The following is a 57,671-nucleotide window of genomic DNA, read 5'->3' as shown; positions in this document are numbered from 1 at the left end:
GTGATGTAGTCACCATACTCAGCGGTGTTGGAGATAGAATATCTCATGCCTGCGAAACCACTCTGGTAGATCAGATCTACGATCAGCTTCATCTCATGGATACACTCGAAGTATGCATTTCTGGGATCGTAACCAGCCTCAACCAGAGTCTCGAAACCAGCCTGCATCAGAGCACATACGCCGCCACACAGAACAGCCTGCTCACCGAACAGATCGGTCTCGGTCTCGGTTCTGAAAGTGGTCTCCAGAACGCCTGCTCTTGCGCCGCCGATACCCAGTGCATAAGCCAGTGCCAGATCCTGAGCCTTACCGGTTGCATCCTGCTCTACAGCGATCAGACAGGGAACACCCTTACCAGCCTGATACTCACTTCTTACGGTATGTCCGGGTCCCTTGGGAGCGATCATGGTAACATCAACGTTCTTGGGAGGTACGATACATCCGAAATGAATGTTGAAACCATGAGCGAACATCAGCATATTGCCCTCTTCCAGGTTGGGCTCGATGTCGTTCTTGTACAGATCAGCCTGCTTCTCATCATTGATCAGGATCATGATGATGTCAGCACGCTTTGCAGCTTCTGCAGCGGTGAATACTTCGAACCCCTGTGCCTCAGCCTTTGCCCAGGACTTGGAGCCCTCGTACAGACCGATGATAACATGACATCCGGAATCCTTCAGGTTCAGTGCATGTGCATGACCCTGGCTGCCGTAGCCGATAATTGCGATAGTCTTACCCTCTAATAAAGAGAGATTACAATCTTCCTGATAAAAAATCTTAGCCATTTTCTTCTCCTCCGTTATGAGACATAAAATTTATAACTGATAGGGATCTTCCCTAGAGCTAACATAAAGTGTGAGGTCTTACGCCTGTCAGTCCTCAATCTTCAATATAGGTAACGTTCTCGATACCTCTTCCCAGACCTGTGATACCGGTTCTGGCAAGCTCCAGTACTTCGTACTCTTCCGTAAAACGCTGGATCAGCGCATTGACCTTGCTGTGATTACCGGTAAATTCAACAATCAGATTCTCCGCACCTACATCAATGATCTTCGCACGGAAATTGTTGGCAAGGAATTCTACCCCCTGGCGAATCTCCAGACGCTTTTCGGGATCTACTTTCACCTTGACCAGTACCAGTTCGCGGTACACGCTGTCATCCGGGTCCAGTTCCTTAATATCCCGGACATCCACAAGCTTTCCCACCTGCTTCTCGATCTGTTCCAGAATATCGTCATCTCCCGATGTCACAATGGTGATTCTGGTAAAACGGGGATCGGCGGTCACACCTGCCGTAATACTTTCGATGTTATAACCGCGACGGGAAAACAATCCGGCAATACGGCTCAACACACCTGAAGTGTTGTCAACCAACAGCTGAAATACTTTTTTCTGCATGAATATCTACCATACCTTTCGTATTTCTACAGCCGTCCTCCCTGACGGAGCAGCAACTGTATTCTTAATATAGCAAGATGACTACAGAATGTCAATTAGTGAATTTAACATTATGATTGATGTATTTTAATCATCATTTTCCGTGCATTTTGATAATGCCAAGGTTCCTGTTCGAGCTACTTCCACAATACTGATGGTCTGAAGCATCTTGATCAGAGTGTCGATTTTCTCCGGAGCATCGCAAATCTGCAGCATCATAAAGTGTTTTGACATATCTACGATCTCTGTTTTCATAATGTCACAGATTTCTATAATATCCCTACGATTATTCTTGTTATATTTAACTTTTAATAACATTAATTCCCGGGTATAGCACTGTTCCTGGGACAAAGTCTTCACTTTGATGACATCCAGTTTCTTATTCAGCTGCTTTTCAATCTGCTCTAGGGTACGCTCATCACCGGAGCTTACAATGGTCATACAGGAAACTGCATGGTCATCGGTCTCTCCCACGGCAAGGCTGTCAATATTAAAACATCTTCTGGAGAACAGACCGGCTACCTTGCACAGAACACCGGAACGGTTCTCTACCAATACGGAATATATTCTCTTCATTTTAAGTACAGCTCCCTTCCGTTATTTTACCAGATCCATCGGATCGATCAGACATTCTAACAGCATGGTATTGTCTTCCGCCAGAAAAGCGTCCAGAATCTCATCCACGTGTTCCATGTTGTTCAATCGCAGATACGGAATATCATAGGCCGCAGATAATTTCTCCAGATCCGGGCTTCCGGACAGATCCACGACAGAATAATGATCTTTGTAGGTATAGTGCTGGTATTCCCTTACCATACCCAGATAATTGTTCTTTAGCACGATGATCTTTACCGGGATATTGTGCTGTCTGATCGTAGCCAGCTCCATCATGGACATCTGAAAGGAACCGTCACCGCATACCGCAATAACCTGCTTATCCATGGCCGCTGTCTTGGCTCCCATGGCTGCCGGAATAGAATAACCCATGGTTCCCATACCGCCGGAGGTCAGGAATTTGCCTTTTTTCACAATGTGATAGCCACAGGACCAGATCTGATTCTGTCCCACGTCCGCCACATAGACGCCGTCCTCCTGCATCTTCTCGGAAAGTCTTGTGATAAATGCTGCAGGATCCACATAATCGGGATTGGGGGTTCTCTTCTTCTCCATGGTAGAACGATATTCATTCAATGTAGTGAGCCATTCCTCGTAGTTACAGTCAAATTCTTCTTTCTGAAAATCCTGGAAGATGTGTTTTGCATCACCTACCAGTGGAATGGAAGGACCCGCATTTTTGCCGATCTCCGCAGGATCCACGTCAATGTGCACCAGCACTTTGTTTCTTGTGATGAGATCCGGCTGACTGACCGCGCGATCTGCCACTCTGGCTCCCACCATGATCAGCAGATCCGATTCGTTCATGGCACGGTTGGCATAAGTCTTACCGTTATTGCCCACCATTCCATAATAAAGCGGATGTTCGGTAGGCATAACACCGATACCCATCATGGTGGACACCACGGGAATACCGTGTTCTTCCGCAAAGCTGCGCAGCTCCTCCTCGGCCTCACTGAGCAGGACTCCTCCTCCGGCACAGATAATGGGACGTTTCGCCCGCTCCAGCTCTTTGATAACCTTCTTGATCTGCACGGCATGTCCTTTGACGGTAGGCTTGTAGGTACGTAGATTCACTTCTTCCGGATAATGGAAATTTTTGATCGTTGCATTCTGGATATCAATGGGAATATCGATCAATACCGGCCCTTTTCTACCGGTATTGGCAATATAAAATGCTTCCTTGAACACTCTGGGAATATCATTTACATTTTTCACCAGATAGCTGTATTTTACAAAAGATTCCACGGCGCCGGTAATATCCGCCTCCTGGAACACATCACTGCCCAGCAGTTCACTGTTGACCTGACCGGTAATGCAGATCATGGGGATACTGTCAGCAAATGCCGTGGCAATACCGGTGATCACATTGGTGGCACCGGGGCCGGAGGTCACCGCACATACACCGGGTCTTCCGGTCATACGGGCAACACCGCTGGCCGCATGGGCCGCGTTCTGTTCTGTACGGATCAACACCGTTTTGATGTCAGAATCCAGAATGCTGTTGAAAAAAGGACATATGGCAACACCGGGATATCCGAAAACAGTACTTACCCCCTCTGCTTCCAGACATTTAATAATCGCATCTGCTCCAATCATTTTGCTTTGCTCCTTTATCTATACTCCATTATTTCTGTTGTTTCAGACTCTTTTACATCAGGCTTTTGGCCAGTTTCACGGCATCCGCCGCATCCTTGGAATAGCCGTCGGCACCGATCTCATCCGCATATTCCTGCGTAATGACAGCGCCGCCGATGATGATCTTGGCGGTGATGCCTTCTTCTTTTGCGGCTGCCACGATCTCCCTCATTCTCTGCATGGTGGTGGTCATCAGTGCTGACAGGGCAATAAATTCCGCATGATGTTCTTTCGCCGACTCCAGAATTTTCGCCTGCGGCACATCCTTGCCCAGATCGATCACATGGAATCCGTGGTTTTTTAACATCAGTGCCACCAGATTCTTGCCGATATCATGGATATCTCCTTCCACCGTGGCAATGACCACCACCGGCATTTCTTCTCCGGTGCCTCCGGTCTGCAGCAACGGTTCCAGCACCTCGATGGAATTCTTCATGGCTTCCGCACTGGCAATCAGCTGCGGCAGAAAATACTTGCCCTGATCAAAGAATTCACCTACCTGATTAATGGCAGGAAGCAGTACCTGATTCAATAGCTCCGCAGGTTTCTCTCCGCTTTCCAATGCTTCCTTCGTGATCTTTACAATGCCGTTACGGTTGCCTTTCAGTACCGCCGTCTTCAGCTTGTCCTGCATTTCATTGATCTGCGGACCGTTATCAGCAGTCGTTTCTTTGGCGGCATTGCCGGCAGTGCCTGTCTTGGCGGTTGTTCCCTGATTTTCCAGCAGTGCCAGTTTTTTTGCCAGTTCCGCTTCTTTCTCTTCTCTGCGCTCCCTGACGCCACCGGCGTACTCGATATAGCGAAGAGCGGCTTCTTGTTTGTTCAACAGCAGATCCGCAGCCAAAGCACAGCTCATCAGAAGTTCCTGGGAAGGATTGGCAATAGCCATGGTCAGTCCCGCCTGAATTGCCAGCGTCAGGAATGCGGTATTAACAAAACTTCTCTCCGGCATGGCGAAGGAAATGTTGGACAGACCGCAGATCGTGGCAAAACCGTTCTCTTTGCAATAGCGGATGGTCTCCAACGTTTCCAGTGCAGCTTTCGGATTGGCACCTACCGTTGCCACCAGACCGTCCACCACGATATCTTCTTTGCACATTCCCAGAGAAAGTGCCCGGTCATAAATCTTGTGAATAATCTCTTTCTTCTCTTCTATATCCTTGGGCAGTCCCGCATCCGACAAAGGAAGCAGGATAAACATAGCACCGTATTTGGCTACAATGGGAAGTAGTTTTTCAAATTTTTCCGTCTCCAGAGATACAGAATTGACCAGAGCACGTCCGGGATAATTACGCAGTGCAGCTTCTAAGACTTCCACGTAGCTGGAATCCAGGGAAAGAGGCAGGTTCGTGACACCGCTGACTTCCTCCAGAGCCCGAAGCATGCTGGCTTTCTCGTCGATACCGCTCATGCCCATATTGATATCCAGTACCTTGGCACCGCAGGCTTCCTGTTCTTCGGCAAACTGTATCACCTTTTCAAAGCTGCCCTCACGAAGCTGTGCCTGAAGTGCTTTCTTGCCGGTAGGATTGATACGTTCTCCCACAACAAAAAAGCCGTCATCCAGACCAAAGCTGTGGGTAATACGTTCGGAGGTCAGATACCGAATTCCATCCGGTCTTCGGGATGCTGCAACCTTCGCATCTGTACCAAATCGTTCATGGATCTGTCTTATGAATTCCGGAGTGGTACCACAACAGCCGCCAAGAATCGTAGCTCCGGCATTGACCAGTACTTCCATCTCTTCTGCAAACTCTTCTGCTTCCATGTTGTAGCAGGTAGTTCCGTTTTCATCCAGAAAAGGAAGTCCGGCATTGGGTTTTGCAATTACAGGAATTCTGGTATGGGATACCATCTCCGAAATAATGCTCTCCATCTGAGCCGGACCAGTGGAACAGTTGGCACCGATAGCACTGGCCCCCAGGCTTTCCAACACAATGGCCGCCGTTTTCGCATCCGTACCGAACAAAGTTCTTCCATCCGCTTCAAAGGTCAGTGTAGCGATTACCGGCAAATCACAGACTTCTTTCGCCGCGATCAGTGCCGCTCTGGTCTCCGCCAGGCTCATCATAGTCTCCACCACCAGAAGATCCGCCCCGGCATCCACCAGACAAAGAATCTGCTCTTTATAAATATCGATCAGTGTTTCCAGATCCATTTTTCCCATGGGCTTTAACTGTTCACCAGTCATTGTGAGATCACCGGCCACATAAACCGGATGTCCCGGAGTACTCTCTGCCGCTTTCTTCGAAATAGCCACCAGATCACGAATCATGGAAGTCATATTTTTTTCCAGATGATATTCTGCCAGTTTGACGCGATTGGCGGTAAAGGTAGGGGCATACAGGATATTGGTTCCCGCCTGCACGTAATCCTTCTGTAATTGCAGCATGACATCCTGATGCTCCAGGATCCACTGCTCCGGGCAGACGCCGGAAGGCATTCCTGCCTTCACCAGATTGGATCCTGTAGCGCCGTCCAGATATAAAATATGGTCTTTACTTAACGTAATAAATTCTTCTCTTGTCATAGTTCTCTTTTCCTGTATCTTGATTCTTTTAATCATACCACAATGTCCTTTTATTCGTAAAGGGGACGTTTTAACATTATAAGGTTGCGTAAAACTGCAGAATATGATAAATTTTTAGATGGATCAAATGATTTGGAGGATATAATTTTGAAGAAAAAAATACTTGCCCTTACGGCCGGACTGCTGACCGCACTTACGCTTACCGCCTGCGGAAAGGATCCTGCGCTGACACAGTTTAAGGAGGAAATAGATTCTTTTTGTACCAAGATCTCCGATATAGATACCGAGATCAACAACGTAGACGCGACATCCGAAAATGCCACCGATGAACTTCTCGGTTATCTGGATCAGCTGGACAGCGCTTTTCAGGATTTTGCAGCGTTGGATTTTCCTACTGAATTTGATTATCTGGAATCTCTTGCCGATGAAGCAAGCGAATATATGACCACTGCGGTAGAGAGTTACCACGATGCCTATGATAACGGTGGTTACAATCAGCTGACCGCAGACTATGCAAAGGAAAATTATGCCAGAGCTTACAAGCGGATCCAGATCATCATCACTTTCCTGCACGGTGAACAGCCCGAAGATGTAAATCTGACCACTGCAGAGGAAACAGCGGCTGCTTCTGCTGCAGAATAGTTACAATTTTTTAATAATCACAGAAACGTGCGCTGCCAGGCGCACCCATAAAAAGAATCCCCGATGTAATGAACACCGGGGATTCTTTTTATGACTTATTGTCATTTTTATTATTTTAAAATCTTGATCTGGCCGATCAGAGGAACTTCCTTCTCCTGCTCCTGGCAAGCATAAATCAGACCCATGATCCAGCATACAAACAGAAAGATGCTTAAGATAGTGCCAACAATACCACCTACATAAGGAATGTAGTTGATTACTGCTGCAACGATCTGGCCGATCAGAATAACCAGAGCCTGATTCAGATGGAACTTAGCACCCTCTTTGTCACCTGCGCAAAAAGCAACGATCCAGCCGATCCAGGTAATGTAAGCAATGATACCCGTAGTTTTTTTATTCATGTTTTCTCCCTCTGCACTTTTGTGCGATAAAATATTCTGTATATGTAAAAAATGCAAATACAGTCATAATGTAATGTGAAACTTCAGAAGCAAAATATTCTTCAGAATAAAGTTCCCTATCATGATCCCTACCGCCGCATACAGATGCCATTCATGAAAGCGCCAGCCTTTGATCCTGCCAATATGTAATCTGGCAAGGGTCTGACTTAGCATAAAACCTCCAAAGATAACAACAGTATACGTAACCAGTGGATGATACCAGGTGGCCAGTAGCGGATGTCCAGTAAGCAGTGCACTTACCGCTCTCGTTCCACCACAGCCGGGACAGTAAATCCCAAATAATCGATAGACCACGCAGGTATATCCCTGCAGTCTCGGAATGATTATATGAAGATACAGAAAGCTTCCGATGCTTCCGACCAGCAGAAATATCCATCCTGCAATATAAAGCTGATCTTCCAGGCTCCGCTGGTTTTTAGTAGTAGTTTGCAAGTTCACTCATAAATGCTACAGAAAATACAGCAGCTAAGATTGTAATGATAATTCCCAGTACAATACCAATGATAGAACAGATCAGTCCAGCCTTTGCCAGGCCGGTCTTGCCCTGCTTGTTGGCAAATACTGCGCAAATGATACCACCGATTCCAAACAGTGCGCCGATCCATCCGGTGCAGCATCCAAGTACGATGGAAAGGATACCCAGTACCAGGCTGACAATAGCCAGTACATTGTTTTCTTTGTTCTCCGGCTGCTGTACAGGAGCTGTTGCAGCTGCCTGAGGCTGTACATTTGCGGTATAATCCTGATAATTGTTCACAGGCTGTTCTGTTACCGGGGTCTCCTGTACAGTTTCTGCTGCGGAGCTTACTTCTGTTGCAGTAGTATCTACTGTAACATTGTTTTCATTTTCAAAATTCTGTCCGTCCATTTTCTCCTCTTTCTGGCCTGGAAAAGGCCTGATATTAATCTGCCAGGGGATTACCCTTGCCGTCTGTGTCGATCTTGCCGGTCAGGATCATGATACCTTCTACCAGTCCCCAGATACCTACACCCATAACAATGAATACGCCGACTACCACACAGCATAAAAGGATTCCCACGATGGAAAGTACCAATTGGGTAACTGCCTTACCGGTATAGCCAAGATAGAAATTATGTACGCCGAACGTACCAAGGAAAATTGCCAACAGACCGGCTACCAGTTTGGATTTTGCATCCGGTGCCGGTGCCTGCTTATTGGCTACGCCACAGTTTAAACATACTGCTGCATCCGGAGCTAAAGGCTTACCGCAGTTATGGCAGTAATTATTCCCCTGTCCCTTGGCCACACCGCACTTTACGCACATCACAGCTTCGTCTGTCATATAAGGCTCGCCGCAATTCTTACAAAAGTACATTTATTCTTCCTCCCTCTTTTTTGTTCCTGACTCATTTCTCAGTCATTACTGTACATTATACAGGATGTTTGTATATTTTACCAGTGTTATTTTCACATTATAGGCTCTCATAACGTGCAATTTCTACCGGAAAACGAAGTTATTTCCGCCTTTTGTCACAAAATATGAATAATTTCCGATACAATTCGTAATATCCAAAAACTGCCATGACAGAGAATACCGGAATGGTATTATATAGATATCTGGCTCTTGCCTCGAATAACATAACAAATAAAAACATACCGATAAATGTAACGATCATCACAGTAGAAAGACACAGCCGGTCAGACAGGTTCTCTTCTGTCCGGTATTTGGGTCTGCGGATTGTTGACGCCGCCGTCCACAAAAGCATACCGGCCTCTGTTATGACTCCCAACAGTACAAAAAGCCATAATCCCTGGCTGATCGTCGTAAACCAGATATAATTGCTGCCGTCCTGCCAGTAAAAAGCCCTCAGAGGTTCTTTCCAGGAGCTGTCTATGTTCAACGGATATTCCCACGCCTGAAAATACCCTTCCTGATACCAGCTGAACGTCCCGTCGTTAAAATTCATGACCTGCTTACGCAGCCAGAACCGGATTGTACCCCAAATACCACGATCACCGATTCTTTTGCGGATTCCTTCCATCTCATATTGTATCCGGGTATTTTTATCCGTACCAGCAAAAGATCGTACGATCTCAAGTCCCTCTCCGGAACAGGCCCCGGTAGTATCCTCATTGAGGCCGTTATACATATAATTACTCCAGCCGATCTCCATATCCGCATTATAATCATACTGTACGGAACAGTAGATTCCATGCTTACAGAAAGCCCCAAGTCCGAAAGCCGCTATCAGAAGCAAGATTTTTAAGCCGATCTTCTGCAGCCGCTTACGCATTGGCACCTCTTCCCAGGCGGACCATACCAGATCCACCAGTACTACCGCAATCAATGTGACATAGCAGGTGGCTTTCATGATTCCGCCAAGGCACCCCAGAAACATTATCAAAAACCATAAAAGGTATTTCCGTTTTCTCCCATTCTTCCGGAACAATGAATACAGTAGAAGAATCAGGATCGGCATGGCAATGGTGCTTCCGTCCGTATAGGGAATAATCTTCCAGGGAGAGATTCCCAGAAAGATGCTCTGAAAGACCAGGGCAATCACGGAAATTCCAAGGTTCCTGCTGACCTGAAGGACCAGAAGTACTGAACAGAATACCGCCAGTGACAGCATGACGCACTGGAACTGGATCCAGATAAATTCCGGATTGTAGGGATACCCCTTAAGTCCTGAGGCAAAAGAATACAACTGATACAAAAGCCATGTAACGGGAATATTATTACTGTAGATCGTATAGTAATCGTCATACCCCAGTGTCTGGCCCTCATAAAGCCAGCGGGCGGAATTGGCCACCATGCCGCAATCCCAGCCACCGTAAAATGCAATGCATTTGGATATTTTTATATTCACAAGACAGAACAGAATACAGACTGCCAGTGTGATCCCGGTAAACCAGACTGCTATGCGTCCGGTGTAAGGAATCTTTCGCAGAAAATAGTACGCTGCCCCCAGTACAGCCACTCCGATCACCGCGCACAGGGATAGTACTTTATTTCCCTCCACGGTAATGATCTTATGCATTTCGTTGTAGTTCATATTGGTCCCGTAGAATACTATATAATAGAAAACAGGAAGAAACAGTACAAGCAAAAGCACTGACAGTGTTGCTGTACTGATACATTTTTTCTTCATTGTCAGAAATTCCTTTCCATTCTTGTTCACAAAATACTATTGGTAATATTTTAGCATTTCTCTGAACTATTTACAATGTAACTACAGAAAATCGATCCCGTAGATCCTCTCTACCGGAATTTCTGTTCCCTGTATCCGAAGGCTTTTTGTGTTCTCATCGATTTTGCGGACACAGCCTTCTACGGCAGTATAACTGCCGCCGTCCTTTTTCTCATCCGGCACAAAATAAATAATTTTCACCGGTACTGTGTCCAGCAGATGCTGTTGCAAATAAGAAATCTGGCGGTCGATCTCCTGCTTCCTGTCCTCATCCAGTTCCACAAAACGGTCTGTCCGGCGGGCCGTTTCTCTCAGAGCGTCATCATATCCCGCCAATGCTGCAAACGGTGAAAACTGTGCAGCACGGTCCTGTAAAGCCATTCGGGGATGGGTGGCTGACACCGGGTGAGGCAGATGGAGCATGTCCTTATATTTTTCATTCATCTTTTTACTCTTTTCCTGTTATCGGATTTTGTGGTCCGATAAATATTATGCCTTATGTCCGCCAATCTGACGGTTCCTGTCTATGGTTGTGGCTCCCTCCTGCAGATCGGCAGCCTTCAGAATCGCATTCTTTCCATACTTTGATTTTACGCTTAGCATTGCTTCCTGCAAGTGTTTTTCTTTTTCCAGCCGTTCCTTTTCCAGCTGCTTTGTTTCCCGGGAAGTTTCCTTCTGCCCCGTTTGCAAAAAGCCTCCGGAGAACAGATCCAGCTGTTCGTAGAACGGCTCTTCCTTTACGCTGTCCGCATCCTTTAGATGATTGGCCACCAGAGTGATTCTTCGGGTCAGCAGCATGGGATCTACAATCCGTTCATATAATCCCATTGTTGTCTCTGTAATCCTGCTGACTGACGCAGTCATTGCATCAAGGTTTCCAGTGCCGTGGGCATGCTTCGGCACGCTTCTGCCATAACGATCTACCGTGATTTCACCATGATAATGATCTGCGATCTCCGGAATCTTCAGGTTGTCAATATCATAGCCAACAGTCAGCACGATCTGATCTGTGACCAGCTTTTTTTCCACCAGATCCATTGCCAGCTGTTCTGCCATTTCCCGGACTACGATCTTGGCCTGCATAAAATCCGTGGCGCAATGCAGTACCTGACCGGAGCTGATACAGTTAGTCTCCGGTCGATAGGATTTGATCAGGTCCATGGTCACCGGCTCATACCCCCAGGCATGATCGATCAAAAGCTCCGCATTGATGCCGAACATCCGGTACAGCAAATCTTCGTTATAGTAATCTCCCGGTCCTCCGATAGAGCATCTGGCCACATCGCCCATGGTAAACATTCCGGCGGCTTCCAGCTTCTTGCGGTATCCGGCGCCGACTCTCCAGAAATCCGTCAACGGCCTGTGATCCCACAAAAGTTCCCGATAGCTGATCTCATCCAATTCGGCGATCCGGACTCCGTTATCATCCGGTTCCATATGCTTTGCTACAATATCCATGGCAATCTTGCACAGGTACAGATTGGTTCCGATTCCTGCTGTGGCGGTCAGCCCTTTTTTCTCCAGAATCTCTGTTGCAATTCTGGATGCTAGTTCTCTCGCTGTCATACCATAGGTCTTCAGGTATTGTGTCACATCCAGAAACACTTCATCAATAGAATAGACATGAATATCTTCCGGTGCGATATATTTCAAATAAATATTATAGATCTGGGTACTATATTCCAGATATCTCGCCATCCGGGGCGTGGCGGTCACAAAACCAACTTCCAGTTCCGGATGCCTCTGCAATTCATCCGCAAAGGTGCTTTTTCCCAAAAATCTGCCGCCAGGGGACCGCACTTTCCGCATGGCATTTACTTCTCTTACTTTGGAGATCACTTCGAACAGTCTTGCCCGTCCCGGGATTCCATAGGATTTCAGAGAGGGAGATACCGCCAGGCAGATGGTCTTCTGCGTCCGGGAAGCATCCGCCACCACCAGATTCGTATTCAAAGGATCCAGCCCTCTGTCAACGCACTCCACGGAGGCATAAAAAGACTTCAGATCCATGGCAATATAAGTATGGGATTGTGATTCCATTGCTGCCTCCTTTCAAACACTTTCTATAAATGATTATAGCAGAATGCATGTTCGATTACAAAGTAATTTTGTGGAAAAAAAGACTCCCGAACAATGTCGGGAGCCTTGAAATCCTTGATTTATCTGATTTTATGTTTTAGAACTTACCAGCCTTAGCAGCTTCCTCGATGGATACAGCAACAGCTACGGTAGCACCTACCATCGGGTTGTTGCCCATGCCGATCAGACCCATCATCTCAACGTGTGCAGGTACGGAGGAAGAACCAGCGAACTGCGCGTCAGAGTGCATACGGCCCAGAGTATCGGTGAAACCGTAAGAAGCGGGACCTGCAGCCATGTTATCGGGATGCAGAGTACGTCCGGTACCGCCGCCGGAAGCTACGGAGAAGTACTTCTTGCCTGCTTCCAGTCTCTCCTTCTTGTAAGTACCAGCTACGGGATGCTGGAATCTGGTAGGATTGGTAGAGTTACCGGTGATGGATACGTCTACGTTCTCCTTCCACATGATAGCTACACCTTCGGGAACGCTGTTAGCGCCGTAGCAGTTAACCTTAGCACGAAGTCCCTCAGAGTAAGCAATTCTCTCTACCTCGGTAACGGTATTGGTGTAAGGATCATAAGAGGTCTCTACAAAAGTAAATCCGTTGATACGGGAAATGATCTTTGCAGCATCCTTACCAAGACCGTTCAGGATAACACGTAAAGGCTTCTGACGAACTTTGTTAGCCTTCTCTGCGATACCGATCGCACCTTCTGCTGCTGCGAAGGACTCATGTCCAGCCAGGAAACAGAAGCAGTCGGTATCCTCTTCCAGTAACATCTTGCCCAGGTTACCATGACCAAGACCTACCTTACGGGTATCCGCAACGGAACCGGGAATACAGAATGACTGTAAGCCTTCACCAATTGCTGCTGCTGCTTCAGATGCCTTTCTGCAGCCTTTCTTGATTGCGATTGCAGCGCCTACAGTGTAAGCCCAGCAAGCATTTTCAAAACAGATGGGCTGGATCTTCTTAACCTGATCGTATACATCCAGACCAGCATCTTTCGTGATCTTCTCTGCTTCTTCGATAGAGGAGATACCATAGCTGTTCAGTACAGCGTTGATCTTATCAATACGTCTTTCATATGATTCAAATAAAGCCATTTTTTCTGTCCTCCTGTATCTTATTGTTTTCTGGGATCGATGATCTTAACTGCATCATCTACACGACCGTACTGGCCCTTAGCCTTTTCCCATGCAGTGTTAGCATCGTCACCCTTCTTGATGAAGTCAGTCATCTTGCCAAGGTTAACGAACTGGTAACCGATGATCTGATCATCCTTGTCCAGAGCGATACCGGTTACATAACCTTCTGCCATCTCCAGATAACGGGGACCCTTCTTCAGAGTACCGTACATAGTACCAACCTGGCTTCTTAAGCCCTTACCGAGGTCTTCCAGACCTGCACCGACAGGCAGACCTTCCTCAGAGAATGCACTCTGGGTACGTCCGTATACGATCTGTAAGAACAGCTCTCTCATAGCGGTATTGATTGCATCACATACAAGGTCAGTATTTAAAGCTTCCATAACGGTCAGACCGGGCAGAATCTCAGCAGCCATAGCTGCGGAGTGGGTCATACCGGAACATCCAACGGTCTCAACCAGAGCCTCCTGGATGATGCCTTCCTTAACGTTCAGGGTAAGCTTACATGCACCCTGCTGAGGTGCACACCAGCCCACACCGTGAGTCAGACCGGAAATATCCTTAACTTCTTTTGCCTGCACCCATTTTGCCTCTTCGGGAATGGGAGCACAACCATGATGTACGCCCTGTGCAACGGGACACATTTCTTCAACTTCTTTTGAATAAATCATGTGAAATCTCCTTTCAATATGTACTTATAATACTATTGATAAAATAATATCATAATGGTCATGTTCATTCTCTCATATTTCCTTTAAAAAATCTAGGGGTTTTGACAATTTTTTTCAATAGTTTATAGAAATAAACACCGTATCCCCAATGAACTGCATGGGAAATACGGTGCTTTGTGATTGTTGAAAATCAATTATCAACAGCTTACCAACTCTTGATAAAGGTATCGATGTAGTTGTCCAGACACTTTTTAATGACTTCAATCGCTTCTTCTCTGTTGCCCTTTTCATTGACTGCGGTAGTCTTGTTCTCCAGTGCCTTGTATACCGTGAAGAAATGCTCCATTTCATCCACCACATGACCCGGCAGTTCGGAAATATCATGGTAGCAGTTATAATTGGGATCATTGAAAGGAACCGCAATGATCTTTTCGTCATTTTTACCGTTGTCCAGCATGGAGATCACGCCGATAGGATACGCTCTTACCAAAGTCATGGGCTGTACCGGCTCGGAGCACAGTAACAGTACATCCAGCGGATCCCCGTCATCACCGTAGGTTCTGGGAATAAAACCGTAGTTCGCAGGATAATGGGTGGAGGTATGCAGGATACGATCCAGGATCAGAAGGCCTGTCTCCTTGTCCAGTTCATACTTGTTCTTGCTGCCCTTGGAAATCTCGATGACACAGACAAAATCTGTGGGAGTGACTCTCTGGGTGCTCATAGTGTGCCAAATACTTCCATTTACTTCTTTCATAAATCTTCTCCTCTTCCTCTATAGTTATTTCCGACAGATGTCTTTGCATACAGGACAAAATATCCAGCCGGAGAATACGCAGATTATCCGCCTGTAGCGGGTCGCAAGTGCTTATCTGCGGATCTGACCGTTTCCATGTATCTTGTATTTATAGGAGGTCAGCTCCTTCAGGCCCATGGGGCCTCTGGCATGCAGCTTCTGGGTGCTGATACCGATTTCTGCACCAAATCCAAACTCGAAACCGTCTGTAAATCTTGTGGAGGCATTGACATAAACACAGGCTGCATCCACTTCGTTTAAAAATTTCTCTGCAGTCTCCGTATTTTCCGTCACGATACATTCGGAATGCTTCGTATTGTAACGGTTGACATGGGCAATGGCCTCTTCCACGCTGTCCACAGTCTTGACAGACAGAATATAATCCAGATACTCCGTACCGTAATCTTCTTCTGTAGCGGGAATGCAGTCCGGCAGGATCTCCCGGGTGCTTTCGTCTCCCCGCAGTTCTACGTTCTTCGTCTTCAGGGCTTCCGCCATCTTCGGAAGGAACTTATCCCGGACGGCACGATGCACCACCAGAGACTCACAGGCATTGCAGACACCGATCCGCTGGGTCTTGGCATTCATCAGTATTTTTACCGCCATATCCACATCCGCATCCTTGTCCACATAGACGTGGCAGTTGCCGGTTCCGGTCTCTATGACGGGGATCGTGCTGTTCTCCACCACGCTGCGGATCAGTCCCGCACCGCCTCTTGGGATCAGCACATCCACATATTCCTTCATCTTCATAAACTGCGCAGTGACCGCACGATCCGTATCTTCGATCAGCTGTACGGCAGTCCTGGGCATACTGCAGGCTTCCAGTGCATCCTGTAATACTTTGACAATAGCGATATTGGAATGAATGGCATCGCTGCCTCCCTTTAAGATCACTGCATTTCCCGTCTTAAAGCACAATCCGAAGGCATCCGCCGTCACGTTGGGACGAGCCTCATAGATAATGCCGATAACCCCTAACGGTACTCTGACTTTATCGATTTTCAGTCCGTTGGGACGTTCGAAATGTTCCATGGTCTCACCGATGCAATCCGGAAGAGCCGCAATCTGCCGAAGGCCCTCTGCAATCTGCGCGATTCTCTCTCCGGTAAGCTTCAGACGATCCAGCAGTCCCGGATTCATTCCGTTGTTTTTCCCGTTTTCCAGATCCAGTACGTTGGCTGCAAGGATCTCTTCCTGCCTTTCACACAGATCATTTGCCGCTGTCTGCAGCGCCTTGTTTTTCTCTTCTGTAGTAAGCTTCTGCAATACATATTTGGCATCGCAGGCATTTTTTCCCAGTTCTAAAAGTTCCGACATTCCTTCCCCGCCTTTCCAAAACCAAAGATTTATACCAAAATCACCTGATAGGGCTTTACATCTGTCTCTTCCACAGGAACACTTTCGACCTGCTGGCAGCGGAACCCGACAGCAATACTGCGAAGTCTTAAGGCTTCCCTGTCTGCCAGATAGCGGTCATAAAATCCGCCGCCGTATCCCATCCGGTTGCCCAGGGGATCAAATACACTTCCCGGCATCAGAAGCAGACAGTTTGCTGCCTCTTCGGGAGCATATTCATAGCTCTCCGTATTGCCTTCCGGCTCCAGGATTCCCTTATAGCCCTCTTTCAATTCCGTCAGGGATTGAATCCGGTAAAAACGCATTTCCTGACCTTCCACCTTCGGAACATAGACACGTTTGCCATCCTGCAGGGCATTCTCCAGAATCTCTGTCGTGCAGATTTCATTTCCGTAGCTGACAAAGCCCAGAATCGTATCCGAGAGGTAATACCACTGGTGTCCCAGAATCCGCTCGGTAATGAGAAGATTCCCTCTCTCCCGTTCCGGCTCCGTCAGTGCCGCCCTGCGGGCCAGCACTTCCCTGCGCAGTTTCTTTTTCACTTCTCTGCGTTCTTCTGTGCTCATTTCTTCTTTTTATAGGACGGCTTTAATTTTTCAATGGTGCCGTCCGGCCTTTCGATTTCGATGCTGTCCAGCTGCGCCTTCATATTGCGCTTGATGCTGTCCACGTATTCCTGTCTGAGAATGGACTGTTCCAGCTTTTCTTCGTCGGTCAGTCCCTCGCTCTGAGATTTATGATAAAGCTCATTGATGCGCTTTATTCTTTCATCCATATTCATAATGTATTCCTCTTTTCGTTGACGTATCATCACTGATTTTTGTGCAGATTCTGTACAAATTCCGGCAGATCAAAGCTTTCATCCTTATGTGCCACGAATAAAGTACCTTCGTTTTCACCGGATAACAGACGATGAAGTACTCCGATGTCCTTGCTGTTGGCAATGATCATATCCACATCCGAACTGGTGGCAATCTTCGCCGCGATCATTTTGGTATTCATGCCGCCGGTCCCCACATTACTGCCGGTACTGGCCTTGCCCATATGCATGAATTCCTCCGTGAGTTCATCCACCTGTTCGATAAATTCCGCATTGGGATTCTGCCTGGGATCATCGGTGTAGAGGCCATCGATATCTGACAACAGGATCAGCAGATCTGCATCGATCAGTGCTGCCACAATAGCCGACAGGGTATCGTTGTCACCGATCTCAATCTCGTAGGTCGCTACCGTATCATTTTCATTGACAACGGGAATTGCTCCCATTTTCAATAGCTGGGTGAAGGTATTATGGGCATTGTAGCGGTTCAGATTGTCCACGATGGTATTTTTCGTCATCAGGATCTGTGCTGCCACCTGATTGTACTCCGCAAAAAGCTTCTGGTAGGTCATCATCAGTCTTGCCTGGCCGATGGCGGAACAGGCCTGCTTGATCGCCATGGATTCTGCCTGAGTCTGCCCCTCCGTAGTCTTTAAATGCACTGCCTGTTTTCCGGCGGCAATAGCACCGGAAGTCACAAGTACGACTTCTTTCCCCTGATTGCTGATATCGCAAAGCTCTCTTACCAGCTTTTCCAGACGGATATAATCCAGGTCTCCCGTCTCGGCATGCTGTAAGGAGGAAGAACCGATCTTAACGACGATTCTTTTCTTATCCTTGATTTGTTCCCTTATATTATTCACGTGATTGCCTTTCTAAGTCCATATTATTACAGTAATATTCAGCGCCTCCCCCGAAAAACCGATCTGCAGGATGCAATCTCTGAATATTTGAATCATATAACATTTTCTGCCATACGTCAACGCTGTAGCGGAGCAAACTGTGAAGCGATCTGTTCTGCTACGCGGATACCGTCCATGGCGGCGGAAGTGATTCCTCCGGCATATCCGGCCCCCTCTCCACAGGGATAGCAACCCCGGATGGCAGACTGTAACTCTTCATCCCGTTCGATCCGCACCGGGGAAGACGTCCTGCTTTCCACACCGGTCAGGATCGTTCCCGGAGAGGCAAAGCCGTGGATCTGTCTGTCAAAGCTGTCCATCCCCTCCACGAAGGCCCGGTTACACTCTGCCGGAAGAATTCCGGTAAGATCCGCCCATTCATAAGCACCTTTACACTGTGGTTCCAATGCTTCCGGGCCACTTCTTTGTACTCCGTCCGTTTCCGCAGGATGCTCTCCGGTGACTTTCTCCCTGAAATCTCCGTACCGCTGTACCGGCAGTTTCCCATCGCATAATTCATAAGCTCTCTGTTCCAGTCCCCGCTGGAATTCGATTCCTGCCAGTGGATGATCGGAACCGTAATCCGCAGGAGTCACCGCAACGATAATGGCGCTGTTGGCATTTTTCCCGTCACGGCCGCTGTAGCTCATACCATTGACCGCCAGTCTTCCCGGCTCGGAAGATGCGTTGACCACATAGCCGCCCGGACACATACAGAAAGAATACACTCCTCTGCCGGTGCTTGTCTTAGCCGTCACCTTATAAGCCGCTGCACCCAGACCTTTTACCGACTCAGCGCCATACTGACTCATATTGATCAGGCTCTGGGGATGCTCCACACGGAATCCCACTGCAAAAGATTTCGCCGACATGGGAAACTGCTTCCGGTACAACATGGAAAAAGTATCTCGGGCACTGTGCCCCGGTGCCAGTACCACCTGCTCACAGGGGAGCACTTCCGTGTCATTCACCTTTACTCCTGTGACCTGCCCGTTCTCTGTAAGGATCTCCGTCATCTGACTATGAAATCGGACTTCCCCACCCATACGCAATATTTCTTCCCGCATGCTTTTTACCACTTTGCTCAGGACATCCGTACCAATATGGGGCTTGGCCTGATAAAGAATTGCCGGATCAGCACCGTGCTTTACGAAAGTTTTCAATACTTCCGTATTTCTGCCGTATTTGTCCTTTACCAAAGTATTCAGTTTACCATCCGAAAAAGTTCCGGCACCGCCTTCTCCAAACTGCACATTGGAATCCGGCTTTAATCTGCCCGTCTGCCAGAAAGCTTCTACATCCGCCTGTCTGGCATCCACGTCTGCACCCCGTTCCAGAATGACAGGTGCATAGCCGTGCTGTGCCAGATAATATCCGCAAAAAAGTCCAGCAGGACCCATTCCGATGATCACAGTGGGATGCTTCTGCTGCGTTGAACCTTCTGCAGGAAAAAGATATTCCGTTTTTTCGGTCAGCAGAACATTGGCTTTTCCAAGTCTGCGGCAGGCATCCTTATATACTTTTTCTTCCTTTTTCACCGTTACATTCACACTGTAACTGTAAAAAAGTGCCGGCTTTTTTCTGGCATCCAGAGACTGCCTTACGATCTGCAGTTCGAGGATATCCGCCGCCGGGATCCGTAAGTACTGTGCCGTCTTATGTATAAGCTGCTCCCGGGTATGATCTACCGGAAGCTTCAGCTGATTTAATCTGATCATTTTCATCCTCATATCTTTCAATGACCTGCCGCCTTTCCGGAGCTTTTGCACCTTACGCAGGCATACGTCACGTGTAAAAAATTATTTTATGCTAACGCAGCGTGGTATCCCGCCAGATAACCACTGCTCCAGGCCCATTGGAGATTATAGCCCCCGCATCGGCCATCCACGTCCAGGATCTCCCCCGCAAAATAGACCCCGGGGCAGATCTTTGATTCCATAGTAGGCTTTATTTCCCGTACATCCACGCCTCCGGCGGATACCTGTGCATTTTCGTAAGGATTGCTCTCTGTGATATGCAGTTTCAGGTTACGGCAGAGATTATAATAAGCATGAATCTTTTCCTCCGGGATCTCCTTCATGGGAGTAGCCAGACGAATCCCTGCCATTTTTAGCAGCGCAGCGGTCAGTTTTTTATGTAACATTCCGGTAAAGAATTCCTCTGCTGTCCGGTCTCCCTGTAAAAGTTTCCGCCCTGCCTGTAATTCTTCATAGCTTTCCTGTGTCAGATCCGGCAAAAAGTCAATCTGTGCTGTCACGTTCCGCCTGTCCCTGAGCAGATAGTTCACCCTGCGGCTTAGCTGGAAAATGGGAATGCCTGAGATGCCGTAATCCGTCAGCTGTAGTTCTCCCCGTTCCCGGCATATTTCCCCGCCGTCACAGAAGACCCGGATCTCACTGTCCGCCCGGACACCGGCAATCCCCTTTAGCAGGTCGGTCTCCTGACAGCGCAGCTGCACCAGTGCGGGCACTGAAGGAATGCAGGTGTGTCCCATTTTTTTTGCAATTTTAAATCCACTGCCGTCCGATCCGGTAGCCGGTGCGGCTTTTCCACCACAGGTCACAATCGCCGCATCGAACTGCCATGTCTTTTCTCCGTCACTGACCTGCAGCTTTCCGGAGGCCAGTTTTTCGACCTTTGTGATCTTGCACTGATACTGTATCTCCACACCGAGTGCCTGTAATTCATAACGCAGCACGTCCAGCACCGCAGCCGCCTGCTCACACACGGGATATAGATAGCCGTTTTTCTCCTTTACCATCAGACCGATACTTTGGAAAAAGCGTATCGTATCCTCCGTATCAAAATGTTCCAGCACATCCCGGATCCATTCCAAATCTCCACCGTGATAACACTCCACGGAAAGCGCACGATTTCCCAGATTGCATTTCCCGTTTCCTGTCTGCAATATTTTCTTTCCCACACGGTCATTACGCTCCAGGATCGTCACCTGTGCGCCTTCTTTTGCCGCGGTTATGGCTGCCATCATTCCGGCAGCGCCTCCGCCGATCACACCGATCTGTTTTTTCATCTGCATCACCTTTATTCAGAATTCTAGGACGAATACGTCTCCAGAAAATCATACAATGTTTCTTCATCCGGAACAAACAGCATGTCCATGATCTGGAGCTGTATCTGTTCCGGCAATTCTTCCAGCGAGATCCCGGTATTGATATATACCGTGGATCTGTCTTCCAGATAGACCACCACTTCATTGTCCGACACCGCCAGATAAAAACTTGCGCTGGGCTGGACATAACGGTAATCCATACGGACCATTACTTTTTCCCGGGAAAAAGACAATACCTCCAACCCCACAAAGCCCCGCTCGATCTCCGACAATGGCGGATGGGCCGCATAGAGTTCCATGGTCTCCAGAAAATTTTCCCTGTTCATCCCAATATATTTATGTGGGATCTTCCATGAGGTCTCCACTGTGGTACCCCGTACAATATCTGCCTCTTCCAACACATATTCAGTATCCGCACAAAGTGTCTCCCCGGAGGCTGCCGCCTCCACACTGGGTGCCACCTCATAAGGATCTGTGTCTGCCGCAGTCTCCTCTTCCGTGAGCGGCAGGGCAAGTCGGTTCTCATTCAGATCCTGCCATTGTCCGGGATAGAAAAAATGAATGCCCCAGACACCAAGAAAGATTCCAAGAATTAAAAACACAACCGGAATCACAAAAAAGTAACTGATACGTTTTACAAATTTCATACTGCCTCACATCCATGATGTTTCTATTGACTCTTTGTATCAGTATCAGTTATTTTATCGAAAATATACATCCGTAAAACAGTTTTAGAGCAGCCGGAGCGTTTTTCCGAAAGCACGCAGCACTTTACCGCCGGGAACATAATTCAGATCCTGTCCACGGAAACTGCGTAACATCAAAAGCAAAAACCAGTAGACCGCACCGGTGATCACCAGTTCCAGCAGCACCGTTACCATCGCCCCCAGATGGGGCAGGCAGATCTTCTCCAGCCCAAAAGCCAGCAATCCGCAGGCACAGCAGCTTCCGGCGGGAATTGCCAGTGTCCGCAACAGATCCGGCCAGGTCTTCATTCGAAGGCAGGCAAGTATGCCGAGAACAATTCCTCCCGCTGCCGTCCCCAGCACAAGGCTTAAAGATAATGCCGTTGTTGTATTTCCCGTATTCAGAAGAATCAGCAATATCACGATGCTCACGATATCCAGAATGCCGTATCCTGCCAGGAGCAGATGCTTTTCCCCCCGAAGTTCCAGTATCTCCGAAAAATAAAACAAAAGCAGAAGCCACAGAATCAGCGAAGATCCCGTAGTGAACAAACCGGTAAGTGCCATTTCCGCAGATTTATCCAAAGCCTGTGACAGTGGTGTTGCCAGTACCGCGATCCCTGCCGTGAAAAAGAATCCATGTACCACCGTCCCCTGTACTCCTGCCTGAAATGCAGTTCTGGCATATCTTTCTTCTTTTTTACGGATATGGCTGCCGGTTCTGGCCACCCCCGGCAGAATTCCCGCACTTAAAATTGCTACGGGCATCAGGATCGTGATCAGATATCTGCCGACGAAAATACCATACGCAGAAACGGATGCATAAATATCCGTCGATCTTTTCTGGAAGAAAAGCAGGCCGATCCACAAAGGCAGTAATAAAAACATGTCTCTGAGAATATCCCCACCCATAGGAATCAGTAATGTACGCAGCTGCAAGGAGAAAGAGTCCGTTCCCTTCATACCGCTTTCCGCTTCTCTTCTGCCTGCCATGCTGCCACGGTAGATCACAAAGACAAATAGCAGTACCAACACCTCCGAAAGCAGCATTCCCACTGCGATACCCATGGCTCCGTACATGGATGTAAAGTCTGCCCTTTTTAATAAAAGACTTACTTTCTCCCCGTAGTTCCGGAAAATCCCCAGGAACACCAGACCCAGGCCCAGGAAAAATACCTGCCGCAGCACCGAAGATACCGCAGATGGCATTTCCGAACCTTCACTCTGAAAATATCCTAAAAATACCGACTGGATACAACGAAGAAAAAGTGCCGGGCTTAAGATCCACAGGATCATGCTTCCGTAAGGCACCAGAAAGACTTTTTCCAAAAGAATCCAGCCCAGACTCATGCACAAAACAGTCCCAAGAAGTCCCTCTGCGATCTGGAACAGCATCATGTTCTTACGCATTCTGGAGACATTCCGATACTGCCCCCTGGCATTTCTGCCCCGAAGCATTCTGCCCATTCTGTCCGGCAGATTTTTCCCGGTAAGCACCCAGAACAGGGCAAATACCAGAACAGCCGCTGCCAGATATCCCAGGCCGTTATCTCCGATGCTTTTCCCGAACACCCAGATATTGATACAGGCAAGGACATAGGAAAAACTCTGTATTTGTCTTCTTTTTACTTCCACCTGATTCATGTAAGCTACCTTTACGTGTATGACACGCCCTTTTTAATCTCTTGTAATTCCAAGGGATGCGAGAACCTGCTCCTGCTTTGCCTCCATTACCTTTGCCTCATCTTCTTCCATATGGTCATAGCCACACAGATGAAGCATACTGTGAGCGACCAGAAATGCGAACTCTCTCTTCTGGCTGTGTCCATAGCTTTCCGCCTGCTCTTTGACCCGGTCCACAGAAATAATGATATCCCCGAGGATCAGTTCTCCTGTATCCGGATCAAAATAATCTGCCTCTCTGTCCTCAGAGATTTCAAAATCCCCAGGCTCATCGAAATCCAGATTGGGGAAGGACAATACATCAGTCTCCCGGTCAATCTTCCGGTATTCCTTATTGTAAGCATGAATACCGTCATTGTCTGTCAACAGTACATTTAACTGGATCTCATAGGGACATCCCTCCATATCCAGAACCGCCGTGGCTACCTGCTCCACGGTCTCCTCTATGGGGAAACTGTTTTCCCCATTTGAAAATGTCTCATCGGTTTCATTTTCAACGTAAAAAGTCATAGTATAATTTCTCCTCCTTGAATATCTTCTGCATCCGGTTCCAGTCCCTTAAGGACAGGTCACATTCGCTGAAAATACCTTTTTCCCGGATTCTCTCAAAAATCCTGTCAATCACCTGCTCATAATCCGGCTTCTTCTCCGGTTCCTTCTGCAACAGCAAAAGGATCGCACTGACTACCGCATCCGAACAATACAGCACTGCGGTCTCCGCTTTTTTGTATTTCCGGGTTCCTTTATATTCTTCCAGGATCTCCGATGCGCCTGCCGGGAATTCCATATCCGGTGTCTCCTGCATAAGATCCCAGCCTTTTCTGTGATATAATCCGGCACATTTCAGGGCATCCCTGTCCAGTTCCAGCTTATTTGCGATCCGCTCACAGAAATAGGCTGTATGTACACACAGGAAATATTCGGATCGGTCTTCCTCGCGGTACTTTACCAGTACCTGATTCTCGGTGTCATTCAGTTCCAGATATTTTACACGATCCCTGAACACCACTGTACCCGAAAAAATTTTCAAAATACCCAGAAGCAGTATTCCCGACACGATCAGATTTGCTGCCGGAACCAGAAACTGTTCCAGACTTAAATGTTCATTGGCAAGCAGTACCACATTTGCGGTCTCGCACAGCAAAAGGCAGAACAGAGATAAGAACAGGGGGATCCCGATGGCAAATTCCTGCTCTAAATGCTGGAAAAGACAGGCTGCAAAAACACCGCTGATAAAATACAGGAAAAAAATGCCCACCGACTGTCCCCACAGCGTGGCAATCATCAGAAACACCCCGGAAAACACAATTCCCACTGATAGATTGCTGAACAGGGACAATACCACAAAGACCGCCAGAAACGGCCATCCTCCCGCCGGAAGGAATGCACAGGCCAGCGAAAACAAAAGGCTGCACCAGACAGCGGTCCAGAATCTCATCAGGTGCTCTCCGTTATCATAATCCAGGCGGGAATCCACTACCTCCCTGCGCAGGAAAAATCCTGACACTGCAAGTCCCAGTGCTGCCATCACGGCATCCCGCAGGGCATTTTCCACAGACAACTGTTTTCCCAAAAGTCCCAGTCCGTAGACTGCGGCACCTCCGATCAGTACCGTAAGGATCTCCGGCAGCAAAAACCGCGAAAATCCGTTTTTCTCTTTGTTCTTCATATTTATCTGTTTCCTTTATCCGGACGTTTGTTTAATCTCGGACTTCTTTTGCTTTTGATCGTCCGGGCTTCATAGTCATCGTAAGCTTTTACGATCTTCTGTACCAGCGGATGTCTTACCACGTCTTTGCTGGTCAAGGTACAGAAGGCAATATCATCGATATTTTTCAGAACTCTGGCTGCTACATCCAGACCGGATTTTGCTCCCACGGGAAGATCCTTCTGGGAGGAGTCACCCGTTACGATCACTTTGGAGCCGAAACCGATACGGGTCAGGAACATTTTCATCTGTGCCGGTGTGGTATTCTGTGCTTCATCCAGAATAATATAGGCATTGTCCAGTGTCCGGCCTCTCATATAGGCAAGCGGTGCCACTTCGATCAGACCCTTTTCCATATTTTTGGCAAAACTTTCCGCTCCCATGATCTGATACAGGGCATCGTACAGGGGACGCAGATACGGGTCTACCTTACTCTGCAGATCACCGGGCAAAAAGCCCAGCTTTTCTCCGGCTTCAATGGCCGGTCTGGTCAGGATGATACGGCTCACCTCGTTGTTCTTAAAAGCGGTGATCGCCATGGCCATGGCCAGATACGTCTTACCGGTACCGGCCGGTCCCAGTCCGAATACGATCATGTTTTTCCGGATGGCATCCACATAAGCCTTCTGCCCCAGGGTCTTGGGCTTGATCGGCTTTCCGCTGATGGTATGGCAGATGCAGTCCGCATCCATCTCCATCAGTTTTTCCTCCTGGTCTTCTTTTCCCATTTCAATGGCATAATCCACGCTCTGTTCTTCGATCTCATTGCCGTGATCCGACAATGCGGTCAGCTGTCGTAATACCCGGGAGGCCTTCGAAACGTTTTCTTCTTCCCCAGTGATCATTACACTTCCGTTGCGGTCCACAATAGTTACCTGAAAATCCTGTTCCAGCTTCTTGATGTACGCATCCTGCATACCGAAGATCTTCTGCATCTGTTCTGTATCCATTTCCAGACGGATTGCTGTCACACTCATTTATGTCTTAATCCTCATTTCTGTCCAAATCTTCTGCTCCGGTATCCTCCGCCCGGGAATCTACCAGACTGACCGCCGCTTCCCGCAGCAAAAGTTCCCCGTGTGCGGTCCAGCCGGCGCGCTTTGTTTCTATTTTAACATCTTTCGAGATTATTTGTACCCCTTTTTCATCTAAAGTTTCAAGAAAATCCATGATTTTTTTCTGTAAAACCGTTTCTGCTTCCGACACTGTATAATAATATTCAGTTTTCTGATACTCTCTGTACGTGATCCTGCCTACCATGCAGGGGATCTGCAGATACTCCAACGCTTTTACGGGACATGCTTCCAGCACGCTGTCATATTGCAAAAAATCCATTTTTTTCTCCGGTTTCCACTCCCGGTCACCGAAATGGATAAAATAGAATGTTTTTTGTCTTCCGGTGTATTTTTTCCGGATATAATCTGCCGGAAGATATGCCTGAAAGGTTCCGGTATGCTCCAGCACTATATCCGCATCCGGGGTCACCGGCCGATATTCCCTGACGGTTCCATCCTCGGCATATATGGGGATCCTGCCTTCCACCAGAATATCTCCTTTTGCCACTTCACTGCCTATGGATACTTTCGGGACACCACAACGCACGATCATATCCGTGATCACCCCGTTGCATTCTGCCACCAGATCTTTTCCTGCCCCTGCCGCATCCTGCACGACTTCTGGAACCGACATATCGTTTTCCTTTACTTCGATCACCAGTCTGGTCCCGTCCAGACGGCCGGAGGTCCAGGTAACCTGCGAAAACTTCCGTCTTATCTGTTTTTCCAGCTCACCTATATTCAGTTCACTCCTTCGCATTCCGGTGTGAATGCCCTCCTGCTCCAGGAAGGAATAGAACACGTCATCCGTCACCTGATAATTGCCAGTCACCTGAATATCCCACACAAATAAAGACGAAATCAGCCAGAAAGCCACCGCCAGAAATAAACCTGCCAGAAACGCTTTTCTGCGCAGCATTCCCGGCACAAAAAAGGGTAGTCCATATCTTTCCGATATGACTACCCTTACTTTTGTCTTTCTGGCGATGGGCCGCAGTTCGTAAAAAGACCGCAGGCCGATGCACATGGTATAAACATCTTCCTGTTTTTCTATATTCCACAGCAATATTCCCTTATTACTGCACAGATTGATAAATCGCTGCGGTGCAAAGCCCCATACCCGGATCTTCACATAACCCTGCAGACGTTTGACCCACTCCGTCATCCTGTTAACCTCTCATCCAAATGATTATTCACGCAAATATCGCAGTGCACTGATATTTCCGCTGATCTTCATATCTTCATTGGTATAATAGTCGATGGAAAGCCTGGTTCCCTCCAGGCACACCTGACAGGTCTTGGCCTGCAAAAGGATCCGCTCTCCGGTATATTCCAGGATTCCTCTGTAATTTTCAATCCAGGCTTCGGAGTTTCCCGTCAGCGTCACCCGCAGTGCTCCCATACAGACATCCTTGGGTAACTGCAGGGAATCGATCCATTTTTCTTTTTTCGATGGCATTCTCTTCATTTTCATATAAAACTATATGAAAGCGGATGCCGGAATATGTTACTGTAAAATCCCTTTGATCAGAGGTTCTGCCTCCGGCTGATGGCCGGTGATGAAATAGGCACTCCGGAACTTTTCCTTCGCCGCTTCCAGGCGTTTCTCATCATTGGCATGAAGGTATCCCAGTACCTCTCCCTTTTTCACCGCATCCCCTTTTTTCTTCTCTAAGAGGATGCCAACAGACAGGTCGATCTCACTTTCCTTGGTCTCTCTTCCGCCGCCTAAGAGCAGAGAACAAATTCCGATATCCTCACAGGCAATTTTTTCTACAAAGCCGTCTCTGTCCGCACAGACAGGAACCACCATGGATGCCTTCGGCAGAAGCTCCGGATCCGTTACCGCCGCAGGGTCACCGCCCTGGGCCTCCACAAACTGCTCCAGCTTCCGTAAAGCACTTCCATCTCTGATGACATTTGTAAGCATATTTCTGGCTTCTTCGACACTCTCCGCCTTACTACCGGCAAGTAACATCCGACTTCCCAGTACCATACAAAGTTCTTTGAAATCTTCCGGGCCTTCTCCCCGCAGGGTTGCAATGGCTTCCTTCACTTCCAGGGCATTTCCCACAGCCCGGCCCAGCGGCTGATCCATATCCGAGATTATGGCAATAGTCTTACGTCCGGCATTCTTACCGATCTTCACCATTTCCTCCGCCAGAGCAAAAGCATCCTCCCTGCTCTTCATAAAGGCACCGCTTCCGGTCTTGACATCCAGTACAATGGCATCTGCACCGGCTGCCAGTTTCTTGCTCATGATGGAACTGGCAATCAGGGACATATTATCTACGGTAGCTGTCACATCCCGCAGGGCGTACAGCTTTTTATCCGCCGGTGCCAGATCTGCGGTCTGTCCCATAATGGCAATGCCGATCCGATTCACATTTTCAATAAACTGCTTCGTGGTCAGTGATGTGGAAAATCCGGGAAAGCTTTCCAGCTTGTCAATGGTCCCTCCGGTATGGCCCAGGCCTCTGCCGCTCATCTTGGCCACCGGGATCCCACAGGCAGCCACCATGGGTGTCAATGCCAGAGAAGTCTTATCTCCCACACCTCCGGTACTGTGTTTGTCCACCTTGCAGCCATGGATTCCGGACAGATCCAGCATCTCACCACTGTGTGCCATGGCCATGGTCAGTTCATAAGTCTCCTTCTCGGTCATCTTCTGAAAGTAGATCGCCATCATCAGCGCGGATACCTGATAATCAGGAATCTCTCCACGGGTATAGCCCTCGATAAAAAAGTGGATCTCTTCTTTCGAAAGCTCTCCGCCGTTTCTTTTTTTCATGATAATGTCATACATCCTCATAGGCTTTGCTCCTGTCTGCGGCAGTAGATTTCCCTGTCCGCCTTTTATATGCCGACTTTTTTACAGATGTCACTGATACAGCATTTTTCGCAGTAAGGATGGGTTCTGGCGGTACACACTTCTCTGCCGTGATATACCAGTCTGTGGCAGAAATCGCTGCCTTCTTCGGGCGGAATGATCTTCCACAGCTCCTTCTCCACCTTTGCCGGTTCCCTGATCCCGTCCACAAGTCCCATACGGTTCACCAGGCGGATACAGTGGGTGTCTGTCACAATGGCAGGTCTGCCAAAGACATCCCCCATGACCAGATTCGCACTTTTTCTGCCCACTCCAGGCAGAGACAATAATTCGTCAAAATCGTCTGGAACCTTTCCGTCATATTTATCCCGCAGAATCTTCATGCAGGCACTGATATCTCTGGCTTTGCTGTGACCCAGGCCACAGGGCTTTACAATGGCCTCGATCTCTTCCACCGGAGCCTCTGCCAGGGCATCCACATCCGGGAACTTCTCATACAGCTTTTCCACTACGATATTTACCCGGGCATCGGTACACTGAGCTGCCAGGCGGACACTGACAAGCAGTTTCCATGCCTGATCGTAATCCAGAGTGCATCCGGCATCCGGGTATTCCTTTTTCAGACGTTCTATAATTTCTAATGCACGTTGTTTTTTTGTCATATACTTCTACTTTTACTCTTTATTTATGGTAAGGTTCGTGCTGAATGATCCGGAATGCACGATAGATCTGTTCGCACAGGATCTCTCGCATCAACTGATGAGGAAATGTCATTTTGGAAAAGCTTAAGGCCAGATCCGCTCTTTTACAGACACTTGGATGCAAACCAAGCGATCCGCCAATGACAAAGCAGATATGGCTTTTTCCTCTGACAGTGCAATCTTCAATCCATGCCGCAAATTCTTCGGAAGAAAAGTTTTTACCGGCAATCTCCAGCGTAACGATCAGGGCATCCTGTGGCAGTTTCGCCAGGATCCTCGCCCCTTCTTTTTCACGGATCTGATCTTCCAGAGCCGCACTGGCTCCATCCGGTGTCATTTCATCCGTCACTTCGATGATATTTAACTTCGTATAACGCCCCAGACGTTTGCTGTATTCTTCTATGGCGTCCCGGAAAAATTTCTCCTTGATCTTCCCTACACATACGATGGATATTTTGATCATTCTTCTGCTCCGTTTGTATCCGGGAAGATCTGTTCATAGATCTTTGTGTCAATAAGGTTCTCCAGCATCTGCTGATCCAGATTCATAAACTGATGATTCATCTGGCTGCGGATTACTTCGAATCTCTTGTAATAAAGAGCCTCTTCCGGTGTATCTGCAGCATTTTCAATCTGAGCGTCAATTTTTTCCGCCGTCAGATTTTCTTCACTCCACTTCAGAAGAGTATCCACCAGAGAGTTCTCGGACTCTGCCTTTTTCTCAAAAAGCTTTGCATTCCGCATGGATACCACGCCCATGACAATGAACAGAATGAAAACAGCACTCATCACTCCGTAGAACATATAGGGGTTGCCGATGTTCAAAGGAAGTACGCCGGTAATTCCCAGGATCATGACAAGCATTCCGAGGATTCCCACCACCAGCAGTACCCAGGCAGAGGAACGATTCTCCTCTGCTTTGGCTCCACTGTTCATATAAGTAAGTCCACCCTGGGCGGAAGCTGTTTTCAGCAGTTCTCCGGGATTGACTTCCTCCGATGCTTCTTCTGTCTCCGGCATCAGGAATTCATCTACCGCAGCCTCTTCCTCAGCAGCATTTTCCGTCCGCTCTTTTTCCTGCTGTTCCAGAAATACCCGGGCAATCGTCTTCGCCTGTTTTTCCTCTTTTGCATCTACAAACAGTTCATAGACCTGCTCCGCCTCATCGAAGGAAAGTTTGCTCTTGCGGATCCCATTGTATGTAAGGAAGTCTTTCAGTTTCTCCATTTCGTCCTGTTCACCGAACAGCACGGAAGTCCAGTCCGTCAATTCTTCCTCGCTTACCAGCGTTTCTCCGCAATCGGGACATACGGTGATTCCTTCCCGATATTCGTTTTTACATTTCGGACACCATGCCATATACCAACACCATCCTTAATACTCGTAATCCAGGCAGGCTCTGTTGCCTGCCACGGATCCAATATATTCCTTTGCTGCCAGATGATCCGGATGCACCTGATAGGCAGCCAGCGCCTCAGTATCTGTAAACTCAGAGATCAGAGCCACATCCCGGTTGCTGCTGTCCAGTTCATTGATGATCACTTCCACCTTTACGGCACCGGGAACCTTTTCTTTGATGGGCTCCAGTAACTCCTTGATCTTCCCGGCGGTCTCTTTCTTTTCCTGTTTTGTCAGATTGCCTTCCAGACTCCACAGAACAATATGTCTTACCATGTAATCCTCCATTCCATCCTGTCTGTGGACAGGATCCGGGGTGTTTATTTTGTACTCAGATATTCGTCAATGCCTTTGGCAGCAGCTTTTCCTGCGCCCATGGCCAGAATAACGGTCGCTGCTCCGGTTACCGCATCTCCGCCGGCATAGACACCTTCCTTTGTGGTCTTACCATTGTTCTCGTCCGCAATGATGCACTTCCACTTGTTGGTATCCAGTCCCTTGGTTGTAGAAGAGATCAGAGGATTCGGGGAAGTACCCAGAGACATGATCACGGTATCCAGTTCCATCACGAATTCAGATCCCGGAACCTCTACCGGACGGCGTCTGCCGCTCTCATCGGGCTCACCCAGTTCCATGCGGATGCACTTCATACCGGTCACCCATCCCTTATCATCGGAAAGAATCTCAGTAGGATTGGTCAGCAGATCAAAGATGATGCCTTCCTCTTTTGCATGATGTACTTCTTCCACTCTGGCAGGCAGCTCCTCTTCGCTTCTACGGTATACAATGTGTACCTCCGCACCCAGACGAAGTGCGGTTCTTGCTGCATCCATCGCCACGTTACCGCCGCCGACAACGGCTACCTTCTTACCATGCATGATAGGAGTTCTGGAGTCGGGATCAAAAGCCTTCATCAGGTTGCTTCTGGTCAGGTACTCGTTGGCAGAGAAGACACCGTTGGCATTCTCACCGGGGATACCCATGAACTTCGGCAGTCCGGCACCGGAACCGATGAATACAGCCTGAAAACCTTCCTCATCCATCAGCTGGTCGATGGTCACGGATTTACCTACCACCACATTAGTCTCAATATGAACACCGAGAGATTTTACATTCTCGATTTCTTTTGCCACAACACCGGTCTTGGGAAGACGGAACTCGGGAATACCGTATACCAGTACACCGCCTGCCTCATGCAGTGCTTCGAAAATGGTCACATCATATCCCAGCTTTGCCAGATCTCCGGCACAGGTAAGACCAGCAGGGCCGGAACCGATCACAGCTACCTTCTTACCGTTCTTCTGTGCTGCGGGAGTGGGCTTGATGCCATTCTCTCTTGCCCAGTCAGCCACAAAACGCTCCAGCTTACCGATGGAGATCGGATCTCCCTTGAAGCCACGGATACATTTTCCTTCACACTGGCTTTCCTGAGGGCATACACGGCCGCAGACAGCGGGAAGGGCGCTGGATTCACTGATAATACGATAAGCCTCTTCAATGTTGCCGTTCTTCACCTGTTCAATGAACTGTGGAATCTGGATTGCTACGGGGCAGCCCTTTACACACTGTGCATTTTTACAGTTAATGCAGCGGGAAGCCTCTTCCATTGCTTCTTCTTTGTTATATCCGAGACAAACCTCTTTGAAATTGGTAGCACGTTCCTTCGCATCCTGCTCTCTGACAGGAATTCTCTTTAATACATCCATTTTATTTTAACCATGCCTTTCTGATTTATCGTGTTCAAACTTTTGTATGACTACTGGCAGTTGCCGCAGCCACCGTGATGGGTATCTCCCTCTTCCAGGGCCAGCATTGCACGTCCTTCTGCAGTCTTGTAGATCTGCTGACGTCTCATTGCCTCATCAAAGTTTACTTCATGTCCATCGAACTCCGGTCCGTCTACACAGGCGAACTTTACCTTGCCGCCGACAGTTACACGGCATGCACCGCACATTCCCGTACCGTCTACCATAATAGGATTCAGACTGACAACTGTGGGAATCTCCAGTTCTTTGGTTAAGAGACACACGAATTTCATCATGATCATAGGACCGATGGCAATACACAGATCGTACTTTTTACCTTCTGCCACCAGATCCTTGATGGTCTGGGTTACCATACCGCTTCTTCCATAGGAGCCGTCATCGGTGGTTACATACAGATTTCCTGCGACAGCTTCCATCTCCTTCTCCAGGATCAGAAGATCTTTGGTCTTGCTTCCCACGATAACATCTGCAGCAACGCCATGCTCATGCAGCCATTTTACCTGGGGATATACCGGTGCCGCACCGACACCACCAGCCACGAAGAGGATCTTCTTTGCCTTTACCTCATCCAGAGGCTGTTCTACCAGTTCGGAAGGACATCCCAGAGGACCTACGAAATCATGGAAGTATTCTCCCTCGGAAAGCTGTGCCATCAGTTTTGTACCGGCACCAACGGTCTGGAACACAATGGTTACTGTTCCTTTTTCCCTGTTGTAATCACAGATAGTCAGAGGGATACGCTCACTCTCGCTATCCATTCTTACGATGACAAACTGACCGGGTTCACAGGTCTTTGCCACTCTGTCTGCTTCTACCTCCATAAGATAGATGTTGGTTGTCAGCTCCTGTTTTTTTACGATCTTATACATTTCTCTTTTTCCGTCCCTTCTGTTAGGATTATATATCTAAACGATCACCAAGCGTATAATGGCGGCCGCTTTCGTCGGTCTGCAATTTGTACAGTTCCCGGGTATAGGCATTTACGGCGAACAGATTCCCCGTCTTTGTGACTGTCCCATCTTCTCCCCGGTAGATCTCGGCAACAACATAGAAATCATCTATCTTGTTGATGTTCGTCACATACTGATACTGATAGAGATATGCCGCAGCGGATTCATCAAAGCTTCCGGATGCTTCCGTTATTTTACCACTTTCTATGGCATAATTCACTACTTTTGTCACGGCATCCTCCGGCATAAACTCCGTGTTCATGACCAGATTGTAGCTTTTCTCCACGATCTCGCTCTTTCTTCCTTCCGCAATGCGGATAAACCGGAAGACTGATTTGCCAAGAGGCATGGGGATCGGTCCATTATACACCGTGGAATTCTGCGTAGGATCGGAACCATCCGTTGTGTAATAAACATCATATCCGTCGGTCACCTCGATATTGATTGGGAATTCATAATCCCCACTGACCGCCGTTACCTCAGGAGCACTCAGTTCCTCGATCTCAATATGGTAATTTTTGGTAACCACTGGACTACTGATCCCATTCTCATTGATGTAGACGGCTTTGATACAGTAATCACCGCTCTCTAAAAGGATGGGTGCCGTATACAGCAGACTGTGTTCTCCCGGTTCGGTTTCGTCGGTAGTATAGTAGATCTTACCACTTCCGAAAGTTGTCAGTTTCAAAGGCTGGATGCTGGTATAATATCCCTCCTGCAGACTGAATTCCGGTTCCATTGCCATATAGCTCTGGTATTTACTCATAATATTTACATTACCACAGTTCAACAACAGATCATTAATGGTCTTATAATCTTCCCTGGCCGCATAGATGGCGATCAGCTTTCCATAAGCACTTTCCAGTTGTTCGGAAGTAGCTGCGGCATCCGCAACAATCTCCCGAAGCAGATATTCATATTCCATTTTGTTGTTCTTCTGAAAATAAATATCCGCCAGTTCAAATTTTAAGGTGATGTTCCCCGGATCGATTTCCAGCGCACGTTCATAACAGGTGATCGCCTGATCGTATTCCCCGGAAGCTACATACTCTCTCGCACTCTTTATCTGATATTCAGCGGAATGATAGTGGGAATAAGAGATTCCGAAACCGGTACATACCACCGCTACTACCGCAAGCACCAGGATCAGCACAATGAATTTCCAGCGAAATGGATGTTTTGCTGTATTTTCCAGCGGTTCTTCATCCCAGTCCTGCAATTCCGTCATGCTCTGCTGTACATCCTGATCGTCCGTGGCATCTTCTTCCGGTGTCATTTCCCTGGCAATATCATGCAGAGTCTGCTCCATATTGTATTCAATTTCCGGTTCAAAATCGGGAACAATATGGATATCCTCCCCGCAGTGCTCGCAGTAAAGCGTACCTTCTTTCATTTCCGCCCCGCAATTCGGACACTTCATATAATTATCCTCTTACTGCCTGCAAGGATACCGATTCCAGGCAGTTATTCATCAGCATAGCTATGGTCATAGGACCTACGCCGCCGGGAACCGGAGTAATGGCGCTGCATACAGGCTCCACACTGTCAAAGTCCACATCACCGCACAACTTGTTTTCTTCGTTGCGGTGAATTCCCACGTCAATGACAACCGCACCCTCTTTTACATATTCTGCCGTGATCATTTTCGGCTTGCCGACAGCCACCACCAGAATATCCGCTCTTTTGGTTACTTCTTTCAGATCTTTGGTACGGCTGTGAGCCACCGTCACCGTACCGTTCTCCCGAAGCAGCAACAATGCCATGGGTTTGCCGACGATATTACTTCTGCCTACCACCACACACTCTTTTCCGGCGATCTCAATACCGGAACGCTTCAGCAGCTGTATGACTCCTGCAGGAGTACAGGACACAAAGCCCGGCTTGCCGATGCAGAGTGCACCGACATTCTGGGGATGAAATCCGTCTACATCCTTTAAAGGAGAAATGGAATCCAGTACCTTTTCTTCGTCAATATGTTTCGGTAACGGCAGCTGCACCAGAATGCCGTTGACATCGGTTCTGTCATTTAATTCCCGGATCAGCTCCAGTAATTTTTCCTCTGTTGTCTCCTCTGGAAGTTCATATGCCAGAGACCGGATACCTACATATTCGCAGGCCTTTTTCTTGTTGCGGACATATACGGAAGATGCGGGATCCGCACCTACCTGGATCACCGCCAGCGTTACTTCGCAGCCCTGCTCTTTTAACCCTGCGACTTTTTCTTTGACTTCATCTTTAATCTGTGCGGAAATAACTTTTCCATCTATTAACTGTGCCATGAGACACTTTCCTCCTTACTAGAACAAGCCTACGATCCTACCGCTGTCATCCACATCGATATTGTAAGCAGCTGGAGCCTTGGGCAGGCCGGGCATGGTCATGACCGCACCGGTGAGCACTACAACAAAACCGGCACCTGCAGACACATAGACCTCTCTTACATTCAATTCAAAACCGGAAGGTCTTCCCAGTAACGTAGGATCATCTGACAGAGAATACTGGTTCTTTGCCATACATACCGGCAGATCACCAAAGCCAAGTTCCGTCAGTCTCTTTAACTGTTTTGCTGCCGCCGGAGCAAACACTACATCAGACGCTCCGTAGATCTCCTGCGCAATCTTTTTGATCTTATCCTGAAGAGACAGTTCATTTTCATATAAAACATGGAAGTGGTTCTCTTTTTCGTCGATTGCTTTTAATACTTTCTCAGCCAGAGCGATTCCACCCTCTCCGCCTTTCTCCCACACTTCGGAGAGTGCGAACTCACAGCCTCTTGTCTCACAGAATTCTCTGACATAAGCGGTCTCCGCCTCACTGTCGGTGATAAAAGAGTTCAGGGTAACCACTACAGGCACACCATATTTCTGAAGATTCTCAATATGTTTCTCCAGATTCACAATACCCTTTTTCAACGCTTCCAGATTCTCTGCTCCCAGATCCGCCTTTGCAACGCCACCGTTGTATTTCAGTGCACGGATGGTTGCTACCAGTACCACTGCATCAGGAGTAAGTCCTGCCTTACGACATTTGATATCGAAAAATTTCTCTGCTCCCAGATCCGCACCGAAGCCGGCTTCCGTGATGCAATAGTCTGCCATCTTCATGGCTGCCTTAGTAGCTCTGACGGAGTTACATCCGTGAGCGATGTTGGCAAACGGACCTCCGTGTACCAATGCGGGAGTATGCTCTAAGGTCTGGATCAGATTGGGCTTGATGGCATCCTTTAACAGTGCTGCCATGGCACCGACTGCTTTCAGCTGACCGGCGGTCACCGGCTCACCCTGATAGTTGTAAGCCACAACGATTCTGGACAGGCGCTCCTTCAGATCCTTCATATCGTCTGCCAGACACAGGATCGCCATGATCTCACTGGCTACGGTAATGACAAAATGATCCTCTCTGACAAAGCCGTCTGTCTTGTTGCCAAGTCCTACCACAATATTACGAAGGACTCTGTCATTCATGTCCTCACAGCGCTTCCACACGATCTGCCGGGTATCGATGCCCAGATCATTGCCCTGCTGGATATGATTGTCCAGCAGCGCAGCCAACAGGTTGTTGGCAGAGGTGATGGCATGAAAATCACCGGTAAAATGCAGATTCAGTTCATCCATAGGCACTACCTGTGCATAACCGCCGCCGGCAGCTCCACCTTTGATACCAAAGCAGGGGCCTAAGGACGGCTCTCTGAGCGCAATTACAGCCTTTTTGCCCATTCTGCCGAAAGCTTCTCCCAGCCCAACAGTGGTCGTGGTCTTACCCTCTCCTGCAGGAGTTGGGTTGATAGCTGTTACCAGAATCAGTTTTCCATTGGGACGATCCTGGATCTTACGTAAAAATTCTTCGGAAAGCTTTGCCTTGTATTTTCCGTAAAGTTCCAGGTCATCTGCTTCAATGCCAATACTTTCAGCCACTTTGGTGATGGGCTCCATTACCGCTTCCTGTGCGATTTCAATATCTGTTTTCATGTCCTTTTTCCCTCCGTTTATTCAGACAGTCTCGAACGAATGTCAGATTTCCTCCAACAGCTGTTCGAACTGTTCCATGCTCATAAGTACTTTTCTGGGTTTAGTGCCTTCTTCTTCACCTACCACGCCGTATTCGCAAAGCTGATCCATGATTCTGGCAGCACGGTTGAAACCGATTTTCAACACACGCTGCAGCATGCCGATGCTGGCCTTATCTTTATCAATAATAAACCTTGCGGCCTCCTCAAAATATTCGTCTCTGTCGTTACCGCCACCAGAGCCGCTTCCGGAGGAACTACCTGACGAGCCGATATTTTTGATCTTCTCTTCAATATCTTCTGCATAGTTGCTATAGGTATTGCCCAGTGCCTGGTTCTTGAGATAATCCACCACATCGGATACTTCCTTGTCGGACACAAAAGCGCCCTGTACTCTGGCCGGTTTGGAATAACCCTGCGGGTAGAATAACATATCGCCTTTACCAAGCAATTTCTCCGCACCGTTCATATCCAGAATCGTTCGTGAATCCACACCGCTGGATACGGAGAATGCCACACGGCTGGGCATATTGGCTTTGATCAGTCCGGTGATGACATCCACACTGGGTCGCTGGGTAGCGATGATCAGATGGATACCCGCGGCTCTGGCCAACTGTGCCAGACGACAGATAGATTCCTCCACTTCGCCGGGGCATACCATCATCAGATCCGCCAGCTCGTCCACGATAATGACGATCTGCGGCATCTTCTTCGGTGCTTCCTCTCCTTCCGGAACAGGCATAGTCTCTATTTTCTTGTTATACCCCTTCAGATCACGGACATTATAATCGGCAAACTTCCGATAACGGTCTTCCATCTCACTGACGCCCCAGTGCAATGCAGCAGATGCTTTCTTGGGATCTGTCACTACCGGGATCAGCAGATGAGGAATGCCGTTATAAACACTCAGTTCCACGACCTTCGGATCCACCATGATCAGTTTCACATCATCCGGATGCGCCTTGTACAAAATACTCATGATCAGCGTATTAATGCATACGGACTTACCGGAACCGGTAGCTCCGGCGATCAGCATATGAGGCATCTTGGCAATATCCGCCACCACAGTCTTGCCCGCGATATCCTTACCTACGGCAAATGCAATATTGGAATTAAACTCCTGAAACTCTTTGCTCTCTAACAGATCCCGGAGTGCTACTGTCATGTTCTCTTTGTTCGGGACTTCGATACCGATAGCTGCCTTTCCGGGGATCGGTGCCTCGATACGAATATCCGTTGCCGCCAGATTCAGCTTGATATCATCTGCCAGGCCTACGATCTTGGATACCTTTACGCCCTGTTCCGGCTGTAGTTCATAGCGGGTAACACTGGGACCCTGGCTGATATCGGTAATCGTTACCTTTACACCGAAAGTATTTAACGTCTGCTGCAAGCGCATGGCGGTCTCTTTCAATTCTCTGGAGGAATCTCCGGTAGCTGCTTTTCCCTTCTGTAACAGGCTCAGAGGCGGAATCCGGTATTCTGCCGGAGGCTGTTTGGCCGCTTTCGCAATATCCTTATGTATCTGATCCTCTGCCAGAGAATTACCCTTTGGCGGCTCCGGTGCCGTGATTTTCGGTCGTATGCGGCTTTCCGCCGTTGCTGTCTCTGCAGGTTCCCGCACGACAGGCTCAGTCTCCGGCTGCAGCTGCCGCATATCGGAGGATGACTGCCATTCCGTAACCGGTTCCTCTACAGGCTCTGGGATATCTTCCTTGTGAATCCGGATAGATTCCGCCTGAGGTGTCAGGAGTGCTGCCTCCTCCTGCCAGGATTCTCTGCGTTCAAAAGGTTTTTTGAAGGTAGCAGCACTGGTCACTTCCTCCACGGGGATCTCCTCGTAAGGTTCTTCTGCTGCGGCCTCCTGCATGGTCACCTGATGCATTCCCGTTACCTTGATCTTATCAAAATCGCTGGAAGTCACTCTGGTCTCTTCCACAATAGGAATCTCCTGTGCATCCTCTTCATAAACGATCTCATGAATATCTTCCCGTCTTCCCACAGGCTGTGCCTCCTGCTTTTTCAGGGAAGTGTCCATCATAACACCGCTGACTTTTTTCTCTCTGCGGGGAATGGCGTTTAAGATCTGCTCATTCTCTTTCTCTTCCGCACGGAGTCTGCGCTCTTCCTCACGGATCCGTCGTTCCTCTTCCCGGATACGACGGGCTTCCTCTCTCTGGGAATTACGTTCCTCCTGTTCCTGTCTGCGGATCTGCGCATTTTCCCGTCTGCGCACTGCATCCTCTCTGGACAGTTCCCGGATCCGGTCACCGCCGTTTCGCATGCTGTTTAAGAAAGAACGCTCCGTTACCAGGATCAGACTGATCACAGAACACAATAAGACCACCAGAACCGTTCCTATCGTCTCCAGATAATGCAGCAACAGATAACAGATACTTCCTGCCAGAATACCTCCGCCCTTTTTACCGGTACTGCAGTTTGTATATAACAGTTTGATATCATACTGTTCCATAGAGCCGGCAGTCCTGGCGATCAGATCACAGATCACACCGAGCATCAGAAACAATACAACACCTGCAATCATTTTGCGTACAGCGGTAGGATTCCCCTCATTGGCGAACCAGAAAGCCACTGCCAGAAATATCACAATAGGTGCTATATATGCAGTAAATCCAAAGATACCGAATAAAACCCCGCTGATTGCATTGCCGACCGGGCCGATAATACCGAAATTACAACAAAATAATATCACCATTACCACAAACAAAACGATCAGACCGATCTCATGGAACAGTTCACTGTCCTGTGCTGTTCTCTGCGCCTGCCTGCTGCGGCTGTTTGTGGTACTTTTTCTCGTCCTATTGGAAGATGATGTTCTTTTGCCTGATGAAGATGCCATGTCATCATACCCCTAACTTCATTATAGTCATAATTAGAAGTATATCATTTTTCCATGGCCTTGTCATCCCTTTTTCTATTCCCTTCGATCATCTTCCGAAGCCTGCAGATGGCCCGGTCGATACCTCCTACTTCGTCAATAATACCGTGGTTCACCGCTTCTTCTCCCACCAGAATGCTTCCCACATCCTTCGTTAAGAATCCGGTCTCCATCATGAGTTCTTCCAGTTTTGTCCGGCTGATTTTACAGTGTTTGCATACAAAGCCCGTGATCCGGTCCTGGATCAGTTTAAAATATTCAAAGGTCTGGGGCACACCGATCACCATGCCATTCATTCTTACCGGATGTATCACCATGGTTCCAGTGGGTACGATGAAGGAATAGTCACAACTCACCGCAATAGGCACCCCGATGGAATGACTGCCACCCAGCACCAGGGATACGGTGGGTTTGCTTAAAGATGCCAGCATCTCTGCAATAGCCAGTCCCGCCTCCACATCTCCGCCCATGGTATTTAAAAGTACCAGCACACCGCCTATTTCTTCACTGTCTTCGATGGCTGCCAGTTGTGGCAGGATATGCTCATATTTCGTGGTCTTCGAATTACCGGAGAGATTATCATGCCCTTCGATTTCACCGATAATGGTCAGCAGATGGATCTTTTCCCCGGATGCCGCATCCGACAGCGTCAGTTGTCCCGTTTTTTCAATTCTTTCGTCTCTGTGTTCTTCCGCCTCGGTCTTCGGCGCTTCATTCTTGTTTTGATCGTTATCTTTCTGATTCTGCATGGCCTGTTTCCTCCCTGTTCCGATGATTATAAAAACAAAAAGACGATACCCGGGCTTTTGCCTTTCGTATCGTCTTTTAGTATATCCGCTTTTTTATTGTTTATGTTTAATGATCAAAATCATCGTCATCCGCTACCGGATAATCAAAATCACTGTCATCATCACCGTTCAGCTTATAATCCAGCACCTTAGGCACATGCTTTTTCGGCAGGGGCAGTGGATTTTCGATCAGCTGTATTTTTTCCGTTTCTACAGGTTCTTCCTGGAAATCCGCTGGCTCTTCCTCTGGGAATTCCTCGGTCTCCAGATCTTGTACTTTCAGTCGGCGTTTTGTGGAAGCAGCTCCCACAGGAACTGCCTCAACGGTCTCAGGCAGCACCCCTTTGACTTCCCGCAGCAGTTCCATTTCGTACGGTAGAACCGCCTGTACTCCTGCGCCGGCAGCTACTGCCAATAACAGATACAATAACGTAAGTCCCGGCATATCTTCACTCAGCATTCCGCAGCCGTTTAAGATTCCAAGTGCCAGCGCCAGAGCAATCCACACGGACTGTCTCTCGTGTTCTTTCCTGCACCAGTAACTGAATGCGCCGCATGCAAGGATCGTAACCATAACGGCAGCTATAATGACCGTGGCCACCTTATCAGGCACATATGTGTGAACTGCCGGCTGTTCATAGAGGGCGATCCATGTGAATCTTCCCGGGGAAAAGACTTTCCACCATGCCAGAAGTATATTTTCCATCTGCTTTCCGCTGCCCACGGCATCCAGAGCGATGCAGGCAAAAAATGCCACCACTGTACCAAATAATCCCAATGCTCCGGCACAGATTCTGCGCATCCATTTTACCTGTTGCTTTGTCTCCAGAAAAAGTGCAGAAAACACTACGAGTAGCAAGAGCAGTCCTGCGACATCCAGGTAGCCCAAAATTCCTATAACAATACCGCTTAAGAAAAATCCACCCACGGAACGGATACCGGGGGTGTCTCCCCGCCCCCTGAAACTATCCAGTGCTTCCACGCACACACACAGACCAATCATCCACAATAACTGATATAACGGTTCCGGTCCCAGAATCACTGCTCCAGACAGAACAGGGCATAACATCCAGTACGCAAGAGACACCACTGCAGCCACCATACCGGTCAGTTTCCGTACCGCAAAATATAAAAAGATTCCGGTCAGGATCTGCAGCACAATCTGCAATACCAGCGCCGCTGTCATTTTATTACCCAAAAATACCAACAGTCCGTGCAGCACCTGCAGATAAAAGTATACCGCACCGTGTACCACCTGAGGAATCCGCGTGGTCTCGGTGACTTTCACCGCATCGAACCAGATGTTACCGGCCGTCCCGGAGATATCGTACTGCATACTCTCTCTTACACGAAGTGTGATTCCCACAGCAATCAGAGCTACTACAGCCAGTCCCTCGATAATCAGTTTCACCTGCCCTGAGTCTTCACCGTTTTGTGCCCATTTTACCCGCAGAAATCTATGTAACAGAAAAACAACCAGCCCTGTCATCGCAAGCCATACACCTGCGATAACAAGGCCGATTGGGCGGGGACCACCTTCCGGCAGGAGCATGACCATTGTCGTGCCCACCAGTACGGTTCCCGCTGTCAATGCATAAATGAACCACAATATAACACTTAAAATGCCTTTTTTATAATTCATTATTTCAGTACCTTTTCGATGTTATATCTGGGACGATGTTTTACCTCAATGTAAATCTTGCCGATATACTGGCCCACCAGTCCGATGGCCATCAACTGAATACCGCCCAGGAACCAGATGGACAGGATCAGGGAAGTCCAGCCCTGTACCACATGTCCGGTACAATAAGAGATCAGCGCATAAATAGCAGCCAGAACGCTTAAGGCTACAATGATCATACCGGCACCCAGGATCATACTGATAGGCTTCACACTGAAGGAAGAAATACCGTTGAATGCCAGTGCAAGCATCTTCTTCAGAGGATACTTGGACTCACCGGCCACTCTTTCCTTACGGTCATAGTATACACAGTCCGTCTGATAACCGATCAAAGGCATCATACCTCTTAAGAACAGATTGGTCTCCTGATACTTGGAGAACTGTTCTACCGCACGCTTGGACATCAGTCGGAAATCCGCATGATTGTAAACAGTCTTGACCCCCATCATTTCCATGACTTTATAAAATCCCTGCGCCGTGGTACGTTTGAAGAAAGTATCGGTCTTACGCTCCTTACGGACACCGTATACGATATCACAGCCGTTGTGGAACTTATCGATCATTTCCTCGATCACAGCTACATCATCCTGCAGATCTGCATCAATGGAAACCGTCACATCAGACAGATCCATGGCAGTGATTAGTCCGGCAGTCAGTGCGAACTGATGTCCCACATTGCCGGCCAGCTTTACACCGCATACCTGCACCGGATGTGCCTGATGCTCTTCTTCGATCAGCTCCCAGGTACGATCCTTACTGCCATCATTTACAAACAGAATAAAACTGTCTTCCGCGATCTTTCCCTTATGGATCAGATCATCCAGCACACCCCTCAGTGCCTCGGAAGCAATCTTTAACACCTCTTCTTCATTATAACAAGGAACTACAATTGCAAGTTTCTCCATGCTGTTACCCCTAACCTTTCAATTTATTCGTCCCAGTTATGATATACTGCCTGAACGTCATCATCATCTTCCAGCAGATCCAAGGTTCTCTGTAAGTTCTTCACTGCAGTCTCATCGGTCAGTGTTACATAATTCTGGGGAATCATGGTAACTTCTGCACTGATCATGGGAATTCCGGCATCTTCCAGAGCCTTGCGTACCTCTTCGAAGTTATCGGGATCAGTCAGGATCTCGAAGCTGTCATCCTCTTCGGAGAAATCTTCCGCTCCGGCATCCAGAGCGATCATCATCAGGTCGTCCGCTTCCATATCACATTCTTCCTTGTCCACGATGATCTGTCCCTTCTTATCGAACATAAAGGATACACATCCGGGAGTACCTACATTACCCTGTCCCTTGGTGAATGCGCTTCTTACGTTGGCAGCGGTACGGTTGGTGTTGTCGGTAAGTGCATCTACGATGATGGCGATACCGTTGGGGCCGTAACCTTCGTAAGTCACATACTTATAGTTTACATTGCCCACATCTCCGGCTGCCTTCTTGATACCGCGCTCGATGGTGTCGTTGGGCATGTTGTTGGCTTTTGCCTTGGCAATAACGGTTGCCAGTTTGAAATTGTTGGCGGGATCGGGACCGCCCTCTTTTACAGCGACTGCGATCTCACGGCCGATAATGGTAAAAATCTTACCCTTTGCAGCATCGTTCTTTTCTTTTTTATGCTTAATATTAGCAAATTTGGAATGTCCTGACATTTTTGTTACTCCTTTGAACTTAAAGTTTCTTTCTCTTTGTATGCGTAGTCTTTACGCAATAACGCTCTTTCTATCATAGCATTATTTTCTTTTTTCTTCAAGCACTGATTGTCCGTCTTCTGCATTCTGCGGTGTTTTTTCCTCCGGAAGCTTCCGGACCAACACACTTCCTATCATTTTTTTGACCACGGAAAGGATTTTAAAGTTGTATCCCTTATAGTCCACATCGAACTGCTCGTCCGGTTCCGGGATCCGGTCCAGTCTGGAGATCAGGAAACCGTTCAAAGTCTCGAATTCTTCCTCGTCGAAGGTAATACCCAGAAGCTCTTCCACTTCCTTTAACGGAGTCTTGCCTTCCATGACATATTCGCCCTTGCCACGGTTCTTGATGTATTCCTGATCCTCATCATACTCATCCATGATATTGCCGACGATCTCCTCCAGAATATCCTCCATGGCGATCAGTCCGTCGGTCTGTCCGTATTCGTCTACCACAATGGCCATCTGCAGCTTCTGGGACTGCATTTCCTTGAACAGTTCATCGATATTTTTCGTCTGCGGCACAAAATAAGGCTCTCTGAGCAGCCCGTCCAGTTTTGCGATAGGCAGGTCCAGCTTGTCATCACTGATATGGAACCGCATGGCATCCTTCAGATGCAGGATACCGATGATATGATCAATATTCTCCTCATACACAGGGTAACGGCTGTTCTTGCCTCCCAGCATGGAAGCAATGGCATCTTTCAGTTTCGTCTCACCATCAATGGCCACGATACTTCCACGATGTGTCATGATATCCTGGGCTTCCTTGTCTCCGTATTCGAAAATGTTGGAGATCATCTCCGCCTCACTGGCCTGAATGACACCCTGCTCATGACCTTCCTGCACCATATTGATGATCTCTTCCTCGGTCACATCATTTTCATCCGTATTGTTGCGGACACCGAAGAGGAACAGGATTCCCTTGGCTGTCAGATTCACCAGCCCCGTCAGGGGTGCCAGCAGTCTGGTGATAATATAAATCGGGTCAATACAGGCATACGCCCACTTCTCCGGCTGTCTGGATGCCATTTTCCGGGGAATCAGCACACCGAAAGTCAACAGGATATAGATCATGGCAATAAAAGACAATACCGTGGCAATCCCTGAAAGCACTCCCGTAGGCACATTCTCCAGAGACATGCCTCCCACATTGATCACATGAAGTCCCTTGTCAATGGTCTGCAGCCAGATATTCAGATAAAAAGCTCCCATTAAAATATTGATCAGCGTAATAACCAACTGTACCGTATTGATATAGATCCCCGGACGGCTGATCATTTCACTCAGCCGCATGGACCGGCGATCCTTTTCTTCCTCTGCTTTATGTAGGATCTCCTTTTCATTCAGATTGTCGATGGCGGCATCAAATCCATAGAAAAACATATCCACCAGCAACAGCAGGAAAAAGAGAAAAATGGCCACAGGCCCACTCATGTCCATATTTTATTTCATCCTTTCGTATTTTATCCTATTTTCGGATACACTATGCATCGGGCTATGTATCCAGCTCCAGGCTGACTTTCAGTGCCCGGTTCACTCTCCGCATAATGTCTCCGTCCAGATGGCATACCTTATCTTTCAGCCTCTTTTTATCGATGGTGCGCAACTGTTCCAGCAGCACTACGGAATCTTTATCCATATCGTAGCGGCGGGCATTCAGTTCAATATGCGTAGGCAGCTTCGCCTTGTTCATCTTTGAGGTGATTGCAGCGCAGATCACGGTGGGACTGTGTTTGTTCCCCACATCGTTCTGGATGATCAGCACCGGCCGGATGCCGCCCTGCTCCGAGCCGATGACCGGTCTCAAATCTGCGTAATAGATATCTCCTCTTCTCATTTCTACTCCTTCATCAGCGATTTAACATAAGTATTGCCGATTCTTCCGGAGTTATACGAACACTTTAGATCCGTCAGAAATTTTCAAAATAATCTTTTACTTCTGTGATCTCACCATTTCGACGGTAGACTCTGGGAATTCGTTTTCCCAGTGTGCAGACAAACTCATAATTGAATCTACCGGAAAGTTCTCCCAGTTCTTCCGCCGTGATCCGCTCCTGACCATCCGCGCCAAGGAGCGTCACCTTATCGCCCTCCATGGCTCCGGGAATTCCGGAAATATCCACCATGAACTGGTCCATGCAGACCCTTCCGAGGATGGGGGCCTTTTTCCCGTGGATCAGCACGTAGCCTTTTCCCGACAGGCTTCTGGGATACCCGTCTCCATATCCTACAGGGATGGTGGCTACTCTGGTATCTTTTGTTGCGGTAAACAATCCACCGTAGCTGACACTCTGCCCCGCATGGATCGTCTTGCAGTAAATGATATGACTGTAGAGAGACATTGCAGCCCGCAGAGGTACAATATCCTTACTTACTTCTTCGGAAGGATATAAACCGTAGGTCGTGATTCCCGCCCGTACCATATCCATGTTGGCCTGGGGCATTTCCAGAATTGCCGCACTGTTGGAACAATGCTTTACCGGAATCTCCAGTCCCAGTTCCGACTGTATTCTATCAATAAAATTCTGAAACAGTTCCAGCTGATGGTTGGCAGAAGTCTTATCCGCTTCATCCGATTTTGCAAAGTGGGTAAAGATACCTTCCACTTCCAGTCCGGGATGTTCCATGACAAATTTTACAAAATCCAGCCCTTCGTCATCCGGAGTGATACCGATCCTTCCCATGCCGGTATCCACTTTGATATGCACTTTGGCTTTCTTACCGGCCTTTGCTGCGGCCTCTGCCAGTTCTTCCACGGTATCCCTGCGATACACTGCCGGGCGGATCTCTTCCCGGATCATTTCCTCATAACAATAAGGAAAAGTATATCCCAGGATCAGGATCGGTTTCTTCACACTGGCTTCCCTGAGGACATGTGCCTCCTCGTAGGTAGCTGCCGCATAGCCGAACATAAAATCCACATCCTCCAGCATTCTGGCAATGGGAACACCGCCGTGTCCGTAACCGTCCGTCTTTATGACCGCCAGTATCTTCGTCTCCGGGGCAATATTTTCCTTCATATGGATCATATTCTCCCAAATGGCATCCAGATCTATTTCCGCCCATACTCGTTGGTAGGAATTCATCTTTTCCTGTAGTTTGCTTATCATTTCTTCACACTTTCTTTCTCATCATAGTCTTTCATCAGGCAATCCGCAATATCTCCCGCCATTACCCCATACTCCGTATGGAGCTTTGCCGCCAGCTCACCGGCTCTGCCATGGAGATACACACCGTTAACAGCTGCATCAATTGCATTCATACCCTGAGCTAAAAGTCCCAGGATCACACCCGTCAGGACATCTCCGCTGCCCGCAGTGGCCATACCGCTGTTGCCTGTAGTATTCAGATAAAATTCTCCCTGTTCTTTACATACAATCGTTCTTGCATCCTTGGCAACCGCCACACCATGAAACCGTTCTGCCAGTTCTCTGCCACACTCCGGAAGCTCCTTCTTGCATTCCGGGATGGTCTTCGCAAGCAGTCTGGACAATTCTCCCACATGTGGAGTCAGAATGATAACTCTGCCCTCTGCTCCCTGGGTATGCAGCTTCTCTTCCAATGCCTTACCGTTTTCTTCTGCCAGAAGATTCAGTGCATCCGCATCCAGCACTAATGGCTTTCTGCTCTTTTCCACTACTTTTTTCAGGCATTCCCGTGCCTGTTCCTCTCTGCCGATGCCGGGACCGATAGCAATGACATCCGCCCATTCCAGGCTCTCAGACAGTTGTCTGCAGGATCCGTACAAAGCTTCCGGAATTCCCTGCTGTAAGATCTGCCGATTCTCCTCTGCAGTGATGACTTTTACCATACCGGCTCCGGTACGATACGCTGCTCTTGCTGCCAGGATTGCTGCACCGGCCATGCCGTCGCTCCCTGCTACCAACAGTGCTTTGCCGAAGGTTCCCTTATTCCCGGAGGATGTTCTGTCCGGCAGATGCTGTTCACAGCTGTCATAAGTATACATCTCCGGGCTCTGTCCCAGAAAGCTCTCCGGTCCGATCCCCACATTTGCAATGTGTACCTGCCCGGCATAATCGGTTCCCGGATACATTACAAGGCCTCTCTTGCAGAAACCAAAAGTAATCGTTGCATCTGCCAGGAAAGCACAACCAAGCACCCGTCCGGTGTCCGAGCAGATCCCACTGGGAACATCCAGTGCCAGCTTAAATCCTTCCGCCACATTCATCTCTTCTACGGCTTCCGCATAGATGCCTTCCACCGGGCGGCTCAATCCTACACCGAACAAGGCATCTACAATCACATTATATTCATCTGCCTGCGTATTACTGTCTGTCTTCACCGGAAAATGTTGCAGGGTCTGCCACTGGCTCTTCCATTGCTCTGTGGCTTTCTCCGGATCTCCCACAAGTCGTACCGCTACCGTATAACCGTCCGCCGCAAGAAGTCTCGCCAAAGCCAGACCGTCTCCTCCGTTATTTCCCATACCAGCAAAAATGAGCACTTTTGTCCGTTCCTTCACGGCATCAAAGCGCTCTTTCAGAAAATCCTCCGCAGCCAGAGCCGCTCTTTCCATCAGAACCGGCCCCGGGATGCCGAGGTACTCTATGGTATTTTTATCGTATTGCTTCATTTCCTGTGCAGTTACCAGATATCTCATACTATTTTTGCTCCGGATTATATTTCATGTCAAACAGATTGACCACTTCTGCACCAAAAATATCATGCATGTAGTTGTAGATCTCCTGATTCTGCTGTTCCATCTGCTGTTTTTCGATCAGACGTTTTTTCAGTTCGATACGGATCGCACCCACCCACTCCGCAGTCTCTTTGATCTGTTTGTCATTATCCTTCATAATATCATAGCAGCAGTCCATAGTAAACATCATAAGCTGAAGATTTATTCTTTCGATCTCTCTGGGGATATCTTTTAACTCATCTTCGTATGCTTCCAGCTTCTCATTGCATTCCTCGATCAGGCGCTTATGATCCTCGATCTGTTTGTTCAGCTTACTGTTTTCGCCCTGCTGTTCCGCCTCATCCACCATAGGAACGATCTCTTTCATCAGCTTCTTTTTCAGATTCCGGATATCCTTCGACTCGGTATTGAGCTTACCTTGTCGTTTCAACAGCTGATTCAGGGCATCTTCCGTTTCTTTTAGCGGAACGGAACCGGTCTTATTCAACAACCGATACCATTTATTATCCAGGGTGAGTACGGGCAGATGCTTTCCCGTCAATGCACCTTTGAAAGCAGCCTGTCGGTCCTGTGCATTTTCTTCTGCGTTACCGTTGCCCATAATATCACTCCTTTGATGCCTTACTTCATGTTGTATTATTTCTCGGTGCGCTGAAATTCATAAAAGCGGCTGCTTCGCATCCGTCATCGCCTTGCGACTTTTCCTTTTATTCATTTTCAGACACTCCGCCTATGAAATAAGCAATCATACGCTTGCTTATTTCATGTCTGAACTGTAACGGTTAATATTATAGGATAGCTTCATTAAGCTGTCGGACAGATGCACGTTCTCCACCTGAATTCCCTCGGGAACATTCAGATCCACATGAGCGAAATTCCAGATAGCACGGATCCCGTTAGCCACCAGCTTATCTGCCACTTCCACAGCACTGGTCTTTGGAATCGTCAGCACAGCGATATCGATGTCATTCTCCCGGATAAAGGATTCCAGCTGATCCATGGGCATGACCTTCACACCGCGGACATCCTTACCCACCAGTTCCGGGTTCGCATCGAACATTCCCTTGAAGATAAATCCACGACGTTCGAAGTTCATATAATTGCCCAGCGCTCTTCCCAGATTGCCTGCTCCAATGATGACGAAATTATGCTGCTTATCCAGTCCTAAGATCTTACCGATCTCACGATACAGAGATTCTACATTATATCCATAGCCCTGCTGGCCGAAACCGCCGAAATTATTAAAATCCTGACGTATCTGGGATGCGGTCACCTTCATCAGTCCGGAAAGTTCCTGCGAAGAGATACGTTCCACACCTTCATCCTTCAATTCCCCCAAATATCGAAAGTATCTGGGCAGTCTGCCAATCACAGCCTGTGAAATTTCTTTTACTTCCAATACTTTCACCTCCGTTTTTTTTAGTATACACCATGTGTTAAAAACTTGTCAATGAATTGACAGGTTTTCTTCTTTTCGTTACAATGAAATTTAAAAAGCCCGGTCTCCGTGGGTTGGAAATAAAGGATACTTACTACCATGATATTATCTTGTCAGAATATTTCAAAAGCATTTGTAGAAAATCAGGTATTGAAAAATGTCTCTTTTCATATAGAGGATCATGAAAAAGCTGCCATCGTGGGCATCAACGGTGCCGGGAAAACGACACTGCTCCGCATCATCGTAGGGGAAATGACTCCCGATGACGGGCAGGTGGTTCTGGCGAGGGACAAGACCCTGGGATACCTTGCACAGAACAGCACTGTGGACACCTCTCACACCATTTACGAGGAACTGTTATCTGTCAAGGCGGATCTGCTGCGCCTGGAGGAAAAGATCCGGGAATGCGAAAACAATATGAAGCATGCCGAAGGAGATGCGCTGGAAGACCTTATGAAGCAGTACACCTCTCTCACCCATGCTTTCGAGACCGGCGGCGGCTATCTCTACCGCAGTGAGCTGGTCGGTGTGTTAAAGGGACTGGGATTTACCGAAGATGAATTCTCCAAGCCGGTTGCCACACTCTCCGGCGGTCAGAAGACCCGTGTGGCGTTAGGACGGCTTCTGTTACAGAACCCTGATCTCATCATCCTGGACGAGCCGACGAACCACTTAGATATGAATTCCATCGCCTGGCTGGAGACTTATCTGTTGAATTACAAGGGAGCCGTTCTCATCGTCTCCCACGACCGGTATTTTCTGGACCGGATCGCCGGGAAAGTCATCGAGATCGACCAGTCCAAGGCTACAACCTTTATGGGCAATTACTCCGATTATGCCGTAAAAAAGGAACAGCTGCGCGTTGCTGCCTGGAATGCCTATATGAACCAGCAGCGTGAGATCAAACATCAGGAAGAGGTCATCGAAAAATTAAAATCCTTCAACCGGGAAAAGTCCATCAAACGGGCGGAAAGCCGTGAGAAAATGCTGGACAAGATCGAGGTCATCGAAAAACCCTCCGAGGTCCGCACGGATATGAAGCTGACACTGACGCCCCGGATCTTAAGTGGCAATGATGTGCTGACTGTGGAGCATCTGGCCAAAAGCTTTGATTCCCATAAGCTCTTCACGGATGTCAATTTCGAAATCAAACGCGGCGAACATGTGGCGATCATCGGTGACAACGGTAGCGGCAAGACCACTCTGCTTAAGATCTTAAACGGTCTCGTTCCTGCAGATCAGGGTACCTTCCGATTAGGTTCCAATGTGGAGATCGGCTATTACGATCAGGAGCATCATGTCCTGCACAGTGACAAGACATTGTTCGAAGAGATCTCCGACGATTATCCCTACCTGAACAATACCCAGATCCGCAATGTGCTGGCGGCTTTCCTCTTCACCGGGGAGGATGTTTTCAAGCGTATCAGTGATCTGAGTGGCGGCGAGCGCGGTCGTGTATCTCTCGCCAAGCTGGTACTCTCCAACGCAAACTTCCTCATCCTGGATGAGCCGACGAACCACTTAGATATCATGTCCAAGGAGATTCTGGAGGATGCCCTGAACGGTTACGAAGGAACGATATTGTATGTCTCCCATGACCGTTACTTTATCAACCGTACCGCCCACAGGATCCTGGATCTGACAGAGGGACAATTCGTAAATTATGTTGGAAATTATGACTATTATCTCGAAAAGCACGACACCGTGATGGCTGCAATAGAAGCCAGTGTTCCACAGAGTGCTGACGCAGATAACACAGTTGCCGCTAAGGTTGCAGAATCCGAAGTTAAGCTGGACTGGAAAGCCCAGAAAGAAGAACAGGCACGACTCCGCAAGAAAGAAAACGACCTGAAAAAATGCGAAGAACAGATTGCCAGACTGGAAGCCCGTGTCTCCGAGATTGACACCGAAATGTCCGATCCCGCCATCGGCACCCAGGTGGCAAAATTGCAGGAACTGTCCAAAGAGCAGGTCGCCTGCCAGGAGCAGCTGGAAAAATTATATGAACAGTGGGAAGAACTGGCAGAGTAAATATTTTTAAGGGAAGGGCACAGCAACGATAAAGTCGTTGGCTATGCCCTTCCTTTGTTTAAACTACTACCTGTTCTTGCACTAACTGCAATATAACACAATATTACATCATTTTCTGGATAAAATAAAAAGAACCGGCTGACATTTTACTGTCTACCGATTCTTTCTATAATTTTGCTCTACAATTCTTTCTTTGATAGCGGCTTCAAATAATTCTTCTTTAATGTTCTCTCATCATTGAAAAAATATATTTCTGATTTTGACAACAAATGATTCTCCATCTTTAGTTCCGTCAACTTAAGTGTACATATCAAATCTGCAACTTGAAACAATCTATAATCAGCTGGAATTACCTTACGAAATTCAACGTTTTCCAATAATGCGTTAAAAACTGATGATAGAATTCTTGTTACCTCCACTTGTCCATTATCATAATATATCTTAACAGTATCATAATTGCAAAAGAAAGCATAATTATCACGAATAAATACAGCCAATTGCTTACTAAGCTTTCCGGTTGCTTCTATAGAATCCTCTATATGTTTCTTTTCTATGTATATTGACTTAAAGTTTATATTCAAACGACGTACAAAACTCATCATTTTCATAATAATTTTTTGTCGTTCTTTTAAATCATATCCTCGATATTCTTCTTCCGACCTTATCACCGGTCCAGAATGAACACTATGCTTTGGCCATCCAATATTACTAAGTTCATTCTCCAATATTTTCAAATCGTCGACAATGTTAACTGCCTGATCATGTAATACCATAGATATAATATAAAATGGTGCATGATAATCATAAACTCCAAAATCCCCAGATTCATCTACAAAAATGCTTAATTCTTTCATTCATCCCCCGTATAATAAAAATGGCGGGTGTCTTACCCGCCGTTTGGTGGACCCGGGTCTTACGACCAGCCCATATATTTATTGTGCATATGCACAACAGATCTTTATCTGTATTAATAGTATATGCGATTATTTCAAAAAAATCAATTAATTACATACTATTTTTTTCTTTTTTCTTCATTTAAGAATCTTTCTGCTTTGTCATTGCCAGTGAGCACCTCTGAAATACAGCATTCGGGGCACCGAAATAATATGCTCTTGTTTTATTAAACAACCATAAATTTTACTGTTTTGCATACTTTTACTATCTTTTTAAATTCTGTGTTATCCATAAATTGTATATCCTTATGTGGGTGCATAATTAAGCAAAATTTTTCTTGGGACTTCCCGTCCCCTCACAGCGGCTTCCATTGGAAAGCGTTTGAAATCGTCAAAAGTCATACCATTTAAATTATAATGTTATTATTATCACAAAACTCTCGTACATCCTCTTCAAATAAACTATAATTAATTTTTTCCTTTTTCGAAACAGATTTTACAGATTCTAATATATTATCTATAATTAGTCTTTTTTTATTGGCAGTATCAGCTTTAACATACTCCTCATAGTCAATTTGTAAACTTACTGATCTCGTCCTTTGCTTCATGATATTGTCCCTGCGGTGCACCAACTGACCGAGTGACCAGTACGCATCGTTCGGACAAGCATCCGGAAGCTTATCAAGCATGTTTAATGTTGCAAGTGCAATGGCTTCCGCATCATCACTGTCACTTTTGCGATACATGGCACCCCGGTGCTTTGCCTGTCGATGTGAGATAGCGGTATTTACATCCTTTACAAAATACCCCTTATCAATCAGCCACACCGCTAAAGGTCTGCCGTAACCATAAGCATTCTCCAGACCATAGACTACTTCTTTTGCATCAGTATTACATTTTTTAACCTTTGTTACTAGCTTAGGAAAATCGGCTGGTCTGTTTGGAAAAGTAATCTCTCCAAGCTTTTGATTGTAGCAGTCAATCATAACTGCTGTGTGGGTTTCTTTGTGTAAATCGATACCCACATAAATAAAATTTTGTTTAACCATAAAATCAACCCCAATCTCAATGTTTGGCAAAATAGTGGCAATCTCAACTGTTAAGCCAGTGTCCCAGAATTACGCTTCTGCAACTGGGTCGGCAAGAGTGGTAAAGTCTATCTACTTCTGGTTAGGCACAAAGTATTTCAAAAGAAATACCGCTGACTTTCATAAAGATGGATATTTCCTGCAGAACGCAGGAGTCACAAAAGACTTACGAATTGCTTTTGTGGTGTGTGATGTTAACTCTGAACAGAAAAGGTTGCAAGTCAAAATTTTTGTTTTTGAAAAATTGGAGGGAAATTTGACGATTTGGCGGCTGAATTGGCTTTATGCCATAGACCAAAAACAGAAGAAAAACGGTAATAATGCACAAATTCAATTTTCAGACAGACAAAACAACTTTCTCTTACCCCTGTGAGAGCCTGTGTTGCCCCTGTGTGCGATTTTAAGAGCGAAGTCGAGGTAGTTACCCATGATAAACTTTTTAAGGCTTGTTGGGGAAATGTGAGAGATTTGATTTCTTAAGATAGTGCCAAAATAAATAGGGTCGAAAATAGTGCGGGTTAAAGGGCTTATGCCGCCAGAGGACGGCCTAAGCCGGGAAACACCCACCGGCAGAGCCGTTGGGAAGATATCCGCATGGCATAACTTTCTCTGCTATTCAAAAATATGTTATGCTTTGGGACATTTTTATCGGAATAAAACATTCCCGATTCTATGTTTTTGTTTAGGTATTACGAGAACTTTTCATCCCCCTTATACCCCCTGGTGCGTGCCATGGTAACATAGAGGCTTTGGAATCGTCAAGAAAAATGTTGCAAAATTGTTACATTTTAATCATTGCTTAGTCGGCTCTTATACTTACCTTTTAATAGCTATTCTTTTACCGAGATTGCTTTTCTCACCTCTTTACTTACAACTCCATAACTTCCCAAACAGATATCCATCTCATACCACCACAATATTGAAAAAAATCTGTAAATGGATTACCGCTTTTTTGACCAATTTTTATATATGAAATACCGCTTAAGGAGATTATTTTTTACATTTACTCTACAGAAAAACGCATTGTCTTCACAGCAACGAGTGCCATGAAAACAATACGTTCTAAATCTTTGAAGAAGCAATATTCAGTTTTGCGAGTGTCCTTATATGCACCCAAAGGGTAAATTCGCCCTAGGGTCTTCAAATTAATCTACATGGATTATATCACCTTCGGTGAGAGCCATTCCGATTAATTTAAAGACCAAAATAATTTACTTTGTCGAGCGTCCTTATGTGGAGACATAATTAAATATAATTTCTACAAATATTTTCTAATCGCATCACACTCTAAATCGATTCCCCCATCATTTACCACTTCACTCCAATCATATACATCTTTAAAATGAAAATAGCTCCATTTTTCATACAAATCATTAATTGAAGTAGCTATTAATAAACCATGCAGATTTTTCTCACTTTCGTAAATCTCATGTTCATAAAATACCACTGTTCCATTTCTTATGTCCAGACAAAATGCGTCCCCATTAGGAAAATGGAATAAAGGATACCAATGCATAATATCTTCCACGATTTCCAGCTCATCTAAATCAGTATCATAACATTCGTCCATTATCTCCATCAATTCCTCATGTTCTTTTTCTAGACCACTATCCGAAACAAAATTAATTGCCCCCATATACCTATTATTTTCATCATGCCACACTACTTCAAAAAGTTTATAATGTTCATAAATATATTTTGTGCTTTCGTTTAGTGAAAAATTATTTAATACACTATTGATAACTAAATTTTCTTTTTTTTCATTCTTAACAGTCAGCTTATAATGGCTATTAAGGTACTCTTTCACATCACTAAAATAGTCTCTCATTATTTTCCTCCATAAGGATGAATTGTATATCCACTTAATCCGTAATCATCCATCATTTTTCCTGCAAACTGATATATATCTTTTGCTGTTGCATTCGGATTATTATCAATAAAATCCATCCATTTTTGATTCCATCCACCTTTACCGTGGATAATGTTCATATGCATACCCCCTTTACCTGCGTCTACAGTAATTGTATATTGATCAACATCAATGCCCCTAGCAGAAATAAAATCTGCATATGGCTTACTTTTTCCTCTAAAGGCAGGAATGATATGATGATCATTAGTTTTCCCTGTTATTGGTTTAGTTGTTTCCAGTAATAGAACCTCTGTCTTACTACCACTCTCTACCGCTTCGCAGGCAGTCCCCTTCCCTTTCAACCGGGCCCCGCCTATCGTCATTAGCAGATAATTAAATGTACCAGCACCTATTCTTCTTCCAATCGCTGAATCATAGGTTCCATTCCAAACATCCTGTAAGCCTGCTTTTGCTGCATCTAAAGTCTGCGTCAGCGAAAAATCCTTTATAAACAATAGATATGATAAAGGATTATTAAT

Annotated in this window: 56 protein-coding genes (1 of these 56 only partly in view); 3 read left to right on the top strand and 53 right to left on the bottom strand. The window is 47.2% G+C overall.

Annotation, left to right across the window (positions count from 1 at the left end):
• From ilvC to DW835_RS10500, 5 genes are all read right to left on the bottom strand, one after another.
• A protein-coding gene (gene ilvC / locus DW835_RS10520) for a ketol-acid reductoisomerase (protein WP_118503785.1) crosses the window boundary here: on the bottom strand, positions 1-785 show its 5' portion. The gene continues 235 nt to the left of window position 1, outside the view; the window shows 785 of its 1,020 coding nt (coding positions 1-785); its start codon is at positions 783-785; its stop codon lies beyond the left edge, outside the window.
• A gap of 94 nt (positions 786-879) precedes the next feature.
• On the bottom strand, positions 880-1,398 hold the full coding sequence (gene ilvN / locus DW835_RS10515; protein ID WP_022312898.1) for an acetolactate synthase small subunit: 519 nt from the start codon (positions 1,396-1,398) through the stop codon (positions 880-882).
• 126 nt (positions 1,399-1,524) lie between these two features.
• The gene (gene ilvN, locus DW835_RS10510; RefSeq protein WP_022312897.1) at positions 1,525-2,013 is read right to left on the bottom strand and encodes an acetolactate synthase small subunit; all 489 of its coding nucleotides are present in this window, start codon (positions 2,011-2,013) and stop codon (positions 1,525-1,527) included.
• A 21-nt stretch (positions 2,014-2,034) separates the two neighbouring features.
• On the bottom strand, positions 2,035-3,651 hold the full coding sequence (gene ilvB, locus DW835_RS10505) for a biosynthetic-type acetolactate synthase large subunit (protein ID WP_022312896.1): 1,617 nt from the start codon (positions 3,649-3,651) through the stop codon (positions 2,035-2,037).
• 52 nt (positions 3,652-3,703) lie between these two features.
• Complete coding sequence (locus tag DW835_RS10500) at positions 3,704-6,256, bottom strand: homocysteine S-methyltransferase family protein (RefSeq protein WP_347559374.1); 2,553 nt, start codon at positions 6,254-6,256, stop codon at positions 3,704-3,706.
• Between the two features lie 111 nt (positions 6,257-6,367).
• On the opposite strand from DW835_RS10500, the gene DW835_RS10495 reads away from it, so the two are divergent.
• Positions 6,368-6,862 (top strand): hypothetical protein, encoded by a 495-nt coding sequence (locus DW835_RS10495; protein ID WP_118669126.1) that lies wholly within the window; start codon positions 6,368-6,370, stop codon positions 6,860-6,862.
• Between the two features lie 110 nt (positions 6,863-6,972).
• Here DW835_RS10495 and DW835_RS10490 read toward each other — a convergent pair whose 3' ends face one another.
• From DW835_RS10490 to DW835_RS10275, 44 genes are all read right to left on the bottom strand, one after another.
• Positions 6,973-7,263 carry a hypothetical protein gene (locus DW835_RS10490; RefSeq protein ID WP_022312893.1) on the bottom strand — a complete coding sequence of 97 codons (291 nt, stop codon included), beginning with the start codon at positions 7,261-7,263 and terminating at the stop codon, positions 6,973-6,975.
• 63 nt (positions 7,264-7,326) lie between these two features.
• Complete coding sequence (locus DW835_RS10485) at positions 7,327-7,761, bottom strand: DUF2752 domain-containing protein (protein ID WP_118539715.1); 435 nt, start codon at positions 7,759-7,761, stop codon at positions 7,327-7,329.
• Positions 7,739-8,191: a DUF4190 domain-containing protein gene (locus DW835_RS10480; RefSeq protein WP_118503778.1), complete on the bottom strand. Its 453-nt coding sequence runs from the start codon at positions 8,189-8,191 to the stop codon at positions 7,739-7,741. Before DW835_RS10480 ends, DW835_RS10485 begins: the two co-directional genes overlap by 23 nt.
• Positions 8,192-8,225: 34 nt before the next feature.
• Positions 8,226-8,660, bottom strand: coding sequence for a TM2 domain-containing protein (locus DW835_RS10475; protein WP_022312890.1), 435 nt, complete (start codon positions 8,658-8,660; stop codon positions 8,226-8,228).
• 139 nt (positions 8,661-8,799) lie between these two features.
• A complete protein-coding gene (locus DW835_RS10470) occupies positions 8,800-10,467 on the bottom strand; it encodes a hypothetical protein (protein ID WP_118539713.1) in 1,668 nt (555 codons plus the stop codon).
• 51 nt (positions 10,468-10,518) lie between these two features.
• Positions 10,519-10,920, bottom strand: a complete 402-nt coding sequence (locus DW835_RS10465) for a hypothetical protein (protein ID WP_118539711.1) — start codon at positions 10,918-10,920, stop codon at positions 10,519-10,521.
• A gap of 45 nt (positions 10,921-10,965) precedes the next feature.
• The gene (locus DW835_RS10460) at positions 10,966-12,516 is read right to left on the bottom strand and encodes a DNA methylase (RefSeq protein WP_118539709.1); all 1,551 of its coding nucleotides are present in this window, start codon (positions 12,514-12,516) and stop codon (positions 10,966-10,968) included.
• A 136-nt stretch (positions 12,517-12,652) separates the two neighbouring features.
• On the bottom strand, positions 12,653-13,663 hold the full coding sequence (locus DW835_RS10455) for a GGGtGRT protein (protein ID WP_022155099.1): 1,011 nt from the start codon (positions 13,661-13,663) through the stop codon (positions 12,653-12,655).
• A 20-nt stretch (positions 13,664-13,683) separates the two neighbouring features.
• Entirely contained in the window at positions 13,684-14,376 is a 693-nt protein-coding gene (locus tag DW835_RS10450; protein WP_022155100.1) for a hypothetical protein, read from the bottom strand.
• Positions 14,377-14,581: 205 nt separating this feature from the next.
• The gene (locus tag DW835_RS10445) at positions 14,582-15,133 is read right to left on the bottom strand and encodes an inorganic diphosphatase (RefSeq protein ID WP_117466331.1); all 552 of its coding nucleotides are present in this window, start codon (positions 15,131-15,133) and stop codon (positions 14,582-14,584) included.
• 111 nt (positions 15,134-15,244) lie between these two features.
• Positions 15,245-16,492: a glutamate-5-semialdehyde dehydrogenase gene (locus DW835_RS10440; RefSeq protein ID WP_118539707.1), complete on the bottom strand. Its 1,248-nt coding sequence runs from the start codon at positions 16,490-16,492 to the stop codon at positions 15,245-15,247.
• A gap of 29 nt (positions 16,493-16,521) precedes the next feature.
• Complete coding sequence (locus DW835_RS10435; RefSeq protein WP_118539705.1) at positions 16,522-17,097, bottom strand: 5-formyltetrahydrofolate cyclo-ligase; 576 nt, start codon at positions 17,095-17,097, stop codon at positions 16,522-16,524.
• Positions 17,094-17,312: a DUF896 domain-containing protein gene (locus DW835_RS10430; protein WP_022312795.1), complete on the bottom strand. Its 219-nt coding sequence runs from the start codon at positions 17,310-17,312 to the stop codon at positions 17,094-17,096. Before DW835_RS10430 ends, DW835_RS10435 begins: the two co-directional genes overlap by 4 nt.
• A 29-nt stretch (positions 17,313-17,341) precedes the next feature.
• Positions 17,342-18,214, bottom strand: coding sequence for a glutamate 5-kinase (gene proB / locus DW835_RS10425; RefSeq protein WP_118539703.1), 873 nt, complete (start codon positions 18,212-18,214; stop codon positions 17,342-17,344).
• A gap of 116 nt (positions 18,215-18,330) precedes the next feature.
• The gene (locus DW835_RS10420; protein ID WP_118669128.1) at positions 18,331-19,971 is read right to left on the bottom strand and encodes an FAD-dependent protein; all 1,641 of its coding nucleotides are present in this window, start codon (positions 19,969-19,971) and stop codon (positions 18,331-18,333) included.
• A gap of 86 nt (positions 19,972-20,057) precedes the next feature.
• Positions 20,058-21,284 (bottom strand): NAD(P)/FAD-dependent oxidoreductase, encoded by a 1,227-nt coding sequence (locus tag DW835_RS10415; RefSeq protein WP_118669145.1) that lies wholly within the window; start codon positions 21,282-21,284, stop codon positions 20,058-20,060.
• 23 nt (positions 21,285-21,307) lie between these two features.
• A complete protein-coding gene (locus DW835_RS10410) occupies positions 21,308-21,970 on the bottom strand; it encodes a TM2 domain-containing protein (protein ID WP_118669129.1) in 663 nt (220 codons plus the stop codon).
• Positions 21,971-22,054: 84 nt separating this feature from the next.
• Positions 22,055-23,653 carry a hypothetical protein gene (locus DW835_RS10405; RefSeq protein WP_118669130.1) on the bottom strand — a complete coding sequence of 533 codons (1,599 nt, stop codon included), beginning with the start codon at positions 23,651-23,653 and terminating at the stop codon, positions 22,055-22,057.
• Between the two features lie 33 nt (positions 23,654-23,686).
• Positions 23,687-24,202 carry an rRNA maturation RNase YbeY gene (ybeY, locus tag DW835_RS10400; protein WP_022312801.1) on the bottom strand — a complete coding sequence of 172 codons (516 nt, stop codon included), beginning with the start codon at positions 24,200-24,202 and terminating at the stop codon, positions 23,687-23,689.
• Positions 24,186-25,361 (bottom strand): hypothetical protein, encoded by a 1,176-nt coding sequence (locus DW835_RS10395; RefSeq protein ID WP_118669131.1) that lies wholly within the window; start codon positions 25,359-25,361, stop codon positions 24,186-24,188. Before DW835_RS10395 ends, ybeY begins: the two co-directional genes overlap by 17 nt.
• Positions 25,362-25,363: 2 nt before the next feature.
• Positions 25,364-26,377 (bottom strand): PhoH family protein, encoded by a 1,014-nt coding sequence (locus DW835_RS10390; RefSeq protein ID WP_118503757.1) that lies wholly within the window; start codon positions 26,375-26,377, stop codon positions 25,364-25,366.
• A 7-nt stretch (positions 26,378-26,384) separates the two neighbouring features.
• Positions 26,385-27,620 carry a sporulation protein YqfD gene (locus DW835_RS10385; protein ID WP_022312804.1) on the bottom strand — a complete coding sequence of 412 codons (1,236 nt, stop codon included), beginning with the start codon at positions 27,618-27,620 and terminating at the stop codon, positions 26,385-26,387.
• A 24-nt stretch (positions 27,621-27,644) separates the two neighbouring features.
• The gene (locus tag DW835_RS10380; RefSeq protein ID WP_243037129.1) at positions 27,645-27,929 is read right to left on the bottom strand and encodes a YabP/YqfC family sporulation protein; all 285 of its coding nucleotides are present in this window, start codon (positions 27,927-27,929) and stop codon (positions 27,645-27,647) included.
• 33 nt (positions 27,930-27,962) lie between these two features.
• The gene (locus DW835_RS10375) at positions 27,963-29,267 is read right to left on the bottom strand and encodes a pyrimidine-nucleoside phosphorylase (protein ID WP_118669132.1); all 1,305 of its coding nucleotides are present in this window, start codon (positions 29,265-29,267) and stop codon (positions 27,963-27,965) included.
• A 44-nt stretch (positions 29,268-29,311) separates the two neighbouring features.
• The gene (gene nth, locus DW835_RS10370; RefSeq protein ID WP_022312807.1) at positions 29,312-29,947 is read right to left on the bottom strand and encodes an endonuclease III; all 636 of its coding nucleotides are present in this window, start codon (positions 29,945-29,947) and stop codon (positions 29,312-29,314) included.
• 19 nt (positions 29,948-29,966) lie between these two features.
• Positions 29,967-30,446 (bottom strand): 23S rRNA (pseudouridine(1915)-N(3))-methyltransferase RlmH, encoded by a 480-nt coding sequence (gene rlmH, locus DW835_RS10365; protein ID WP_118669146.1) that lies wholly within the window; start codon positions 30,444-30,446, stop codon positions 29,967-29,969.
• Positions 30,446-31,345, bottom strand: a complete 900-nt coding sequence (locus tag DW835_RS10360; RefSeq protein ID WP_117466338.1) for a TFIIB-type zinc ribbon-containing protein — start codon at positions 31,343-31,345, stop codon at positions 30,446-30,448. The genes rlmH and DW835_RS10360 overlap by 1 nt, the downstream gene beginning before the upstream one ends.
• 15 nt (positions 31,346-31,360) lie before the next feature.
• Positions 31,361-31,660: a Dabb family protein gene (locus DW835_RS10355; protein ID WP_118537996.1), complete on the bottom strand. Its 300-nt coding sequence runs from the start codon at positions 31,658-31,660 to the stop codon at positions 31,361-31,363.
• Between the two features lie 44 nt (positions 31,661-31,704).
• Positions 31,705-33,090, bottom strand: coding sequence for an NADPH-dependent glutamate synthase (gltA, locus tag DW835_RS10350; RefSeq protein ID WP_117466340.1), 1,386 nt, complete (start codon positions 33,088-33,090; stop codon positions 31,705-31,707).
• A gap of 50 nt (positions 33,091-33,140) precedes the next feature.
• Complete coding sequence (locus tag DW835_RS10345; protein WP_022312812.1) at positions 33,141-34,019, bottom strand: sulfide/dihydroorotate dehydrogenase-like FAD/NAD-binding protein; 879 nt, start codon at positions 34,017-34,019, stop codon at positions 33,141-33,143.
• A gap of 28 nt (positions 34,020-34,047) precedes the next feature.
• Positions 34,048-35,520 carry an FN3 associated domain-containing protein gene (locus DW835_RS10340; protein ID WP_118537995.1) on the bottom strand — a complete coding sequence of 491 codons (1,473 nt, stop codon included), beginning with the start codon at positions 35,518-35,520 and terminating at the stop codon, positions 34,048-34,050.
• Positions 35,521-35,524: 4 nt separating this feature from the next.
• Complete coding sequence (gene folD, locus DW835_RS10335; protein ID WP_118537994.1) at positions 35,525-36,379, bottom strand: bifunctional methylenetetrahydrofolate dehydrogenase/methenyltetrahydrofolate cyclohydrolase FolD; 855 nt, start codon at positions 36,377-36,379, stop codon at positions 35,525-35,527.
• 18 nt (positions 36,380-36,397) lie between these two features.
• Positions 36,398-38,068 (bottom strand): formate--tetrahydrofolate ligase, encoded by a 1,671-nt coding sequence (locus DW835_RS10330; protein ID WP_022312815.1) that lies wholly within the window; start codon positions 38,066-38,068, stop codon positions 36,398-36,400.
• Positions 38,069-38,110: 42 nt separating this feature from the next.
• Entirely contained in the window at positions 38,111-40,966 is a 2,856-nt protein-coding gene (locus DW835_RS10325) for a DNA translocase FtsK (protein ID WP_118669133.1), read from the bottom strand.
• A gap of 44 nt (positions 40,967-41,010) precedes the next feature.
• Positions 41,011-41,754, bottom strand: coding sequence for an ATP-dependent Clp protease proteolytic subunit (locus tag DW835_RS10320; protein WP_118669134.1), 744 nt, complete (start codon positions 41,752-41,754; stop codon positions 41,011-41,013).
• Between the two features lie 106 nt (positions 41,755-41,860).
• On the bottom strand, positions 41,861-43,435 hold the full coding sequence (locus tag DW835_RS10315) for a hypothetical protein (RefSeq protein WP_118669135.1): 1,575 nt from the start codon (positions 43,433-43,435) through the stop codon (positions 41,861-41,863).
• Positions 43,435-44,379 (bottom strand): glycosyltransferase family 2 protein, encoded by a 945-nt coding sequence (locus tag DW835_RS10310; protein WP_118669136.1) that lies wholly within the window; start codon positions 44,377-44,379, stop codon positions 43,435-43,437. Before DW835_RS10310 ends, DW835_RS10315 begins: the two co-directional genes overlap by 1 nt.
• A gap of 23 nt (positions 44,380-44,402) precedes the next feature.
• On the bottom strand, positions 44,403-45,131 hold the full coding sequence (locus tag DW835_RS10305; RefSeq protein ID WP_118669137.1) for a YebC/PmpR family DNA-binding transcriptional regulator: 729 nt from the start codon (positions 45,129-45,131) through the stop codon (positions 44,403-44,405).
• An 81-nt stretch (positions 45,132-45,212) separates the two neighbouring features.
• A complete protein-coding gene (locus tag DW835_RS10300; protein WP_022312233.1) occupies positions 45,213-46,613 on the bottom strand; it encodes a hemolysin family protein in 1,401 nt (466 codons plus the stop codon).
• A 55-nt stretch (positions 46,614-46,668) separates the two neighbouring features.
• Positions 46,669-47,010, bottom strand: coding sequence for a type II toxin-antitoxin system PemK/MazF family toxin (locus tag DW835_RS10295; protein WP_022312232.1), 342 nt, complete (start codon positions 47,008-47,010; stop codon positions 46,669-46,671).
• Positions 47,011-47,083: 73 nt separating this feature from the next.
• Entirely contained in the window at positions 47,084-48,283 is a 1,200-nt protein-coding gene (gene alr, locus DW835_RS10290) for an alanine racemase (protein WP_347559373.1), read from the bottom strand.
• A complete protein-coding gene (locus tag DW835_RS10285) occupies positions 48,280-49,794 on the bottom strand; it encodes an NAD(P)H-hydrate dehydratase (RefSeq protein ID WP_118669138.1) in 1,515 nt (504 codons plus the stop codon). The genes alr and DW835_RS10285 overlap by 4 nt, the downstream gene beginning before the upstream one ends.
• A gap of 1 nt (position 49,795) precedes the next feature.
• Positions 49,796-50,434, bottom strand: coding sequence for a hypothetical protein (locus tag DW835_RS10280; RefSeq protein ID WP_118503737.1), 639 nt, complete (start codon positions 50,432-50,434; stop codon positions 49,796-49,798).
• A gap of 156 nt (positions 50,435-50,590) precedes the next feature.
• Positions 50,591-51,232 (bottom strand): redox-sensing transcriptional repressor Rex, encoded by a 642-nt coding sequence (locus tag DW835_RS10275; RefSeq protein WP_117466350.1) that lies wholly within the window; start codon positions 51,230-51,232, stop codon positions 50,591-50,593.
• 138 nt (positions 51,233-51,370) lie between these two features.
• Here DW835_RS10275 and abc-f point away from each other — a divergent pair, with 138 nt between their 5' ends.
• Complete coding sequence (abc-f, locus tag DW835_RS10270) at positions 51,371-53,302, top strand: ribosomal protection-like ABC-F family protein (RefSeq protein WP_118669139.1); 1,932 nt, start codon at positions 51,371-51,373, stop codon at positions 53,300-53,302.
• Positions 53,303-53,481: 179 nt separating this feature from the next.
• On the opposite strand, the gene DW835_RS10265 is transcribed toward abc-f, so the two are convergent.
• Together DW835_RS10265 and DW835_RS18430 are read right to left on the bottom strand one after the other, a co-directional pair.
• Positions 53,482-54,156, bottom strand: coding sequence for a DUF3800 domain-containing protein (locus DW835_RS10265; protein ID WP_118669140.1), 675 nt, complete (start codon positions 54,154-54,156; stop codon positions 53,482-53,484).
• A 446-nt stretch (positions 54,157-54,602) separates the two neighbouring features.
• Positions 54,603-55,274 carry a transposase gene (locus DW835_RS18430; protein ID WP_243037127.1) on the bottom strand — a complete coding sequence of 224 codons (672 nt, stop codon included), beginning with the start codon at positions 55,272-55,274 and terminating at the stop codon, positions 54,603-54,605.
• A 4-nt stretch (positions 55,275-55,278) separates the two neighbouring features.
• Here DW835_RS18430 and DW835_RS18005 point away from each other — a divergent pair, with 4 nt between their 5' ends.
• Positions 55,279-55,656: a hypothetical protein gene (locus tag DW835_RS18005; RefSeq protein ID WP_182430301.1), complete on the top strand. Its 378-nt coding sequence runs from the start codon at positions 55,279-55,281 to the stop codon at positions 55,654-55,656.
• A gap of 885 nt (positions 55,657-56,541) precedes the next feature.
• Here the strand turns inward: DW835_RS18005 and DW835_RS10250 are convergent.
• The gene (locus tag DW835_RS10250; RefSeq protein ID WP_118669142.1) at positions 56,542-57,111 is read right to left on the bottom strand and encodes a hypothetical protein; all 570 of its coding nucleotides are present in this window, start codon (positions 57,109-57,111) and stop codon (positions 56,542-56,544) included.
• The coding region (locus tag DW835_RS18210) for a DUF2380 domain-containing protein (protein ID WP_207665425.1) at positions 57,111-57,671 on the bottom strand (561 nt) is incomplete at its 5' end. The genes DW835_RS10250 and DW835_RS18210, both read right to left, overlap by 1 nt.

Origin of the sequence: Clostridium sp. AM34-9AC (assembly GCF_003480225.1) — a bacterium.
GTDB lineage: Bacteria > Bacillota > Clostridia > Lachnospirales > Lachnospiraceae > Acetatifactor > Acetatifactor acetigignens.
This window is presented reverse-complemented; position numbering and strand designations above follow the sequence as displayed.

What these genes read in the sequence shown, in the direction of transcription:
- ilvN (WP_022312898.1), bottom strand. Translation starts at nt 1,398, where the DNA reads ATGCAGAAAAAAGTATTTCAGCTGTTGGTTGACAACACTTCAGGTGTG.
- ilvN (WP_022312897.1), bottom strand. Translation starts at nt 2,013, where the DNA reads ATGAAGAGAATATATTCCGTATTGGTAGAGAACCGTTCCGGTGTTCTG.
- ilvB (WP_022312896.1), bottom strand. Translation starts at nt 3,651, where the DNA reads ATGATTGGAGCAGATGCGATTATTAAATGTCTGGAAGCAGAGGGGGTA.
- DW835_RS10500 (WP_347559374.1), bottom strand. Translation starts at nt 6,256, where the DNA reads ATGATTAAAAGAATCAAGATACAGGAAAAGAGAACTATGACAAGAGAA.
- DW835_RS10490 (WP_022312893.1), bottom strand. Translation starts at nt 7,263, where the DNA reads ATGAATAAAAAAACTACGGGTATCATTGCTTACATTACCTGGATCGGC.
- DW835_RS10480 (WP_118503778.1), bottom strand. Translation starts at nt 8,191, where the DNA reads ATGGACGGACAGAATTTTGAAAATGAAAACAATGTTACAGTAGATACT.
- DW835_RS10475 (WP_022312890.1), bottom strand. Translation starts at nt 8,660, where the DNA reads ATGTACTTTTGTAAGAATTGCGGCGAGCCTTATATGACAGACGAAGCT.
- DW835_RS10465 (WP_118539711.1), bottom strand. Translation starts at nt 10,920, where the DNA reads ATGAATGAAAAATATAAGGACATGCTCCATCTGCCTCACCCGGTGTCA.
- DW835_RS10460 (WP_118539709.1), bottom strand. Translation starts at nt 12,516, where the DNA reads ATGGAATCACAATCCCATACTTATATTGCCATGGATCTGAAGTCTTTT.
- DW835_RS10455 (WP_022155099.1), bottom strand. Translation starts at nt 13,663, where the DNA reads ATGGCTTTATTTGAATCATATGAAAGACGTATTGATAAGATCAACGCT.
- DW835_RS10450 (WP_022155100.1), bottom strand. Translation starts at nt 14,376, where the DNA reads ATGATTTATTCAAAAGAAGTTGAAGAAATGTGTCCCGTTGCACAGGGC.
- DW835_RS10445 (WP_117466331.1), bottom strand. Translation starts at nt 15,133, where the DNA reads ATGAAAGAAGTAAATGGAAGTATTTGGCACACTATGAGCACCCAGAGA.
- DW835_RS10440 (WP_118539707.1), bottom strand. Translation starts at nt 16,492, where the DNA reads ATGTCGGAACTTTTAGAACTGGGAAAAAATGCCTGCGATGCCAAATAT.
- DW835_RS10435 (WP_118539705.1), bottom strand. Translation starts at nt 17,097, where the DNA reads ATGAGCACAGAAGAACGCAGAGAAGTGAAAAAGAAACTGCGCAGGGAA.
- DW835_RS10430 (WP_022312795.1), bottom strand. Translation starts at nt 17,312, where the DNA reads ATGAATATGGATGAAAGAATAAAGCGCATCAATGAGCTTTATCATAAA.
- DW835_RS10420 (WP_118669128.1), bottom strand. Translation starts at nt 19,971, where the DNA reads ATGATCAGATTAAATCAGCTGAAGCTTCCGGTAGATCATACCCGGGAG.
- DW835_RS10415 (WP_118669145.1), bottom strand. Translation starts at nt 21,284, where the DNA reads ATGAAAAAACAGATCGGTGTGATCGGCGGAGGCGCTGCCGGAATGATG.
- DW835_RS10410 (WP_118669129.1), bottom strand. Translation starts at nt 21,970, where the DNA reads ATGAAATTTGTAAAACGTATCAGTTACTTTTTTGTGATTCCGGTTGTG.
- DW835_RS10405 (WP_118669130.1), bottom strand. Translation starts at nt 23,653, where the DNA reads ATGAATCAGGTGGAAGTAAAAAGAAGACAAATACAGAGTTTTTCCTAT.
- ybeY (WP_022312801.1), bottom strand. Translation starts at nt 24,202, where the DNA reads ATGACTTTTTACGTTGAAAATGAAACCGATGAGACATTTTCAAATGGG.
- DW835_RS10395 (WP_118669131.1), bottom strand. Translation starts at nt 25,361, where the DNA reads ATGAAGAACAAAGAGAAAAACGGATTTTCGCGGTTTTTGCTGCCGGAG.
- DW835_RS10390 (WP_118503757.1), bottom strand. Translation starts at nt 26,377, where the DNA reads ATGAGTGTGACAGCAATCCGTCTGGAAATGGATACAGAACAGATGCAG.
- DW835_RS10385 (WP_022312804.1), bottom strand. Translation starts at nt 27,620, where the DNA reads ATGACGGAGTGGGTCAAACGTCTGCAGGGTTATGTGAAGATCCGGGTA.
- DW835_RS10380 (WP_243037129.1), bottom strand. Translation starts at nt 27,929, where the DNA reads ATGAAAATGAAGAGAATGCCATCGAAAAAAGAAAAATGGATCGATTCC.
- DW835_RS10375 (WP_118669132.1), bottom strand. Translation starts at nt 29,267, where the DNA reads ATGAGGATGTATGACATTATCATGAAAAAAAGAAACGGCGGAGAGCTT.
- nth (WP_022312807.1), bottom strand. Translation starts at nt 29,947, where the DNA reads ATGACAAAAAAACAACGTGCATTAGAAATTATAGAACGTCTGAAAAAG.
- DW835_RS10360 (WP_117466338.1), bottom strand. Translation starts at nt 31,345, where the DNA reads ATGGCATGGTGTCCGAAATGTAAAAACGAATATCGGGAAGGAATCACC.
- DW835_RS10355 (WP_118537996.1), bottom strand. Translation starts at nt 31,660, where the DNA reads ATGGTAAGACATATTGTTCTGTGGAGTCTGGAAGGCAATCTGACAAAA.
- gltA (WP_117466340.1), bottom strand. Translation starts at nt 33,090, where the DNA reads ATGGATGTATTAAAGAGAATTCCTGTCAGAGAGCAGGATGCGAAGGAA.
- DW835_RS10345 (WP_022312812.1), bottom strand. Translation starts at nt 34,019, where the DNA reads ATGTATAAGATCGTAAAAAAACAGGAGCTGACAACCAACATCTATCTT.
- DW835_RS10340 (WP_118537995.1), bottom strand. Translation starts at nt 35,520, where the DNA reads ATGAAGTGTCCGAATTGCGGGGCGGAAATGAAAGAAGGTACGCTTTAC.
- folD (WP_118537994.1), bottom strand. Translation starts at nt 36,379, where the DNA reads ATGGCACAGTTAATAGATGGAAAAGTTATTTCCGCACAGATTAAAGAT.
- DW835_RS10330 (WP_022312815.1), bottom strand. Translation starts at nt 38,068, where the DNA reads ATGAAAACAGATATTGAAATCGCACAGGAAGCGGTAATGGAGCCCATC.
- DW835_RS10325 (WP_118669133.1), bottom strand. Translation starts at nt 40,966, where the DNA reads ATGGCATCTTCATCAGGCAAAAGAACATCATCTTCCAATAGGACGAGA.
- DW835_RS10320 (WP_118669134.1), bottom strand. Translation starts at nt 41,754, where the DNA reads ATGCAGAATCAGAAAGATAACGATCAAAACAAGAATGAAGCGCCGAAG.
- DW835_RS10315 (WP_118669135.1), bottom strand. Translation starts at nt 43,435, where the DNA reads ATGAATTATAAAAAAGGCATTTTAAGTGTTATATTGTGGTTCATTTAT.
- DW835_RS10310 (WP_118669136.1), bottom strand. Translation starts at nt 44,379, where the DNA reads ATGGAGAAACTTGCAATTGTAGTTCCTTGTTATAATGAAGAAGAGGTG.
- DW835_RS10305 (WP_118669137.1), bottom strand. Translation starts at nt 45,131, where the DNA reads ATGTCAGGACATTCCAAATTTGCTAATATTAAGCATAAAAAAGAAAAG.
- DW835_RS10300 (WP_022312233.1), bottom strand. Translation starts at nt 46,613, where the DNA reads ATGGACATGAGTGGGCCTGTGGCCATTTTTCTCTTTTTCCTGCTGTTG.
- DW835_RS10295 (WP_022312232.1), bottom strand. Translation starts at nt 47,010, where the DNA reads ATGAGAAGAGGAGATATCTATTACGCAGATTTGAGACCGGTCATCGGC.
- alr (WP_347559373.1), bottom strand. Translation starts at nt 48,283, where the DNA reads ATGATAAGCAAACTACAGGAAAAGATGAATTCCTACCAACGAGTATGG.
- DW835_RS10285 (WP_118669138.1), bottom strand. Translation starts at nt 49,794, where the DNA reads ATGAGATATCTGGTAACTGCACAGGAAATGAAGCAATACGATAAAAAT.
- DW835_RS10280 (WP_118503737.1), bottom strand. Translation starts at nt 50,434, where the DNA reads ATGGGCAACGGTAACGCAGAAGAAAATGCACAGGACCGACAGGCTGCT.
- abc-f (WP_118669139.1), top strand. Translation starts at nt 51,371, where the DNA reads ATGATATTATCTTGTCAGAATATTTCAAAAGCATTTGTAGAAAATCAG.
- DW835_RS10265 (WP_118669140.1), bottom strand. Translation starts at nt 54,156, where the DNA reads ATGAAAGAATTAAGCATTTTTGTAGATGAATCTGGGGATTTTGGAGTT.
- DW835_RS10250 (WP_118669142.1), bottom strand. Translation starts at nt 57,111, where the DNA reads ATGAGAGACTATTTTAGTGATGTGAAAGAGTACCTTAATAGCCATTAT.